Genomic DNA, 44,511 nt, shown 5'->3' with positions numbered 1-44,511 from the left:
GGATCAAACTCTCCAATAAAGTTAGTTTGTCTAGCATCTAAAAATAAAAATTGACGTTTCACGTTGTTTGTTTCGTTTAGTTTTCAAAGTTCAACATCGCGTTTCAGCGACTTTCATAATATATCATAGTATATTATTTTCGTCAACAAGTTTTTTAAGATAATTTGTATCTCTCATTTGCTGACTCTGCCTATTATATAGAGTTTTCCATTGCTATGCAAGTATTATTATAAAAAAATAAGAGGAGGAAAAATCCCCCTCTTATTCTTCAGAAGAAACCTCTTCATTAGATTCCTCTTCTTCATCTTTCTGTGCTTTTGCTACCGTCGCTACCTCTTGCTCATCCTCTAATCGAATTAGACGAACACCTTGTGTATTACGTCCCATTTGAGAGATTTGATCAACTGGCATACGAATAATAACACCTGCTGCCGTAATTAACATGATATCTTCTTCACCTGTTACAGATTTAACAGCTACTAATTTACCGTTTTTATCTGTAATATTACAAGTCTTCAGACCTTTACCACCACGGCTTTGTAGACGGTATTCATCAATAGGTGTACGTTTTCCATAACCATTTTTCGTTACGATTAGAACATTTACATCCTCTTCGACAATTTCCATGCCTACAACTTGATCTTCATCACCTAATGTAATTGCTTTTACACCAGCCGCATTACGTCCCATAGAACGCACATCTTGCTCGTTAAAGCGAATTAACATACCATTGCTTGTTCCTACAATAATATCCTTATCACCAGATGTTAAACGTACAGATATTACTTCATCCTCTTCACGAAGAGAGATGGCGATTAAACCATTCGTACGTATATTTGCAAATGATGAAAGTGGCGTTCTCTTAGAAATACCTTGTTTTGTTGTGAAGAATAAGAATTCATCATCACCAAATTCACGAATTGGAATAATGGCGTTAATCCATTCACCCTTATCTACACCTAATAAGTTAATAATAGGTATACCTTTTGCTGTACGACTATACTCTGGGATTTCATATCCTTTCGTACGGTATACTTTCCCTTTATTAGTAAAGAATAAAATGTGATCATGCGTAGAAGTAGTTAATAAATGCTCTACGAAATCATCATCATTTGTTCCCATTCCTTGCACACCACGTCCACCACGGTTCTGTGTTTTGTACGTAGAAGCCGGTAACCTCTTAATATAACCATTATGAGTTAACGTAATAGCGATGTTTTGTTCTGGAATCAAATCTTCATCTTCAATAAATTCCATGCCACCAATTGTAATTTCCGTTCGTCTCTTATCATTGAAGCGTTCTTTTACTTCCGTTAATTCTTCACGAATAATCTCAAGAACTTTCTCTTCATCTGCTAAGATTGCTTTTAATTCAGCGATTAACTTCATTAAGTCTTGATATTCTTGCTCAATTTTTTCACGTTCTAATCCTGTTAAACGTTGCAGACGCATATCTAAAATTGCTTGTGCTTGTTTCTCACTTAAACCGAAACGTTCCATTAAGCCTTGTTTTGCAATATCTGCTGTTTTCGAACTACGAATTAACGTAATAACTTCATCTAGATGATCTAGAGCAATTCGTAATCCTTCTAAAATATGAGCACGCGCCTCTGCTTTTTCTAATTCATAAGCAGTACGTCGACGAATTACTACCTTCTGATGCTCCAAGTAATGATATAAATTTTGTTTTAAATTCAGTACTTGTGGCTCTCCATTTACAAGAGACAACATATTAATACCGAAACTTGTTTGAAGTGCTGTATGTTTATATAGATTATTTAATAGTACATTGGCATTGGCATCACGGCGTACTTCCATAACAATACGCATACCGTTTCGATCTGACTCATCACGTAAATCCGTAATACCTTCAATTTTCTTATCACGAACTAATTCTGCAATTTTTTCAATTAATCGCGCCTTATTAACTTGATAAGGTAGTTCAGTTACGAGAATAGATTGTTTACCATTTGACTTCTCTTCAATTTCAACTTTAGCTCGAAGCATAATAGAGCCTCTACCTGTTTCATACGCTCTTCGAATCCCACTTCGTCCCAAAATTAAACCTGCTGTTGGAAAATCTGGTCCTGGAATAAACTCCATTAATTCCGCAATCGTAATGTCGGGATTATGGCTTAGTGCCAATACACCATCAATTACTTCACCAAGTTGATGCGGTGGAATATTCGTTGCCATACCTACCGCAATACCCGTCGTACCATTCACTAATAAATTAGGGAAACGCGCTGGCAATACAATTGGCTCTCTTTCAGAACCATCATAGTTATCTTGATAATCAATCGTATTTTTTGAAATATCACGTATTAATTCCATAGAAATCTTAGACATTCTTGCTTCTGTATAACGCATCGCTGCTGCTGAATCACCATCAACAGAACCAAAGTTACCATGCCCATCAACAAGCATATAACGTTGACTAAAATCTTGCGCCATACGTACCATCGTCTCGTAAACAGCTGAATCACCGTGAGGGTGATACTTACCGATTACTTCACCGACAATACGCGCTGATTTTTTATACGCTTTATCAGCTGTAATTCCTAAATCATTCATCGCATATAAAACCCTACGATGCACAGGTTTTAATCCATCACGAACATCTGGTAATGCACGAGATACGATAACACTCATTGCGTAATCTAAAAACGAGGTACGCATTTCATGACTAATATTAATTTCTCGAATTCGTGCTTGTTGTTGATTGTCTGACATCAACCAGCACCTCCTCTTACATTTCCGTTACACATACATTGATTTATATGTAGAAGACAGGAATACTTAGATTCCTGTCATTACCCATTTAAATATCAAGGTTTTTCACGTATTTTGCATTTTCTTGGATAAAGTTACGACGTGGCTCTACTTTATCTCCCATCAAAATTTCAAATGTTTCATCCGCTTCAATTGCATCTTGAAGTGAAACTTGAAGTAATGAACGTACTTCTGGGTCCATTGTCGTCTCCCATAACTGAGTTGGATTCATTTCCCCTAGACCTTTATAACGCTGAATCCCCGGCTTAGGTTGGGCTGGTAATTCAGCTAAGATTTTTTCAAGTTCCTTATCATTGTAAGCATATTGAATTTTCTTACCTTGTTGTACTTTAAACAAAGGTGGCTGTGCAATATATATATAACCGCACTCAATTATTTGACGCATATAGCGATAGAAGAACGTTAATAATAGGGTACGAATATGCGCACCATCAACATCGGCATCCGTCATAATAATAACTTTATGATAGCGTGCTTTTTCAATAGCGAAGTCTCCGCCGATATTTGTACCAATCGCCGTAATAATTGTACGAACTTCATCATTTGATAAAATCTTATCTAAGCGTGCCTTTTCAACATTAATAATTTTACCCTTCAGCGGTAAAATTGCTTGGAAATGACGATCACGTCCTTGTTTTGCAGACCCACCCGCAGAGTCACCCTCTACGATATAGATTTCACTAATTGCTGGATCTTTAGAAGAACAGTCTGCCAATTTCCCTGGTAAACTTGAAACTTCTAAAGCACTCTTTCGGCGAGTTAACTCACGAGCCTTTTTAGCTGCTACACGCGCACGCGCTGCCATCGTCCCTTTATCTATAATCTTACGTGCAACATTCGGATTTTCCAGTAAGAACTTTTCAAATGCCTCTGAGAATACTGACTCTGTAATTGTTCTTGCTTCACTATTTCCAAGTTTCGTCTTCGTTTGTCCTTCGAATTGTGGATTTGGATGTTTAATTGACACAATCGCTGTTAAACCTTCACGAACATCTTCACCAGTTAAATTACTATCCGCATCTTTTAAAATATTATTTTTACGACCATAATCGTTGATCACACGAGTTAAGGCTGTTTTAAATCCTACCTCATGTGTACCACCTTCATACGTATGAATATTATTTGTAAATGAGTAAATATGATTTGTGTATCCTTCGTTATATTGAAGCGCAACTTCAACCTGAATACCATCTTTTGAACCCTCTACATATACAGGTTCTTCATGAATTGGCTGTTTTGAACGATTTAAATGTTCAACATATGATTTAATTCCACCTTCATAATGGAATTCTTTCTTCTGTTTATGTTCACGTTTATCTTCAATTGTTAATTTAATATTACGATTTAAAAATGCTAATTCGCGCATACGAGTTGCTAACGTATCAAATTCGTATACTATTGTTTCCTGAAAAATTTCTGGATCTGGTTTAAATCGAGTTATCGTCCCTGTTTGATCTGTGTCACCAATGACTTTTAAATCCGCAACCGGGATACCTCTTTCGTATTTTTGATAATGGATTTTGCCTTCACGATGTACAAATACCTCTAGTTCTGTTGATAGAGCATTTACTACAGATGCCCCAACACCATGCAAACCACCAGAAACTTTATAACCGCCACCGCCAAACTTACCACCAGCATGAAGAACGGTCATTATAACTTCTACAGCAGGACGTCCCATTTTTTCTTGTATACCAACTGGAATACCACGTCCATTATCCGTTACAAGAATACTATTATCTTCTTCGATACTAACGTTAATTTCATCACAATACCCTGCAAGTGCTTCATCAATACTATTATCGACGATTTCCCACACAAGATGGTGAAGTCCTTTTCCACTTGTAGATCCAATATACATCCCAGGGCGTTTTCGAACCGCTTCTAATCCTTCAAGTACCTGTATCTGACTTTCATCATATGAGTTTTCTTCCATTTGCTTTTGTTCCATTGACACAAAGATCACCTACTTTTCCATTTAAATAGGGATTACGCCCTATCTATTTCACAATCTACCGTGCCGTTCGTTACATGAATTGTTTTCGCTTCTTTTAATGTTTCGTGTTCAATTCCGTCGACACTCGTCGTTGTCACAAATGTTTGCACTTTTCCTTGAATTGTATTTAACAGATGCGATTGACGATAATCATCTAATTCTGATAATACATCATCCAATAAAAGAATTGGATATTCCTTAACTTCTGAGTAAATCAATTCAATTTCAGCTAATTTTAGGGACAGTGCGGTCGTTCGTTGTTGTCCTTGCGAACCAAAGACTTGAACATTTTTACTATTAACGAAGAATTGTAAATCATCACGATGAGGACCAATTAAAGTCGTACCACGGAAAATCTCACGTTGTTTCACAGATTGAAAATTTTCATAGTATACTTCTTTTATTTTCGACAAATCCATTGATTCTGATACATCTACACTTGGTTTATAGACAATTTCTAATTCTTCTAATCCGCGGCTTATACCGCGATGAATTGGAGCTGCCCATTCTTGTAGTAAATGCAAAAACTCAAACCGTTTTTGCAATATTTTTGCACCATGCTCAATAAGTTGAAGTGTAAATACATCCAACATCGTTTCCTCATTCTTACTATTCCCTTGCATCTTTTTCAGCAAGTGATTTCGTTGCGTGAGCACCTTTTGATATTGACTCAATTCATACAAATAGATTGGAGCTATTTGGCCTAATTCCATATCTAAAAAGCGTCTTCTTACTTGAGGGCTTCCTTTTACAAGATTTAAATCTTCTGGGGCAAACATGACAACATTCATCATGCCAATATATTGACTCAATTTTTGTTGTTCAAGTTGATTTAATTTTGCCTTTTTACCTTTTTTCGAAATATTTAATTCCAAAGACAAAGAACTATTTCTCTTTTGTAATTTCCCTTTAATTTGACCGAAGTCTTCATCCCAACGGATAAGCTCGCGATCATTAGAGGTTCTATGAGATTTCGCCATCGCTAAAACATAAATAGCTTCCATCAAATTCGTTTTCCCTTGTGCGTTTTCACCGATAATCACATTCACTTTATCTTCAAAGGAAAGCTCTAACTTTTCATAATTGCGATAGTTTTTTAATTGTATTTCTGAAATAAACAAAGGGCTCCCCCTTTATGCCTGAACTTGGAAACTTCCGCTTCCTGGAATTTCAATAATATCGTTCGCATATAATTTGCGACCTCTTCTATTTTCAAGTTCTTGATTCACGTACACTTCATATTCTTGTAAAAACCATTTTACAGCGCCACCTGTATCAATTACATCGGCTAACTTCAAAAATTGTCCTAGTGTAATATACTCTGTTGAAATTTTAATACGTTTCATAAAATCGCTCACTTTCTGAAAGTGTTCATTCTTTCATTGTACTAAATAAACTAACATTAGGAAAGTAATACCCAAAAATCAAATAAGGGCTACTAGTATCTGAAAACTAGCAACCCTTACTTCTTACTTAGTAAGTACGAACCGGTAAAATTAATTGAATAATGGACTCATCATTTACTGTACGAATTAAGAATGGTCTCATCGCACCAGTAAAGCTAATTTTAATTTCAGTACTATCTAAAGCTTTTAGTGCATCCATCATATATTTTGCACTAAAAGATATTTTTAACTCTTCCCCATCCATCTTTTCACATTGAACTTCTTCTACTACTTTCCCAATTTCTGGTGAATTCGAAGAAATTTCTAGCATTTCCTGTTCTAAAGTTGATAATTTTACAACATTATTACGACCATCCCTTGCTAATAAAGATGCACGATCAATCGCTTGTAAAAATTCTTTTGTATTTACAAAAATATCTGTTTTACTTTCGGCTGGAATTAAACGAGTTGTATCCGGATAATTACCTTCTAACAATCTTGAGAAGAATAATAAATGCTTTGTACGGAATAATACTTGATACTCCGTAATAACGATATCTACCATTTCTTCAGACTCATCTAGAATTTTGCTTAATTCATTTAAGCTTTTACCTGGAATAACAACATTCGCTTGAAATTCATCTGCGATTCCTTCGATTTTTGCTTTTCGAAGAGCTAACCTGTGACTATCTGTAGCAATGCAAGTTAATTCGCTGTTATATACTTTCCAGTTTACACCTGTCAAGATTGGTCTTGTTTCAGAAGTGGAAACTGCAAATACAGTTTGTCTGATCATATGTTTCAGTAAATCTGTTGGGATCTTAAAAACATGATGTTCTTCAATTTGTGGTAACAATGGATATTCAGCAGAATCTAAACCATTTAAATTAAACTCTGATTTTCCAGAAATTATTTTTGTCATAAAATGATTTTCCACAGAAATTTCGACAGTCTCTTTAGGTAATTTTTTTACAATCTCACTAAAATATTTTGCTTGTAAAATAATACTTCCTGATTGTGCTACTTCTACGATTTCTTTTCCATTGTCTTCAACTGGGATAAAAGATTCAATAGAAATATCAGCATCGCTTCCTGTTAACGTAACTCCTTCTTCCGTAGCGACAACTTTAATTCCTGTAAGGATCGGAATTGTTGTACGAGAAGAAACAGCCTTCATTACATCTTGTACACTTCTTACAAGATAGTCTTTTTGTATTGTAAAACGCATAAAGAAAAACCTCCGGTAAGTATAATATTTTATTTAATTAATAAAGATAAAAAATAGTAGTAATAGTAATAGGGCCTGTGGATATGTGGATAACCCCGTTGAAGGATGTAAAAACAGTCTATCTACATGTGGATAGACTGTGCGTAAAACAAGGGAAGTTATTCACACTATTCAGCTACTACTTTAAAATATCGTTAATTTCTTCAACTTGTTTTTGTAATTGCATATCCGTTTTAAGCAGCTTAGAAATTTTTTCATGAGCATGGATAACTGTTGTATGATCACGTCCACCAAATTCTTCACCGATTTTAGGTAAGGAGTAATCTGTAAGTTCGCGTGATAAATACATTGCAATTTGGCGAGGGAAGGCAACTGATTTTGTTCGCTTTTTCGCCTTGAAATCTTCCAGTTTTATTTGATAAACATCCCCGACAGCCTTTTGAATATCATAAATGGAGATAATTTTTGGTTTAGAATTTGGAATAATATTTTTAAGTGCTTCAGCTGCTAAATCAGCATTAATATCTTTGTTAATTAAAGATGAATAAGCTACAACTCGGATAAGTGCACCTTCTAGTTCACGAATGTTTGAATCAATTTGATTTGCAATATAAAGCATAACCTCATTTGGTATATCGAGTCCTTCAGCCTTTGCTTTTTTACGTAAAATTGCAATTCGTGTTTCTAAATCTGGTGGCGTAATATCCGTAATGAGTCCCCATTCAAAGCGAGAACGAAGACGATCTTCTAAAGTTGGAATTTCTTTTGGTGGCCGATCACTTGAAATTACAATTTGTTTACTTTCTTCGTGTAATGCATTGAATGTATGGAAAAACTCTTCTTGAGTTTGTTCTTTTCCTGCTAGAAATTGAATATCATCTATCAATAAAACATCTACATTACGGTATTTATTACGAAAATCGACCGCTTTATTATCACGAATAGAATTAATGAATTCATTTGTAAATTTTTCTGATGATAAATATACAACCTTTGCGTTTGGGTTATGTTCAATTACATAATGACCAATTGCATGCATTAAATGGGTCTTTCCGAGTCCAACTCCCCCGTAAATAAAGAGGGGATTATATGCTTTAGCTGGCGCTTCGGCTACGGCCAATGAAGCAGCGTGAGCAAAACGGTTACCAGAGCCAATAACAAATGTATCAAACGTATATTTTGGATTTAGCATGCTCTGTGGTAAATGATTAGAATCATCTTGTGCTGAATTTGGTTTAGAAGGAGGAAGATCAATCTCCTCTTCAGCTTGACTTTGGGGAATAATAAAGCGAATAGCTAATTTTGCCCCCGTTAAATCATAAAGTGTTTCCGAAATTAGCTCTGAATAATGAGATTCTAACCAATCACGAGCGAATTCATTTGGAGCTGTAATTGTTAACACGTCTTTCTTTAAATTATGTGCGGTTGTTGATTTTAACCATGTTTCATAACTTGGTTTACTGACCTTTTTTTCTAGTTCTTTTAAGGCGCTGTTCCATAAATCAGAGATGTTTTCCAAAGGTGTCCCTCCTTTACTAAGATGGTAAAAGAATAAGGTTGCGCAACAAATGTACAACCTAAATAAATATAAAATGTATATTTATACGAAACGTATTTTAAAACCTAAAAACGTCGTTTGTATATGAGATAGGGTTTTCGACAAAAAAAGCAAATGTGGATAAGCATTTACCCACATGTGATTAAAACTGTCCACATGTTATGCACAAATTGTGGATAAGATAAAGGTGTGGAAAACTTATTCAAAGTGAAAACACAACTATAATATCAAAAAAAAGTAGCTATAGCAATGAATTTAAGAAAGTTATCCACAAAATCAATACCTTGTGGAATAAACTTGTCCACAACACGATATACTGTGTAAAAGTACGAAAGGGGTTTGTGGATATAAAAACCGAGAAAAAACATTTATCCACAAGGAAATATAGGGTCTGTGAAAAAGTATGTGAATAGGTTCAAAATGAATATTTGATGAAAATTTCGAGAACCATTGACATTTTCCTAGTTGATTAACTATAATTTATAGGACTGTCTTTAACAGATATTCCTCAGGGAGGTGTCATATAATGAAAAGAACTTACCAACCAAATAAACGTAAGCGCAGCAAAGTACATGGTTTCCGCAGCCGTATGAGCACAGCGAACGGACGTAAAGTGCTAGCAGCTCGTCGTCGTAAAGGAAGAAAAGTATTATCTGCGTAGACCACTGATCGTTCAGTGGTCTTTTTTTCTAATAATAGTGAATTTCCACTGATGAACTACAGGAGTGTCAATTGATATGAAGAAAAAATATCGTATAAAAAAGAATGATGAATTCCAGACGGTTTTTCAAAAAGGAAAATCGAATGCTAACCGTCAGCTTGTTGTCTATCAACTAGATAAGGGAGAGCAGCCAAACTTTCGCATTGGCCTTTCTGTCAGCAAGAAAATAGGAAATGCAGTAGTGCGTAACCGAATTAAACGTATGATTCGCCAGTCGATCACAGAATTAAAAGATGAGATAGATTCTGGAAAAGATTTTGTTATAATAGCAAGGAAGCCTTGTGCAGAGATGACATATGAAGAATTAAAGAAAAGCTTAATTCATGTCTTTAAACGCTCTGGTATGAAAAGAATAAAAAAGTAGCGTAAGGAAATGAATTACACTATATACATACCGAAACAAGGAGGAGCAGGCTTTGAAAAAGAAAATAGGTTTACTAGCCATGGTTATTGCATTAATGGCAATTGCTGCTGGCTGTAGTGAAGTGAAACAGCCGATTACACCGAAAAGTACTGGAATTTGGAATGAATATTTCGTATATCCGCTTTCTCAGTTAATTACGTATTTTGCCAACTTATTTGGTAGTAATTACGGTTTAGCAATCGTTGTTACAACTCTTATCATTCGTTTTGCATTATTACCATTAATGATTAAACAAACGAAGAGTACGAAAGCAATGCAAGCGTTACAACCAGAAATGGTGAAGTTAAAAGAGAAATATAGTTCTAAAGATCAAGCAACACAGCAAAAACTACAACAAGAAATGATGCAGTTATATCAAAAAAATGGTGTAAACCCATTAGCAGGGTGTTTACCGATATTTGTTCAGATGCCTATTTTATTTGCGTTTTACCATGCGATTATGAGAACGGCAGAAATTAGTAAGCATACATTTTTATGGTTCGACTTAGGGCAGGCAGATCCGTACTATATCTTACCGGTTGTCGCGGCAATTACGACATTTATTCAGCAAAAGCTTGCAATGGCAGGAACAGCTGGTCAAAATCCGCAAATGGCAATGATGATTTGGCTTATGCCAATTATGATTTTAGTCTTTGCAATTAACTTCCCAGCTGCATTATCACTTTACTGGGTTGTTGGTAATATCTTTGGTATCGCTCAAATGTACTTGATCAAGGGGCCAGAAATTAAGGCTAGTAAGGCAGAAGGATCAAGCAAGTGAGTGTAATTACTGCTAAAGGACAAACAGTCGAGCTGGCAGTACAAGATGCTTTAAGGCAACTAAATGTTCTAAAAGACCGAGTAGATATAAATATTATCGATGAGGGTAAAAGAGGGTTCCTAGGTTTATTTGGGAACCGACCTGCAGTAGTAGAAGTTGTATTGAAGAAAGATCCGATTCAAGAATGTGAAGAATATTTAAAAAATATTATTCATGATATGGGTGTGGAAGCTGAGATTAGTAAAATTGTAAAAGGACGCGAAGTTGAATTTACAATTTCCGGCAAAAACATAGGTGTTTTGATTGGAAAAAGAGGAAACACCTTGAATTCTTTGCAGTATTTAACAAAACTTGTGGCGAATCGTAGTACGAAGCAGTATATTGGCATCACACTAGATGCTGAAAATTATCGTAGTAAAAGAAAAGCTACATTAGAAGCACTTTCTTATCGATTAGCAAAACAAGTAGTAAGTACGAAAAAAAGAGTTGTGTTGGAGCCTATGCCATCTTTTGAACGAAAGATTATCCACCAAGCATTATCTAATCATCAAAATATCATTACAACTTCTGAAGGAAAAGAACCACATCGACATGTTGTAATATCTTCCAAGTGACCGGTTACTCAATTGAGTGCCGGTTTTTTTGAGGGGAAAATAGGTGTGGATAACTAAAAAACACTAAACTTATCCACTGTGAATAAGTTTAGTGTTTTTTACATGAGGACATAATAAAATGAGTTATTATTCTTTTGTAGATAGGTTCGTTATGGTATTCTAATAATTTAGTGAAGAAAATAATCATGTTGAAATAGAGATAAATAAGCAAGTGAGGTGAAAGGACATGGAATTTGATACAATTGCCGCGATTTCCACAGCGCTTGGAGAGGGTGCAATTGCCATTGTTCGAGTAAGTGGAGATGATGCGGTTGAAAAAGTTAATCGTATTTTTAAAGGGAAGGATTTAACAGAAGTTCCTTCTCACACAATTCATTATGGTCATATTGTGGATTTAGATACAAATCAGGTTATTGAAGAAGTGATGGTATCTATTCTGCGTGCACCAAGGACTTTTACACGTGAAAATATAGTGGAAATTAACTGTCACGGCGGACTTGTTTCGGTAAATAAAGTATTGCAGCTTATTTTAGCGCAAGGAGTACGATTAGCAGAGCCTGGTGAATTTACAAAACGTGCTTTTTTAAATGGCCGTATTGATTTATCACAAGCAGAAGCTGTTATGGATTTAATCCGTGCAAAAACAGATCGTGCAATGAACGTAGCGATTAATCAAATGGAAGGACGATTATCTAAATTAATCGGCCGTCTGCGCCAGGACATATTAGAAACGTTGGCTCATGTTGAGGTAAACATAGATTACCCGGAATATGATGATGTGGAAGAAATGACACATAATATTTTAATTGAGAAAGCTACACATGTTCGCACGGAAATTGCAAAAATATTAGAAACATCGAAGCAAGGAAAGATTTTACGTGAAGGTATTGCTACTGCAATCATCGGTAGACCTAACGTTGGGAAGTCATCGCTATTAAATAGTCTTGTTCAGGAGAAAAAGGCAATTGTAACTGATATTGCAGGAACAACTCGTGATGTTATTGAAGAGTACGTTAATGTGCGTGGTGTACCACTTAAACTTATAGATACAGCCGGGATTCGTGAAACAGAAGATGTTGTTGAACGAATTGGTGTAGAGCGTTCAAAAGAAATGATGAGCCAAGCTGATTTAGTGTTAGTTGTCGTTAATTATAGCGAGGCTTTAACGCATGAGGATGAAGATCTATTCCGTGCCGTACAAGGAAAAGATTTCATTGTTATTGTAAATAAGACAGATTTATCGCAAGTAATCGATATGGAACGTGTTATAGAATTGGCAGCGGGAAATCGTATTATTACAACATCGTTAATTGAGGAACAAGGAATAGATGAGCTTGAAAAGGCAATAGCTGATTTATTCTTTGAAGGAACAATTGATTCTGCAGATGTGACATATGTTTCTAACGCGAGACATATTGGATTATTAACACAAGCAGGAAAAACAATTGGAGATGCAATTGAGGCAATAGAAAATGGTGTTCCAATTGATATGGTGCAAATTGATTTAACAAGAACGTGGGAAATACTTGGTGAAATTACTGGTGATACCGTCCATGAAAGCCTAATTGACCAGTTGTTCTCTCAATTTTGTTTAGGAAAATAATATAGCGATGTTTGAGAAAGATAGAGATTTTTAGGAGGAATAAACAATGGGATACAATGCCGGTTCATACGATGTCATAGTAATCGGTGCAGGTCATGCAGGATGTGAAGCTGGTCTTGCGGCAGCACGAATGGGCTCCAAAACATTAATGTTAACAATTAATTTAGATATGGTGGCGTTTATGCCATGTAACCCTTCTGTTGGTGGACCAGCAAAAGGGATTGTTGTTCGGGAAATTGATGCATTAGGCGGAGAAATGGGACGCAACATCGATAAAACATATATTCAAATGCGTATGTTAAATACAGGTAAAGGACCAGCTGTACGCGCGCTTCGCGCACAAGCAGATAAGTTTTCTTACCAGCATGAATTAAAGAAAACAATTGAAGAAACACCAAATTTAACGTTGTTCCAAGGAATGGTTGAGCGTTTAATCGTTGAAGATGGCGAATGTAAAGGGGTAGTTACGCAAGCTGGTGCTGAATATACAGCCAAAACAGTTGTAATTACGACTGGAACATTTTTACGCGGTGAGATTATTATGGGAGATTTAAAATATTCGAGCGGTCCGAATAATCAACAACCATCTATTACTTTATCCGAGCATTTAGAGGAGCTTGGATTTGATCTTGTTAGATTTAAAACAGGTACACCTCCGCGTGTAAATAGTAATACGATTGATTACAGTAAAACAGAAATTCAGCCAGGTGATGACAAACCACGAGCTTTCTCTTTTGAAACGACAAAATTTATTATGGATCAAATTCCATGTTGGTTGACGTATACAAGTACGGAAACACATCGTTTAATAGATGAAAACCTACATCGCTCAGCTATGTATTCTGGTATGATTAAGGGAACAGGACCTAGATATTGTCCTTCAATTGAAGACAAAGTAGTAAGATTTAATGATAAACCACGTCATCAAATTTTCTTAGAGCCAGAAGGACGTAATACACAAGAAGTGTATGTACAAGGTTTATCCACAAGCTTACCAGAAGATGTGCAACGTGATATGCTTAGAACAATACCTGGCCTAGAAAATGTTGAAATGATGCGTACAGGTTATGCAATTGAATATGATGCGATTGTGCCAACACAACTATGGCCAACACTTGAAACGAAAAAAATTAAGAATTTATATACAGCAGGACAAATTAACGGAACTTCTGGTTACGAAGAGGCGGCAGGACAAGGGCTTATGGCTGGGATTAATGCAGCATGTCGTTCTTTAGGTAAAAAAGAAGTTATTTTAGGTCGCGCGGATGCTTATATCGGTGTCTTAATTGATGACCTTGTAACGAAAGGTACAAATGAACCATATCGCTTATTAACATCTCGTGCAGAATATCGCCTATTATTACGCCACGATAATGCTGATCTTCGTTTAACTGAAGTTGGTCGTGAAATTGGATTAATTAAAGAAGAGCGCTATGAGCGATTTACAAATAAAAAATTAAAAATTGAACAGGAAAAGGAACGTTTAAGCAGCATTATTATTAAACCACGTCCTGAAGTTCAAGAATTAATCCGTAGTATTGGCGGAAGTGAATTGAAAGATGGAATACGTGCAAGTGACTTATTACGTCGTCCAGAGATGACATATGAGCATATTCATCTTTTAGTACCAAGCGAAGTAGAATTAAGTGATGAAATTACAGAACAAGTTGAAATTCAGATTAAGTACGAAGGATATATCGAAAAATCCTTACAGCAAGTAGAGCGTATGAAGAAAATGGAAAACAAAAAAATCCCTGTGGATATTGATTATGATGCGATTTCTAGCCTTGCCTCAGAAGCGAGACAGAAATTGAAAGATGTGCGTCCACTTTCAATGGGGCAGGCTTCACGTATTTCTGGCGTGAATCCAGCGGATGTTTCTATTTTACTTGTGTATATTGAACAAGGAAAAATTGCGCGAGTATCGAACCAATAAATAGTAAGGAGATATTGTTAGATGAAAATAGAACAATTTCAATCTATGCTAGAAGAGAAGGGTATCACCCTCTCTTCTAGACAGTTAGAGCAGTTCGAAATCTACTTTGAAACATTAGTAGAGTGGAATGAAAAAATGAACTTAACGGCTATTACGGAGAAAGAGGAAGTATATTTAAAACACTTTTTTGATTCCATTACAGCTGCTTTTTATTATGATTTTTCAGAACCATTCTCAATTTGTGATGTTGGCGCAGGAGCTGGATTCCCAAGTATTCCTTTGAAAATCTGTTTCCCGCACTTAAAAGTAACAATTGTAGACTCATTGCAAAAACGTATTAACTTCTTAAATCATTTAGCACAAAAGTTGGAATTAGGTGACGTTGCGTTTTGTCACGATCGTGCGGAAACATTTGGGAAAAAAGAAGGTGTACGTGAATCATACGATATTGTAATGGCACGTGCAGTCGCGCGTCTTTCGGTATTGAGTGAGCTATGTTTACCACTTGTAAAAGTTGGGGGAACATTCATTGCAATGAAAGGTGCCGCAGCAAACGAAGAAATTGAAAATGGCAAGTATGCTTTAGAGGTGCTAGGTGGGAATTTAAAAGAAATGTCTACGTTCCAATTACCGTTTGAAGAAAGTGAACGTAATATTTTATTAATCGAGAAAAAGCGCAAGACACCAAAGAAATATCCACGCAAACCGGGAACACCCAATAAATTACCTATTGAAAAATAAATCTTATTAGACGTAAGATTAAATTATATAAATGAAAACGTAAATGTTTCATAGGAAACATTTTATGGAGAATAGTCAATAGGCCTAAAAGGTGGTGGAATATGTATGAAAAATACGTTTTCTCGTTTATTTGGCTTTGGAGATAAAGAGAGCGAATTCGAATTACAAGACGAAAGCCATGAAGAAATAGATAAAAAGGTATATGAAGAAATACAAGAAATTCCGATAGTAAATATTACCCCTAACCGTTATCAACCACGAACAGTTTTTGATGATGCACGAATTGAAGAGCTAGCACTAACGATTCGTACACATGGGCTGATTCAGCCGATTGTTGTGAGGCAATATGAGGATGACAAGTACGAGATTATCGCTGGAGAAAGGCGTTTCCGTGCGGCAACAAAGTTAGGGTGGGAAAAAGTTCCTGCAATTATAAAGAACTTAAATGATACAGAGACAGCTTCTGTAGCGTTAATTGAAAACTTGCAACGTGAGGAACTAACAGCAATCGAGGAAGCTGTGGCATATCAAAAGCTAATTGAGTTACATAATTTAACACAAGAAGCATTGGCACAACGACTTGGAAAAGGACAATCCACAATCGCAAATAAGTTGCGATTGTTAAAGTTGCCTGAAGAAATAAAACGTGCGTTATTAGAAAAAAGTATTACAGAACGTCATGCCCGCGCTCTCATTCCTTTAAAGAATGAGGAATTACAACTGAAGGTTTTACAGGAAATTGTGGAGAAACAACTGAATGTAAAGCAAACAGAGGAACGAATTGCGAAATTACTAGAGGAAGCCAAACCGAAGCGTAAGGCAAAGCAAAAAGCAGTAAGTCGAGATACGAGAATTGCCATGAATACAATTAGGCAGTCATTACAAATGGTTGCTGACAGTGGTTTAAATGTTAATTCTGCGGAAGAAGAATTTGATGAGTACTATCAAATTACAATTAAAATTCCGAAGAAAAAATAATAATGGCGTGTTAGAGACCTTATCCTACTGGATAGGTCTCTTTTACTATATTTTCTTGTTAGATGAAGAAGGAGTTTAGAAATAAATTTTGAAGTTTAATAAGGACGTAAAAGAAAAACTTTTATTTCATGTTACAATAAACGTAATTGTTACTAGAATAAGATAGAAAGGTTGAAAGTAGGTGACATCATGGGAAAAATCATTGCTATTGCCAATCAGAAAGGTGGCGTTGGAAAAACAACAACATCTGTTAATTTAGGGGCTGGATTGGCACAAGTAGGTAAAAAAGTCCTTCTTGTAGATATTGACGCTCAAGGAAATGCAACGACTGGTGTGGGAATTGAAAAATCCGAATTAGATCAATGTATTTACAATGTTCTTGTGGAAGATGCAGATGTTCAAGGGGTTATACGTAAAACCGCAACTGAAAACTTAGATGTTCTACCCGCTACAATTCAATTGGCAGGTGCTGAAATTGAATTGGTACCGACTATTTCCCGGGAAGTACGTTTACAAAGGGCATTACAGCCAGTTCGTGATGAATATGACTATATTATTATCGACTGTCCCCCGTCCTTAGGGTTATTAACGATTAATGCATTAACCGCAGCAGATTCTGTTATTATTCCTGTTCAATGCGAATATTACGCACTAGAAGGATTAAGTCAGCTATTAAATACAGTTCGACTTGTGCAAAAGCACTTAAATAAAAATCTAGCAATTCAAGGTGTATTGTTAACGATGTTGGATGCCCGTACGAATTTAGGGATTCAGGTTATAGATGAAGTGAAAAAATACTTTAGGGATAAAGTATACCGTTCGATTATTCCTCGTAATGTTCGTTTAAGTGAAGCACCAAGTCATGGGAAACCAATTATGCAGTATGACGCTAAATCAAGAGGGGCAGAAGTATATATAGATTTAGCAGAGGAAGTGATTGCAGGTGGCTAAAGGATTAGGAAGAGGAATTAATGTGTTTTTTCCTGATTTAGATGTGAAAGAAGAAGAGGCAATTCAGGAGATTGTGATAACTGAATTAAGACCGAATCCATATCAACCACGTAAACACTTTAATAAAGAGGCAATTCAAGAATTATCGGCCTCTATTAAAGAGCACGGCATATTGCAACCGTTAATTGCTAGGAAGAGTATTAAAGGATATGAAATTGTTGCAGGTGAAAGAAGATATCGTGCTGCCAAAGAGGCAGGGCTCGAAAAGGTACCTGCTGTTGTAAGACAATTAAATGAGCAGCAAATGATGGAGTTTGCATTGCTTGAAAACTTACAACGAGAAGATTTAAACCCAATGGAAGAAGCAATGGCATATCAAATGTTAATGAATGAGCTAAATGTAACGCAAGAACAATTAGCAAAACGTCTTGGTAAGAGCAGACCTTACATTGCAAATTATACGCGGTTATTAAGCCTCCCTTCTTTTGTGCAAGATATGATTGCAAATGGTCAACTTTCAATGGCCCATGGGAGAACTTTGCTTACTATAAAAGATGAAGAACAATTGAAATCTTTATTAAAACGAATCGAAAAAGAAGGATTAAACGTTCGTCAATTAGAGAAAATTGTTCAGGAGATTAATCAACGCGTTTCACGTGAAACAAAACAAGTGAAAAAAGAGAGAAACATATTTTTCGTAGAACGCGAAACGTTCTTAAGAGAAAAGTTTGGCACAGATGTGAAAATTAAAGAAACGAAAAAAGAAAAAGGTAAAATCGAAATTGAATTTTTTAATAAAGAAGATTTAAATCGTATTTTAGAATTATTAGCGCAGAAAAACTAAAAAGCAAACCATCTTATTATTTATAGATGGTTTGCTTTTTTTAATACAGATAATTTTTGGTCTGTTTCTTTTATACTTTGTGCAATTACATCAGCCATTTTCATGACTAAACTTAATCTTGTATTTTGCAGGACGAAAAACTCCATAAAACCATTTAGATTTACGATGCCATGAATATGTAAATCACCAACTGCAGGTAATTTTTTATTCATCGCAGCTCCAGGTTTACTAGGCCCCATTCCGGTAGTGATGGAACCGATGTTTTGAGACTTTCCTAAACAGGCATCAACCGCAATTATAAATGAAGTAGGATTATCTTTCTGTATATTCTGAATTCTTTCTTCTAAATTTAGCGCATGCACTGGCTCATCTAGTGTGCCGAACACTTGGAAGTTTTTAATTCCTGCTTGTTCTAGTTTCGTACCGACTAACGGACCGAGTGCATCGCCTGTAGAACGATCTGTTCCGATACAAACGAGAATAATCGGTATATTCGTTTTAATAGGGATATGGGAAAGTAAGAAGTTACTAATTGTCTCGGAGGCTTCTACGTCTTGGTGCATAACATTTTGAGTTTCTTTTTCGAAAAAGGGTAAGCGAAAACTTCCAATATTCATGAAGCATCCATCCTTTTAATAAATTTTCAAAATATGTTATATGGTGAGTAAAATGGAAAACTATAAGTGCGTACTTCCTGTAAAACTTGAGTGAAAACGGAAATAATAGTACTAGTATATATATATTCGTTCCATTTTATACCTGCATGGAAGTTAACAAATGCAATTAAAGTCATAAAAATTTTTCAGAAATCAGGGTGACTTCTGATACAATAAGAAGGATGATTAAAAAGAAATTTTAGCTGGAGAGGTAGAGGTACATGGATTTAGCGTTGAAATGGTTTGAGTCCATTGATTGGACGAATATAGGTGTGAAATCACTAAAAATAGTCGTTATTTTAATACTTGGTGCAATTATTGTGCGAGTTGCGCGTGCAATTGTACGAAATGCGTTTCGTATGGGAAGCCGTTCGCCAATTCAAATTTCAGAACGTCGTACAGTTACAGTAGCGAAGTTACTTGAAAATATTGTGGCATACGTTGTTATGTTCATTATGTTAATTGCGATTTTGGGTGTGTTTAATATTAATGCATCTGGTTTATTAGCGGGTGCCGGGGTAATTGGTTTAGCAGTCGGATTTGGTGCTCAAAGTTTAGTAAAAGATGTTATTACGGGGTTATTTATTTTGCTAGAAGATCAATTTTCAGTAGGTGACTATGTAAAAATTGGTCAGTTTGAAGGTGTCGTTCTAGAAATTGGACTTCGTACAACAAAAGTAAAGAGTTGGACAGGCGAAATTCATACTTTACCAAATGGAAGTATTATTCAAGTTACGAACTATTCAGTTAGTAATAGTGTAGCATTTGTTGATGTATCCATTTCGTATGAGGCTGACATAGCGAAAGCGGAGCAAGTCATTGAAGAGTTATTAGAAGAATTACCTGCACAGTATACGCAAATGGTAGCAAAGCCTCAGTTATTAGGTGTGCAAACATTGGCTGCGTCAGAAGTTATATTACGTGTTATTGCGGAAGTAGAGCCGATGCAACATGCGGTTGTTGCGAGAGCACTTCGTAAAGAAATTAAAAATCGTCTAGATTTACATGGGATTGAAATTCCATATCCACGTATGGTTTTATATAATCGTGAAGAATTGGTGAGTGGAAAAGCAATTTAGTATGGAGAGGGGTTTGGAGAATGGAGCAAAAGCAGTATAACTTGTACGATGTTGTGGAAATGAAGAAAGCCCACCCATGTGGTGAGAATCGCTGGAAAATTATTCGTATGGGAATGGATATCCGCATTAAGTGCGAGGGATGTGACCATTCAGTAATGATTCCTCGAAGAGAATTTGATCGTAAGGTGAAAAAAATACTTGTGAAGCACGAAGAATAGAGAGAAAGTAACAGTTGCAATGGGTAGCTGTTACTTTTTTTCGTTTGGAGGAAACTTGTCATTTTTTTCGTTACTATCTATAATGATGAAAGATTGAGACATAGGAGTGAAAAATATGGGATTAACGGCTGGGATTGTTGGATTACCTAACGTAGGGAAGTCAACTTTATTTAATGCAATTACACAAGCAGGAGCAGAATCTGCAAACTATCCATTCTGTACAATTGATCCAAACGTAGGGATTGTAGAAGTACCAGATGAGCGTTTAAATAAATTAACGGAATTAGTAGAACCGAAAAAAACTGTTCCGACTGTATTTGAGTTTACTGATATTGCAGGTATCGTAAAAGGTGCTAGTAAAGGTGAAGGTTTAGGAAATAAATTCTTATCTCACATTCGCCAAGTAGATGCAATTTGCCAAGTTGTTCGTTGTTTTGAAGACGAAAATATTACACACGTTTCAGGGAAAGTAGATCCAATCGATGATATTGAAACAATCAACTTAGAGCTAATCTTAGCGGATTTAGAATCTGTTGATAAACGTATCGAGCGTGTTGCGAAGTTAGCAAGACAAAAAGATAAAGAAGCAGTATATGAGCATGAAATTTTAGTTCGTTTAAAAGAAGCTTTTGAAGAGGGAAAACCAGCTCGTACTGTTGAATTTACAGAAGAACAAATGAAGATTGTTAAAGGCCTTCATTTACTTACAACGAAAGAAATGTTATACGTAGCAAACGTAAGTGAAGATGATATTATGGATCCTTCTGAAAATAAATATGTACAAATGGTAAAAGAATTTGCTGCAAATGAAAATGCTCAAGTAATCGTTGTATGTGCAAAAATCGAAGAAGAAATCGCTGAGCTAGACGAGGAAGAGAAAAAAGTATTCCTTGAAGAACTAGGCATTGAAGAATCTGGTTTAGATCAATTAATTCGTGCTGCATATGATTTATTAGGACTTGCTACTTACTTCACAGCTGGTGTGCAAGAAGTACGTGCATGGACGTTTAAACAAGGTATGAAAGCACCACAATGTGCTGGCGTAATTCATACAGACTTTGAGCGTGGATTTATTCGTGCGGAAACAGTTTCTTACGAAGACTTAATGACAAACGGTTCTATGACAGCTGCAAAAGAAGCTGGTAAAGTTCGTTTAGAAGGAAAAGAGTATATCGTAAAAGATGGAGACGTTATGCACTTCCGCTTCAACGTTTAATTTAATATTTCCTAGGAAAAATAAAGATATGAGCTTGGCAAATATATTATGTGTTTGCCAAGTTTTTTATGCATGGGTGAGTTGATTCATCTAACTTACTATGATATAATCTAAACTCGTGAGTAATTACTATAAATTAATTGCTCCTTGCCCATTATGGGCCGTTTAGACCAAAAGGAGGTGAAAGTGTAATGAGAAAGTACGAAATTATGTACATCATTCGTCCTGGCGTTGAAGAAGAAGCTCAAAAAGCTTTAGTTGAACGTTTCGCAGGTGTTTTAACAAACAATGGTGCAGAAATCATTAACACGAAAGAGTGGGGTAAGCGTCGTTTAGCTTACGAAATCAACGACTTACGTGAAGGTTTCTACATGATCTTAAACGTGAACTCTAACGCAGAAGCGATTAACGAATTCGACCGTTTAGCTAAGATCAACGAAGACATCCTTCGTCATATCGTTGTTAAAGAAGAAGAAAAATAATTGATATATAAGGGAGAGTGGTTCGATTGATGAATCGTGTTATCCTCGTTGGTCGTTTAACTAAGGACCCTGACTTACGTTACACGCCCAATGGTGTTGCAGTAGCTACTTTTACGTTAGCTGTGAATCGCGCATTTGCGAATCAACAAGGTGAGCGTGAAGCTGACTTTATTAATTGTGTAATATGGCGTAAACAAGCAGAAAACGTAGCAAATTATTTGAAAAAAGGTAGCTTAGCAGGCGTAGATGGACGTCTTCAAACTCGTAATTACGATGGACAAGATGGTAAACGTGTATATGTAACAGAAGTTCTTGCGGAAAGCGTACAATTTTTAGAGCCGCGTAATGGCGGTGGGGAGCAACGTGGTTCATTTAATCAGCAACCATCAGGAGCTGGTTTCGGTAACCAAAGCTCTAACCCATTTGGTCAATCTAGTAATTCAGGTAACCAAGGTAACCAAGGTAACTCTGGATTTACGAAGAATGACGATCCATTTTCAAATGTAGGTCAACCGATCGACATTTCCGACGACGATTTACCGTTCTAATACAGTAAATTAGTTAGTTTTAACAAAGAATGGAGGGAATAGACATGGCAGGACGCAAAGGTGGACGTGCGAAACGTCGTAAGGTGTGTTTCTTCACATCTAACGGCATCACTCGCATTGACTATAAAGATGTTGATTTATTAAAACGTTTCGTTTCTGAGCGTGGTAAAATTTTACCTCGTCGTGTAACAGGAACAAGCGCAAAATACCAACGCAAACTTACAGTTGCAATTAAACGTGCTCGTCAAATGGCACTTTTACCATATGTTGGTGAATAATAGCGTATGAAATGCACAGTAGAGTCGGACTCTACTGTGCATTTTGCTATGCTTTTCTTTTTTTGAAAGAGAGGTTAGATGATGAAGAATACGAAATTTATTACTGAGGGTGCAGCGTTGCTAGCGATATATGCAATGTTATTGCTTATATCTATGTATGTTCCAATTTTAGGTACAGTTGTAACGTTTGCGTTGCCATTGCCGTTTATATTGCTAACGATAAAATATAGATTATCTAACGCCTTTGTAATTTTTACGGCGGCACTTTTTATTACTGTTATTGTCAGTCAACCGATGAACCTAGTAAAGACAACTATGTTTGGATTGATAGGTATCGTTTTAGGATATATGTATAAAAAACAAAAAAAACCGGTAGAAATTTTGATGGCGGGGACGCTTGCGTACTTAATTGGTATTATGCTCATTTATGTTGCAAGTATAAAGTTTTTTAACATAGATTTAATGAAGCAAATGCAAAATATGCTTAATGAAAGTATGGCGCAAAGTGAAAAGATAGTCACTGCTGCTGGTATGCCTATTAGTAAGGAGCAAAAAGAATTATTTGCACAATTTAATGATGTGTTACAAACGTTTTTCCCAAGTTTGCTTGTAATGGTCTCGGTATGTTTTTCTTGGATTACAGTTATGATATCAGGTAGTGTTTTGAGAAAACTAAAGCATGACGTTATACCTTGGCCTAAATTTAAAGATATACAATTACCAAAGAGTATTGTTTGGTATTACGTTATATTTATTTTGCTATCAACTTTTATAAAAGTAGAACCGACATCATATTTACATATGGTATTTTCTAACCTATATGTCATATTTGCCTTACTACTAGTACTACAAGGTCTGACATTTATCGCTTTTCTAGCGCATAGCAAAGGTTTTAAGAAAGGGGTTCCTATTATTAGTTTTATTGTCTGCATGTTTATACCGATGTTGTTTCCTCTTGTGACAATCTTAGGTATAATTGATTTAGGGATTTCATTGCGTTCTAAAATAGGAGGATAAAGTAATATTCCTTATACTATTTTAATCTGTTTAACTAACTGAAAGGTGAGTTAGTTTTACTTTATAGGAGTTGTATACATGCCTGAATTTTATAAGAAACAGTGGTTTTTATATCCTGTTTATGTATTGGCATTTTTCTTGTTTGTGCTCATTGCCATCCTCTGTTATTTTCATTTAATTATGGGGATATCCACCTTTTTTATTTTTTGCATTGTACTTTTTGTTGTTATACGCTTTGAACTGACCTTTCAAAGGAATTTCGAAAAGTATACGGCAGATATGATTACAAGAGTAAAGAAAGTGAGTAATGAAGCATTTAACCAAATGCCGATTGGTATTTTGTTATACAATAAGGATTATGGGATTGATTGGGCGAATCCTTATTTATCTTCATGTCTAGGACAGCATGCGTTAGCTGGATGGCACCTTTATGATGTATCAGAAACGTTGCTTCTTTTTATTAAGGGAGAAACTTCCGACGATATAGTCTCTTTAAATAACCGAAAGTTTCGCGTTTTTGTAAGGAAAGAAGAAAAGTTAATTTATTTCTTTGATGTAACGGAACAAACAGAGATTGAAAAGATGTACGAGGATCAACGAACTGTTTTGGCTGTTATTTATTTAGATAATTATGATGAAGTTACACAGGGGTTAGATGATCAATTACGTACGAATATCACAAGTCTTGTAACATCACGACTAAATGAATGGGCCGTTAAGTATGGGGCATATTTAAAACGTGCATCTTCAGAAAGATTCTTCGTTGTACTAAATGAGAGTATTTTAGCGCAGATGGAGAAAGGGAAATTTAGCATTTTAGATCAGGTGCGTGAAGAAACATCCAAAAGGAATATACCACTCACCTTAAGTGTAGGTGTTGGATCAGGTGATTTACCTTTATCAGAGCTTGGGGCAATGGCTCAGTCCGGTTTAGACCTTGCGCTTGGCCGTGGTGGAGATCAAGTAGCTATTAAACAAGCGACAGGTAAAGTTAAGTTTTATGGTGGTAAGACGAATCCAGTTGAAAAACGTACTCGTGTACGTGCCAGAGTTATTTCGCATGCATTAAAGGATTTAGTATTAGAAAGTAGTAATGTCATTATAATGGGGCATAGGGCTCCTGATATGGACGCAATTGGTGCTGCGATTGGTATTTTAAAGGTAGCGCAATTAAATGAGCGCAAAGGATATATTGTGTTAGATGAAAATGATTCTGATAAGGGAATTAAGCGTTTAATGGATAAAGTGAAACAAAACGAAGAGTTATGGTCTCACTTTATTACCCCAGGACAAGCGATGGAATTTGCAAATGATGATTCATTACTTGTTGTTGTTGATACGCATAAACCTTCAATGGTGATGGAAGAAAAGCTGTTACATAAAATTGAAAATGTAGTTGTTATTGACCATCATCGCCGGGGAGAAGATTTTATTGAAGATCCATTGCTTGTTTACATGGAGCCATACGCTTCTTCCACGGCAGAACTTGTTACAGAATTACTTGAGTACCAACCGAAAAATTTAAAAATGACAATGTTAGAAGCAACGGCATTGTTAGCAGGTATTATTGTTGATACGAAAAGCTTTACATTCCGGACGGGTGCTCGTACGTTTGATGCCGCTTCTTATTTACGCTCACATGGTGCAGATACTGTACTTGTACAAGAGCTTTTAAAAGAAGATATGGATCAGTATTTACGGGTTGCAAAAGCTATTAAAAATGCGTACATTTATACAAATGGAATTGCGATTGCAAAAGTTGATAGTGATGATTACTACGATCAAGTGCTTATTGCGCAATCAGCGGACACATTATTAACAATGACAGGAATTATTGCGTCATTTGTTATTGCAAAACGTGGCGAGAATTTCATTGGAATTAGCGGTAGGTCTTTAGGTGAAGTGAACGTGCAGCTAATTATGGAAAATTTAGGCGGTGGTGGGCATTTAACGAATGCAGCCACACAAATGAAAAATGTTACAGTAGATGAAGCTGAGGAGAAGCTTCGATTTGTTATTGATGACTATTTACAGGGAGGCACACAATCATGAAAGTAATTTTTCTAAAAGACGTAAAAGGTAAAGGGAAAAAAGGAGAAATAAAAAACGTACCAGATGGCTATGCAAATAACTTCTTACTAAAACAAGGATTAGCTGCTGAAGCGACAAATAGCAGTATGAAAACTTTAGAAGCTCAAAAGCGAAAAGAAGAAAAAGATGCAGCAGCAGAGGTTGAAAATGCAAAAGAGTTGAAAGAAAAGTTAGAGAAACTAACTGTAGAAGTAAAGGCGAAATCTGGAGAAGGTGGCCGTCTATTCGGTTCAATCACAAGTAAACAAATCGTAGATGCAATGCAAAAATCACATAAAATTAAACTTGATAAACGTAAATTTGAAATGGATGATGCAATTCGTGCATTAGGCTATACAAACGTTACTGTGAAGTTGCATCCGCAAGTAACAGCAACAGTAAAAGTTCATGTTAGTGAACAATAAAAATAAGTTAAGCAAGGAGGATTGCGTATGAGTGATGTAATGGCTGATCGTACCCCTCCGCATAATATAGAGGCTGAGCAGGCGGTTTTAGGGGCCATATTAATTGATCAAGATGCGTTAACGTCAGCATCGGAATTATTGGTACCTGACTCATTTTATCGAACGAAACATCAAAAGATTTTTGAAGTCATGCTTGGGTTATCTGATAAAGGAGAGCCGATTGACTTAGTAATAATGACGTCAGCAATGGCTGATCAAGGATTATTAGAAGAAGTTGGTGGGGTTTCTTACTTAGCAGAATTAGCAGAAGTTGTTCCAACCGCTGCTAACGTAGAATATTATGCACGAATCATCGCTGAAAAGGCGCTATTACGTCGTTTGATTCGAACAGCGACTCATATCGTGTCTGATGGGTATGAGAGAGAAGATGACGTGGATGGTCTTTTAAATGAGGCTGAGAAAAAAATATTAGAAGTATCTCACCAAACGAATGCAAAAGCATTCCAAAACATTAAAGATGTTCTTGTAGATGCTTACGATAAAATTGAACTTTTGCATAATCAAAAAGGTGAAGTTACTGGGATACCAACTGGATTTACAGAATTAGATAAGATGACCGCAGGTTTCCAGCGAAATGATTTAATCATCGTAGCGGCACGTCCATCAGTAGGGAAAACCGCATTTTCATTAAATATCGCACAAAACGTAGCGACGAAAACTGATGAAAATGTAGCGATTTTTAGTTTAGAGATGGGCTCTGATCAGCTTGTTATGCGTATGCTTTGTGCAGAAGGAAATATTGATGCGCAAAGACTGCGTACCGGTTCATTAACTTCTGATGATTGGGCAAAATTAACAATGGCGATGGGGAGCCTTTCTAATGCTGGTATCTATATTGATGATACACCAGGGATTAAAGTAAATGAGATTCGAGCGAAATGCCGTAGATTAAAGCAAGAACAAGGTCTAGGGATGGTTTTAATTGACTATTTACAGCTTATTCAAGGAAGCGGGAAATCAGGAGAAAACCGTCAGCAGGAAGTATCTGAGATTTCTCGTACATTAAAAGGGATTGCGCGTGAATTACAAGTGCCTGTTATTGCCTTGTCACAGTTATCTCGTGGTGTAGAATCTCGTCAAGATAAACGTCCGATGATGTCTGACATTCGTGAATCAGGAAGTATCGAGCAGGATGCTGATATTGTAGCCTTCTTATATCGTGAAGATTACTATGACCGAGAAACGGAAAATAAAAATACGATTGAAATTATTATTGCAAAGCAGCGTAACGGTCCCGTAGGCTCAGTAGAGCTCGCATTCGTTAAAGAGTTCAATAAGTTCGTTAACTTAGAACGTCGCTTCGAGGATGGACATGCGCCGCCTGCATAAAGATAGTATAAAAAAGAAATGCATTTCTTATAATAAGATGTGTTTCTTTTTTTTTATAGGAAAGATAAGGCTTTCATAGTGTGAAAATATAATTCTTACGAACGAAAATGTTTTTTAATAAAAAAATGTTCGCTTTTTGGTTGACTTCTTTTTCGGTTTTGGTACAATTATATTGTTTGAATAGATCGTTTGAAAATCGCGGAGGTGCTTTAATAATGTCTTCAGTAGTAGTTGTAGGAACACAATGGGGCGACGAAGGAAAAGGTAAAATCACTGATTTTCTTTCTGAGCATGCGGAAGTAGTTGCAAGATATCAAGGTGGAAATAACGCGGGACATACAATTGTTTTCGGCGGAGTTAAATATAAATTACACTTAATTCCATCTGGTATTTTCTATAAAGAGAAAATTTGTGTAATTGGAAATGGCTTAGTAGTAGATCCGAAAGCATTACTTGAAGAGTTAAAATACTTACACGATCGTGGTGTAAGTACTGATAATTTACGTGTGAGTAACCGTGCGCACGTTATTTTACCTTATCACTTAAAACAAGATGAATTAGAAGAAGCAAGTAAAGGTGATAACAAAATCGGTACAACGAAAAAAGGTATCGGTCCTGCATATATGGATAAAGCTGCTCGTATTGGTATTCGTATGGCTGATCTTTTAGACCGTGAAGCATTTAAAGAAAAGCTTGAGCGCAATTTAGTAGAAAAAAATCGTTTATTTGAAAAAATGTACGATACAGAAGGTTTCAGTGTAGAAGAAATCTTCGAAGAGTACTTCGAGTACGGACAACAAATCGCCCAATATGTATGTGATACGTCTGTTGTATTAAATGATGCACTAGATAACAATCACCGTGTATTATTTGAAGGTGCACAAGGTGTTATGCTTGATATCGACCACGGTACGTACCCGTTCGTTACATCTTCTAACCCGATTGCTGGTGGTGTAACAGTTGGAACTGGAGTTGGTCCTGCGAAAGTTACTCGCGTTGTAGGTGTGTGTAAAGCATATACAAGCCGCGTAGGTGATGGTCCGTTCCCTACGGAGCTTCATGATGAAATTGGTCATCAAATTCGTGAAGTTGGTCGTGAGTACGGAACGACAACTGGTCGTCCACGCCGCGTAGGTTGGTTCGATAGCGTTGTTGTAAGGCATGCGCGTCGTGTTAGTGGTTTAACAGATTTATCATTAAATTCTATCGACGTTCTAACAGGTATTCCGACTCTTAAAATTTGCGTTGCTTACAAATACAATGGCGAAGTTATCGATGAAGTTCCAGCAAACTTAAACATTTTAGCGAAATGTGAGCCTGTATACGAAGAACTTTCAGGTTGGACAGAAGATATTACTGGTGTAAAATCATTAGACGAGCTTCCTGAAAATGCACGAAAATACGTAGAACGTGTTTCTGAGTTAACAGGAATTCAATTATCTATGTTCTCAGTTGGACCAGATCGTAACCAAACAAATATCGTTCGTAACGTATACGAAGCTTAATTGATATTTTTGAGAAAAAACTCATGTCCGCATGAGTTTTTTCTTATCTTTTATAAAAAAATAAAAAAAGTATTGCAAAAAACAAAGGAAACATGTTATGATACATCTTGTCGTCACGAAAATATGACGTTGGTGAGTATGAGCCATTAGCTCAGTTGGTAGAGCATCTGACTTTTAATCAGAGGGTCGAAGGTTCGAATCCTTCATGGCTCACCATTTTATTTTTCGTGGCCCGTTGGTCAAGTGGTTAAGACACCGCCCTTTCACGGCGGTAACACGGGTTCGAATCCCGTACGGGTCATGTTTTTTTTATGTTCATTTTTGGTCCCGTGGTGTAGTGGTTAACATGCCTGCCTGTCACGCAGGAGATCGCCGGTTCGACCCCGGTCGGGACCGCCACTTTTGTTTATACCACCATTAGTGGTTTTATATATAGTTTTGGCTCGGTAGCTCAGTCGGTAGAGCAGAGGACTGAAAATCCTCGTGTCGGCGGTTCGATTCCGTCCCGAGCCACTCTCAGGATATTAAGTGGGCCCACTTAATATCCTTTTTATTTGTGTAATTTTACAAAATTGAGTAGTTATTTTAAAATAGAATGAGAAGCCTCTAGCAGTTGAAGCTAGAGGTTTTTCTATAGATCGTATAGGATTCCGTGTAAAAGTGGATCATACATGAGTCTGTGAGAATAGAGGAGAAAGTACTTAAGCAAAAGATGCGGCCATATAGGGACATACTATGTAGACATCAATGTGTTTAGGGATATTGAACATATTTTTACCCCGCATTAACGGGCAGTAAGACCCCACCCAAAAATTCAACGAAGGTAAAGAAGTTAGGTGCGGGATCAACTGCACGTAAATGCCCGATTAAAGTTTCACTTTATAAGGAGGAAATAGACGATGATGGGAAAGAAAATTTTAGTAGTTGATGATGAAAAGCCGATTGCGGATATTTTGAAGTTCAACCTAGAAAAAGAAGGTTTTGAAATTGTAATGGCGCATGATGGTGATGAAGCGATTGAAAAAGCGAATGAAGAGCAGCCAGATATGGTTTTATTAGATATTATGCTACCAGGTAAGGATGGCTTAGAGGTTTGCCGTGAAATACGTAAAAGCTCAGAAATGCCGATTATTATGCTTACAGCAAAGGACTCTGAAATTGATAAAGTATTAGGGCTTGAGCTTGGAGCAGATGATTATGTAACGAAGCCATTTAGTACGAGGGAACTACTTGCTCGTGTGAAGGCGAATTTACGTCGCCATCAACAAGGTGGTGCTGCAGAAAAAGAAGAAAATACGGAAATGGTTATTGGACCAATCGTTATCAATTCAAATGCGTATAGTGTAACGAAACGTGAGGAAAATATTGAACTTACACATCGTGAGTTTGAGCTACTACATTATTTAGCCAAACATTTAGGACAAGTTATGACTCGTGAGCATTTATTGCAAACAGTTTGGGGTTATGACTACTTTGGAGATGTACGTACAGTGGATGTAACAGTGCGTCGTTTACGTGAAAAAATTGAAGATAATCCAAGTCATCCTACTTTAATTGTAACTAGACGTGGAGTAGGATATTACTTGCGTGACCCAGAGCAGGAATAGTATATGAAGAAAGTTGGTTTTTTTCAATCTATTCATTTAAAATTTGTACTCATATATATGCTATTAATATTGATAGCTATGCAAGTTATTGGGGTATATTTTGTAAGAGAGTTAGAAAAGAGTCTTGTACAAGGCTTTAGAGATTCTTTAACGCAGCAAACGAACTTATTATCATATAACTTGAAACAAGAGTTTAAAAAAAGTTATACAAAGGCAGAAACAGAATCAACAGATGAAACGATTAAAACTTCAATTCGAAAATTTGCCTCTGATCGAAAGAAAGATATCCAAGAGGTAAGTGTATTTGATTCGCATAGAAAGTTACTCGCTATTTCAGATGAGTCAAAGCAAAACAAGGTAAATAGAACATCAACTGATATAGCTGTTCAACGGGTATTGGTACAAAAAAAGCCAGAAGTGAAAATTGAGAAGGATGGTCGTACAGGCCATCGTGTACAAGTTATGCTTACTCCTATTCTAGATGATAACGGCAAGGATGCACTTGGTGTTATTTACATTGTTGCATCTATGGAAGATGTTTATAAACAGATGAAGGATATTAATCAAATTTTTGCGACTGGAACCGTTATTGCATTACTCGTAACAGCTGTACTTGGAATTTTGTTAGCTCAAACGATTACGAGACCAATCTCAGATATGCGAAGACAAGCGATTGAAATGGCAAAAGGAAACTATTCAAGAAAAGTAAAAGTGCATAGCCATGATGAAATAGGACAATTAGCATTATCTTTCAATAATTTATCAAAAAAATTACAACAAGCTCGTTCTTCAACGGAAAGTGAAAGACGTAAATTATCATCTGTTTTATCACATATGACAGATGGAGTAATTGCTACTGACCGAAAAGGAGACATTATTTTATTAAATGATCCTGCGGAAAAGATGCTAAATGTTTCGCGTGAAACGGCGCTCGATCAATCTGTTTTAGAAGTATTAGGGATACAAGAAGAATTTACGCTCGATCATTTATACGAAGAGCCTGATTCCGTTTTATTAGATTTTAGTACGAGAAATGAGCCATATATTTTACGTGCTAGTTTCTCTGTTATTCAAAAAGAGACAGGGAAAGCAAATGGTTTAATTGCCGTATTATATGATGTAACTGAGCAGGAGCGTATAGAGAGGGAACGCCGTGAGTTTGTGGCAAACGTTTCCCATGAATTAAGAACGCCATTAACAACGATGCGCAGTTACTTAGAGGCACTTACGGACGGCGCGTGGCAAGATCCGAATATTGCACCGCAATTTTTAACAGTTACACAAGAAGAAACAGAAAGAATGATTAGACTTGTAAATGCGTTATTGCAACTTTCTAAACTCGATAGTACAGAACATCGTTTAATGAAAGAATGGGTCGACTTTACTGACTTCTTTAATAATATTATTGATCGTTTTGAAATGTCTAAAGAGCAAAACGTAAGTTTCAAACGATCTTTCTCTAAGAAATCCCGATTTATTGATATGGATACGGATAAAATTACGCAAGTTTTGTATAACATTATTTCGAATGCATTAAAGTATTCACCAGAAGGTGGAACAGTAACATATCGCTTACGTGATCGTGGGGAATTATTAGAGGTTAGTGTAAGTGACCAAGGAATGGGTATTCCCAAAGAAAACGTCGATAAAATCTTTGAACGTTTTTACCGCGTAGATAAAGCACGTTCAAGACAAATGGGTGGTACAGGACTTGGATTAGCAATTGCAAAAGAAATGATTGAGGCACATGGTGGCTCGATTTGGGCGAAGAGTGAGGAAGGAAAAGGGACAACTATTTACTTCACATTGCCAATGGCAGCAGATGAAGAGGACGATTGGGAATGAGTATGGAAAATGTTAAAACGATAGTTTTAATTAATTTAGTTGTAATTAGCCTATTTCTTACTTTTAACTTATGGACGTATGTGCCAGATTCCACGTCTATGCAAAATGCAAAATTTGTGCAGGGGAATGAAGGAATTACTCAAACTAAAATCGCTGATGTTGTCCGCCCTACTTCTATCATCGTGCATAAAGATAAAAATCATTATGGGAGCAAAAGAGAGGGAGATATAGAATCAATCTATAAACCTTTGGAAGCAGGGGAATTACATGATTTCAAAGAGATATCGATTGCTAAGGCTGATTTCCTTTCTTATGTGCATGGTGAAGGGAAAATTGAACTTGTTTTTCCTACCAACATCCCGTTTGATGCAGTTAAATCTATGTTTAATATGAAAGAAAAAAGTATAAATAAGCCTAAATATTTTAATCGAATTATTCTTGATCCTTCTAGAAGTAGGGATCAAGAAATTAAAATTAATTTTGTTTCTGATGGTGATAACTCTAGAATATATGAAGCAAAATTAAGTGGTGTGTATTTAAAAGATATTGTAAATGTACAAAATCAATTTATAGTATCGGCAAAACCTTATTTTGACTATCAAATTAATGATATGAAAAAGCTATTTTTACCAGATGGAACGACAGAATTAAGTAATATAACATATATTTCATCTAATTTAGCGGTTGATACATTTAAGAATGCTCTTTTTAGTGACCCACGTTATTTAAGCCCTATTACCGAGAAATCGAAAGAAACATTTACGGATGGTATTAGGTCCATGGAGATTGAAAACGATCATCATATGCTAAAGTATAAAAATTCTTCTGTTTCAAGTGAGAAAACGACAGATAATTTAATGCTTTTACAAAAAAGCTTTGATTTTGTAAATGGTCACAGTGGGAGTTTGGATTCATATCGTTTGGATTATATGAATAAAGGACAGACGGTATTCCGTTTACATGAAGATGGATATTCCGTATTCAATACAGATGGATTAGCTGAATTGAGACAAGTATGGGGATCAGAAGAAGTAATGGAATATGAAAGACCGTTGTTGTCTTTAAATACGAAAGGTATAGAACAGAAGGTTACTCTTCCATCAGGTCATGTTGTAATAGCATCTTTAGAAAATAATGCCGCGGTAGATAAAAGATTCATTAAAGACATTGGTATTGGATACAAATTATCACTAGATGGGCAAGTAGCTCGACTACAGCCAATTTGGTATGTAAAGTTTGTTGAAGATGAAGCGGGTAAACAAAAAATATATGAGTGGAGTGAGGGAGGACTAAATGGATTGGGATCGGATTAAAACCATATTTATTGTGACCTTTTTTGTTTTGGACCTCTTTCTCATTTTTCAATTCATTCAAAAGCAAGATAGTAATCAATTGGAGCTTATTGCAGAAACAAAGATAGATCAAGAATTAAAAGCAAATAAAATTACTATGGGTAATTTCCCTAAAGAACCGAAAAAAGAATCATTTATTAGGGCGGAAAACAAGGCGTTTAAAGAAGAAGATGTACAGTCTTTAAAGAATCAAACGGCGCATATACAAAATATGTACAGGATAGAAAGTAAGCTAAAAGAGCCCTTTTTAAATACAAAATCATTATCCAAAGATAAGTATAGTGATTTTTTGAAGAACTATGTATTGGATGGACAAAAGTATGAGTTTGGGGCGATGAAAGACTCTAAAATTTACTTCTTCCAAAAATATAAAGATAAGCCTATTTTCTATAACGATCAGGCAATGATTGTTGTGGAATTAAATGAAAAAAATGAACTCGTGTCGTACACGCAGACGATGCTAACTGATTTAAAAGAAATGGGCGAAAGTGAAAAAACGAAACAGCAAGAAATTATTACTGCTCAAACAGCTTTAGAAAATCTGTATTTAAAAAATAAAGTTCATGGGAATACACATGTAAAAGAAGCACAAATTGGTTATGCCACCCTTACCGCATCTACTTCTAATAACCAAGTACTCGCTCCAACATGGAATTTAAAAACGGAGCAGAAGCAGGACTTCTTTGTAAATGCAATCGAAGGACAAGTTATGGAATTAGGGGAAAGGGAAAATCAAGTGGTTGATGAACATACTGGAGTGAGAAAGAATGGGGTTGCATTTTAGCGTACTTGCAAGTGGAAGTACAGGGAATATGCTATATGTAGGAACAGATGAAAAAAAATTACTCGTCGATGCAGGTTTAAGTGGTAAAGCAACAGAGGCTTTATTTAAACAGGCAGAACTAAATATAAATGATGTATCAGGTATTCTTGTAACACATGAACATAGTGACCATATTAAAGGGTTAGGTGTATTGGCACGTAAATATGATTTACCTGTTTATGCAAATGAGAAAACATGGAATGCAATGGAACATTTAATAGGAAATATCCCAACTGAGCAAAAGTTTATTTTCTCAGTTGGGGATGTGAAAACATTCGGTGATATTGAGGTCGAGTCATTTGGGGTTTCTCATGATGCGGCAGAGCCGATGTTCTATGCTTTTCATAACAATAATAGAAAGTTAGCCCTTATTACAGATACGGGATACGTGAGTGACCGTATGAAAGGTGTTATTAAGGGTGCTAATGCTTTCGTGTTTGAAAGTAATCATGACGTGGAAATGCTTCGTATGGGACGTTATCCATGGAGTATTAAGCGACGTATTTTAAGTGATGTGGGTCACGTTTGTAATGAGGACGCTGCATTAGCGATGGCGGATGTAATTACAGATGAGACAAAACATATTTATTTAGCTCATTTAAGTTTAGATAATAACATGAAAGAGCTCGCACGTATGTCAGTATCACAAGTATTAGAGGAAAAAGGATTTGGAGTGGGAGAAGCCTTTGAAATTCACGATACAGATCCGAAAATGCCTACAAAAATTCAATACGTATAATTCTTCATTTTAGTAAACAATAAAGGTGAATATAGTTGTTTTCAGGAAGATGGGTGAACAAATATGTCCTTTATTGATGAAGAAAATTATCGTATGAAACGTGCAAGAAAAAAGAAGCATAAAGGTATTGTTATTTCTAGTATAGCAGGAACAATTGTAGGAGCTTCGTTATTTGCATTTGGAGCTCCTTTATTTGCGAATGATGCGGGCGCGCTTCCGCAAGCTGAAGCAAGTGGAAGTAATATGGCCGAAGCTCAAGGAATTAAACAGATTAGCTTTGTTGATGCTGTTGATCGTGCGTCTGAAGCTGTTGTTGGCGTTATTAATATTCAACGAGATAATTTTTCAGAGGCAGATTCAGAAGCTGGTACAGGATCGGGTGTAATTTATAAAAAAGCAGATGGCCAAGCTTATATTGTAACGAATAATCATGTTGTTGCTGGAGCAAATCGTATTGAAGTAAGCTTAAGTGATGGTAAGAAGGTTCCGGGAAAAGTATTAGGAACGGATGTAGTCACAGATTTGGCTGTACTAGAAATAGATGCAAAGCATGTGAAAAAAATAATTGAGATTGGCGATTCTAATACTGTTCGTAGAGGAGAACCGGTCATTGCGATTGGAAACCCACTCGGGCTGCAATTTTCAGGAACCGTTACACAAGGCATTATTTCAGCTAAGGAACGTATTGTTCCTGTAGATTTGGATCAAGATGGACATTACGATTGGCAAGTAGAAGTATTGCAAACAGACGCAGCAATTAATCCAGGTAATAGTGGTGGTGCGCTTGTAAATGCGGCAGGTCAATTAATTGGCATTAACTCAATGAAAATTGCAGCAAAAGAAGTAGAAGGAATTGGACTAGCTATTCCAGTTACTAGAGCTGTTCCAATTATGAATGAATTAGAGAAGTATGGAAAAGTAAGGAGACCGTATGTTGGAATTGAACTTAGATCGTTAAATGAGATTCCAAATTACCATTGGTCAAAAACATTGCATTTACCAAGCAATGTAACAGAGGGAGTTTGCATTTTAGATGTGAAAAGTCCTTCGCCAGGTGTAGATGCTGGTTTACGAGAACACGATGTGATTGTAGCAGTAGATGGAAAACCGGTTCGCGATATTATTGGATTCCGTACGGCCTTATATGATAAAAAAATTAATGATAAAATGACTCTTACGTTTTATCGTGGTACAAAACGAGCAACAACAACGGTTAAACTAGGCATTCAAAAGTATTAAAAACAGGAGGGCCTACCTCCTGTTTTCTATTGTAGAAAAGTGAGGTGAAGAATATGAATTTACCTTGTTGTTTAGAACATGTTGAATTAGCTTTAGATATTATTGTGGATGAGTGTGAAGTTGCACCGGTTATCAACAATGTGGATAACTCAGAAAAAGAGAAAAAAACATGTGAATTTTGTCAAAACGAGGCGACATATGTTGTATCGAACACAGATTCTCACACAATATGTGGGTAACAATTGTGGATATGTGGATAAGTTATGTGGATAACATGTTTGTAAGGTGGGGAATGAGTGTGAATATCTCGATTATTTCAATTGGGAAATTAAAAGAAAAATATTTAAAACAAGGTATAGCAGAATACTTAAAACGATTATCTGCATACGCAAAAGTAGAAGTAATTGAATTGCCAGATGAAAAGGCGCCAGAAAATTTAAGTGAAGCAGAAATGTTAATTGTAAAAGAAAAAGAAGGTATACGTATACTGGATAAAATTTCTGACGATACGCATGTCATTGCGTTAGCAATAGAAGGAAAACAAAAATCATCAGAAGAATTTGCAGTAAGCTTAGATCGTCTTGCTACATATGGAAAGAGTAAAGTTGCATTTGTAATAGGTGGATCACTTGGACTAAGTTCAGAAGTAATGAAGCGTTCAAACGAATCTCTTTCTTTTTCAAAGATGACATTACCACACCAATTAATGCGATTAGTATTGCTTGAGCAAGTGTATAGAGCGTTTCGTATTAATCGTGGGGAACCGTATCATAAATAAAATTACTTTTTGTATATAAAAAGAGTAAAAAAGACCATTGGGCAAAAACCACCGATGGTCTTTTAAATATTAATAGGTAGTACGAAGGTTTCCTAAAATAAGTATGTTTCTATTTATAAAAAAGTGTGTTGTAATATGAAGAGGAAAAAGTATAAGTAGTCATAGAAGTGAGGAATTAAAGGTGAAGAAGTTTAAAAAGTTTTACTTGGAGATTACGAGTGTATGTAATCTTGCGTGCAGCTTTTGTCCGCCGACGGAAAGGCAGAAGCAATTCATTTCTGTGGAGGATTTTGCTAAAAGATTAGACCAAATTAAACCTCACACAGACTACATTTATTTGCACGTGAAGGGTGAGCCATTGCTCCATCCAAAAATAGATCAACTGTTAGATTTGAGCCATGAAAAAGGGTTTAAAGTTAATATTACAACGAACGGAACGTTAATTAATAAGAGAAGGCATAGACTGTTAAATAAGCCTGCTTTAAGACAAATGAATTTTTCACTGCACAGTTTTGATGGGCATCCAGGTTCGCAAGATAAAGAAGGTTATGTAAGGAGTATACTTTCCTTCATTAGAGAGGCGACAAGTCAATCGGATTTAATTGTTTCACTACGGTTATGGAATTTAACTCAGGATAATAAAACAAATGCTGAAATCCAGAAAAATAGAGATTTATTATCCATCATTGAAAATGAGTTTGGTCTCTCTTATCAAATCGAAGAGAAGCTTACACCAGGAAAAGGTATAAAAATTGCAGAACGCGTCTTTATTAATCAAGACTATGAATTCCAGTGGCCAGCATTACATGAAGAAGAGGATGATGGAAAAGGATTCTGTCATGGTCTTCGAAATCAAGCGGGTATTTTAGCGAACGGAACGGTTATTCCTTGCTGTTTAGATGGTGAAGGGATTATTAACCTTGGGAATATTAATAATGACTCATTTTCTAATATTATAGAAGGTGAAAGAGCAACAAACATTGTCGATGGATTTTCGAAAAGAGTTGCAGTCGAAGAGCTATGCAGGAAATGTGGATACCGTAAAAGATTTGGAAAATAAATATGAAAAAAGCCCTCATAAAGTGAGGGCTTTTTTTTATTCTTGATAAGAACGTTCCAATTCATCAATTAAGGAACCGACGTAAGAAACAGCCCTGCGGATTGCATCTGGTTTTGACATATCTACTCCGGCATGCTTCATTAATTCAAGTGGTTTCATCGTACCACCAGCGCGAAGTACATCTAACCAGCGATCAACGGCAGGTTGCCCTTCCTCTTTAATCATTTGGGCTACCGCAGTAGATGCAGTGAGGCCTGCGGAATAGGTGTAAGAATATAAGCCCATATAATAATGAGGTTGGCGCATCCAAGTTAAGCCAGCACCTTCGTCAATTTCTACAGAATTTCCCCAGAATGTCGAAAGTACATTTGTTTTTATTTCAGTTAAAGTTGTAGCTGTAAGTGCTTCTCCTTCTTCTGCTAGGGTATATACTCTTCTTTGATATTCTCCCTCAAGTAAGTGAGTAACAAAGTTATGATAATATGTGCCAAGTAGTTGCAGAATCACCCATCTGCGCATTCTCTTGTCGTCAGTAGTCGCTAATAAATGCTGGGCTAATAGTAATTCATTCATTGTAGATGGTGCTTCAACAAAGTACATAGATGGACGTACATTCATAATACGCTGGTTTTTATTTGCTAAATAAAAATGACCAGCATGGCCAAATTCATGTGCTAATGTGAAGCATCCACGCATCGTATTTTGCCATGTAATTAAAATGTATGGATGAGAACCATATGGGCTTGAACAAAATGCTCCGGTGGATTTGCCTACGTTATCTGCAAGATCAACCCATCTTTCTTTGAATCCTTTTTCGATAATGGAACTATATTCATCGCCTAATACCTTTAAAGAATCTTGAATTAATTTACCAGCCTCCTTGTATGTGATGGTTGGATTAAATTCGGTATCTAAAGGTGCATGTAAGTCGCAGAACAGCATTTGATCGAGTCCTAATACTTTCTTTTTTAAATCTGCAAAACGGCGCATATGAGGCGCTAATTCTTTATAAATAATATCAAGTTGATTGTTATACATTTCAAGTGGAACTTTTTGAGGTTCTAAAAGCATATGAGTAACAGATTCAAATTTGCGTAAACGAGAGAGTGTTACTTGTTTTTTTACTTCAGTAGCATATGTTGTTGCCACTGTATTCTTATATCGTTTTAAGGTGGAAACAAATGATGAGTATGCTTTTCTACGTATGTCTACGCTTGGAGAGAACTCATATTTGCTTTCAAATAATGAAAATGATACAGGGAGTTCGTTTCCTTTTTCGTCTTGTATGGAGGTAAAATCCATATCGGCTAATTTAGTCATACCGTAAATTTTGTATGGAGAACTATGTACTTCGCCAAGTGCAGCAAGAGCTTCTTCTGTTTCAGGAGAGAGCGTGTGCGGCCTTTTTTGTAGGATGTCTAGTAATGATTTACGGAAAGGTTCGAGTTTTGTTTCTTCAGCTAAATATTTTTCAATTGTTCCTTCGTCGAATGAGAGGATTTCATTATGGATAAAGGACAGTGCAGTATGTACTTTCGTCCATAAAGCAGCAATTTTGGAAGAGTTCGCTTGAATAATTGGATTTGTACGATCAGTGGATTCTTTTAAATTTGCATATGAGTATAGTTTTGTTAACTCCATTAAAAGATCTTCTTCTAAAAGTAGGCAATGTAATAAGGTAGTGGGGCTAGTGTGTAATTGTCCTTTAAACGCATCAAGTTTTTTTATATCGTTTGTTAATACACGTAATGCAGTTTCCCACTCTTTATCAGATTCGTATAAATCAGAGAGGTCCCATGTTAGTTCAGTAGGGACTTCTGTGCGAATATGGCGTTTCTCAATTACATTTTTCATTTGTTATATCCCCCTTATTATAAGTATCTAAAAACATGATACTAGAAAATTCAGTAAAATGAAAATAATTTACATTTCTATGTATGAAAAAGAAGGACAAGCATAAAAATGCTTGTCCTTCGAGTTAAATTTAAAATTAATATACTTTATCACCGTTGAAAATAGAGTTTTTCACGACTACATAATCTACAGTACGAATTGAGTCTAATTTTGTTCCGCCAGCGTAAGAGATAGAAGATTGAAGATCTTGTTCCATTTCGATTAAAGTATCTTCTAAAGAACCTTTATGCTCAACGAACATTTTCTTACCTTCAACGTTTTTCTTCTCACCTTTTTGGAATTCAGAAGCTGAACCGAAGTACTCTTTATAAAGTTTGCCGTCTTTTTCGATTGTTTCCCCTGGAGACTCTTCATGACCAGCGAATAGAGAACCGATCATAACCATAGTCGCCCCAAATCGAATAGATTTAGCTACGTCGCCGTGTGTACGAATACCACCGTCAGCGATAATTGGCTTACTTGCAGCTTTTGCACACCAGCGAAGTGCAGCTAGTTGCCAACCGCCAGTTCCAAAACCTGTTTTAATTTTAGTAATACAAACTTTACCAGGTCCAATACCAACTTTTGTTGCGTCAGCACCAGCGTTTTCTAATTCTCTTACCGCTTCTGGAGTCCCAACGTTTCCAGCGATAACGAAGCTTTCTGGTAAATGCTTCTTAATATGTTGAATCATGTTGATTACAGCATTAGAATGTCCGTGTGCAATATCAATCGTGATGTATTCAGGTGTAAGTTGCTCAGCAGCTAATTGTTGTACGAATTCATACTCGTCCTCTTTTATACCAACGCTAATAGAAGCGATTAATCCACGTGATTGCATATCTCTAATGAATGAGATACGTTTCTCTGGTTGGAAACGATGCATGATATAGAAGTAATTGTTTTCAGCTAAATAAGTTGCGATTCTTTCATCAATAATCGTTTGCATATTTGCAGGTACGACAGGTAATTTAAATTTATGTTTACCTAAAGTGACAGTTGTATCACATTCAGAGCGGCTGTTTACAATACATTTTGCAGGAATTAATTGAATATCTTCATAGTCGAATACGTTTTCCATCATTTACACCCCTAAAATACGAATATTTTATTCATTTTGTTTAAAAATGTTCGTCCAAAAGATAATTTACATTATTTTCACTCATAAGTCAAAGGTTTTCATGTTTATATTTAAAAATTAAGGTTTAGCTACGTATGTTGTAAGTTCATGTAATTAAAATGTGTTTAAACATAGTATTATTTGATGTAAAATTATGTTTGGGAAATAAAAGTTAAAGAGGTAAATTTAGGAGGGGTGCTAATGAAGCGCTTAGTATATATGGATTGGTTGCGTGTATTAGCAACGATCGCAGTGGTTACAATTCACGTTTCTGCTGGTTATGTTTCTATGTTAGATGCAAATAACGTATCACGCTGGATGGCTGGTAACTTGTTTGAATCGATTTCACGTGCGAGTGTTCCGATTTTTGTAATGATTAGTGGAGCGTTATTGTTAAAGGGTACAAAAGATATTTCAGTCGGGGAATTTTTACAGAAGCGTGCAAGTAAAGTAATTATACCTTTTGTAGCTTGGAGCGCTATATTTTATGCATATGGAGCATATGCAGGATATTTCCCGGCATCTTTAAAGCAAGGGATAAAGCACTTTTTAACGGATACTATTGGGGGACATTTATGGTTCTTATACATGATTGTAGGGATATATTTAATTACACCTCTACTGAAAATCTTTGTGAAGAACGCTAAAAAAAGAGAGATAGAATACTTTTTAATTTTATGGCTATATGCGTCTGTTGTAGTCAATTTAGTGAAATATTATTATCCTATCAACTTTAACATTGAATTATTTTACGTTACAAATTATGTAGGGTATTTCTTACTTGGTTATTATTTATCCAATTACGATATTTCGAAAAAATGGAGGAATATTTCTTACATTGGAGGACTTGTAGGATTTATTAGTACATTCTTTATTACATATTACTATACAGTAAAAGCAAATGGACAGTTAGAGCAGTTTTGGTATGGATATTTTGCGCCAGGTGTTGTACTGATGGCGATCGGATTATTTATATTTTTCAAATATGCATTCCAAAAGTCAGAAAGAGAATTACCATTGTTATTCCGTTTTATAAATCAAGCAAGCCTTGGAATCTATATTCTTCACTTCTTCTTATTAAATAACTTGTTGTACATGGTTTTCCCTAAGGTAAATGAGCGTGTACATGCAATATTGGCAATACCTATTAATGTAACGATTACAATTGTTCTTAGTCTGGTAATTACGTTAGTATTGCAAAGAATACCAGTTGTGAAAAAATTAGTTCCGTAAAAATGAATACAGTATAGATAGGGCAGACTTATTATTAAGGCTGCCTTTTCCTATTTTAAAATTATACTTAGATAAATTTAGGTTGAAACGAATTGAAAACAGTGGATTAATATAGTATCTTACTATAGTCTAAAGTGAGGTATGAAGAACATAATAGGTTAAATATAAAATCAAATGAGGTTAATATATGAGTAAAAAAAGCTTTAGTAATTATGCATTAAGTAAAGAAGTAAGACGAGCACTTACTGGTTTAGGATATGAGCATCCGACAGAAGTGCAAGGAGAGGTTATTCCAGTTGCATTGCAAAAGAAGGATCTTGTTGTAAAGTCGCAAACGGGAAGTGGAAAAACGGCTTCGTTCGGAATACCACTTTGTGAAATGGTAGAGTGGGAAGAGAATAAACCACAAGCATTAGTTTTAACACCAACGAGGGAACTTGCTGTTCAAGTGAAAGAAGATATTACGAATATAGGGCGATTCAAAAGAATTAAAGCTGCTGCAATTTATGGTAAATCTCCATTTGCACGTCAAAAATTAGAGTTAAAGCAAAAGACGCATATTGTAGTGGGGACCCCAGGACGTGTGTTGGATCATATTGAAAAAGGGACCCTTCCTTTAGATCGATTGAAATATTTAGTGATTGATGAAGCAGATGAAATGCTAAATATGGGCTTTATCGATCAAGTAGAGGCAATTATTGATGAATTACCTACAAAAAGAATGACAATGCTATTTTCAGCAACCCTACCGGAAGATATTGAAAAGTTATCCCGTACATATATGAATGCACCAACTCATATTGAAATTAAAGCAGCTGGGATTACAACAGATAAAATTGAACATACCCTTTTTGAAGTAAGGGAAGAAGAGAAGCTTTCACTTCTTAAGGATGTAACTATGATTGAAAATCCAGACAGTTGCATTATTTTTTGTCGTACACAAGAAAACGTAGACCATGTATATAGACAGCTAAAACGAGTTAATTATCCTTGTGACAAAATACACGGTGGTATGGTGCAGGAAGATCGTTTTGAAGTTATGGATGATTTTAGAAAAGGAAAGTTCCGTTATTTAGTAGCAACTGATGTAGCTGCGAGAGGAATTGATATTGATAATATTACACATGTTATTAATTACGATATTCCATTAGAAAAAGAAAGCTATGTACACCGTACTGGAAGGACGGGACGAGCTGGTAATAATGGAAAAGCTATTACATTTATAACGCCTTATGAAAATAGATTTTTAGAAGAGATTGAGGAATATATCGGATTTGAAATTCCAAAGGAACTGGCACCTTCAAAAGAAGAAGTTATAAAAGAGAAAGCAGTATTTGAAGAAAAAATATATGCTAAACCAATTATAAAGAAAGATAAAAATGCAGACCTAAACAAAGGAATTATGAA

General features: G+C 35.9%; 41 protein-coding genes and 4 tRNA genes (1 of these 45 cut by a window edge). 36 read left to right on the top strand and 9 right to left on the bottom strand.

Annotation, left to right across the window (positions count from 1 at the left end; all coding sequences use genetic code 11):
• Positions 1 to 261: 261 nt before the first annotated feature.
• The 6 genes from gyrA to dnaA form a co-directional block, all read right to left on the bottom strand.
• The gene (gyrA, locus tag RBB48_RS08050) at positions 262 to 2,733 is read right to left on the bottom strand and encodes a DNA gyrase subunit A (RefSeq protein ID WP_001282859.1); all 2,472 of its coding nucleotides are present in this window, start codon (positions 2,731 to 2,733) and stop codon (positions 262 to 264) included.
• An 88-nt stretch (positions 2,734 to 2,821) separates the two neighbouring features.
• A complete protein-coding gene (gyrB, locus tag RBB48_RS08045; RefSeq protein WP_000435974.1) occupies positions 2,822 to 4,744 on the bottom strand; it encodes a DNA topoisomerase (ATP-hydrolyzing) subunit B in 1,923 nt (640 codons plus the stop codon).
• A 38-nt stretch (positions 4,745 to 4,782) separates the two neighbouring features.
• On the bottom strand, positions 4,783 to 5,910 hold the full coding sequence (recF, locus tag RBB48_RS08040; RefSeq protein ID WP_000470742.1) for a DNA replication/repair protein RecF: 1,128 nt from the start codon (positions 5,908 to 5,910) through the stop codon (positions 4,783 to 4,785).
• Positions 5,911 to 5,922: 12 nt separating this feature from the next.
• Positions 5,923 to 6,135 carry a S4 domain-containing protein YaaA gene (gene yaaA, locus RBB48_RS08035; protein ID WP_000821366.1) on the bottom strand — a complete coding sequence of 71 codons (213 nt, stop codon included), beginning with the start codon at positions 6,133 to 6,135 and terminating at the stop codon, positions 5,923 to 5,925.
• Between the two features lie 127 nt (positions 6,136 to 6,262).
• Positions 6,263 to 7,402 (bottom strand): DNA polymerase III subunit beta, encoded by a 1,140-nt coding sequence (gene dnaN, locus RBB48_RS08030; protein WP_087981847.1) that lies wholly within the window; start codon positions 7,400 to 7,402, stop codon positions 6,263 to 6,265.
• 178 nt (positions 7,403 to 7,580) lie between these two features.
• Positions 7,581 to 8,921 (bottom strand): chromosomal replication initiator protein DnaA, encoded by a 1,341-nt coding sequence (dnaA, locus tag RBB48_RS08025; protein ID WP_306007504.1) that lies wholly within the window; start codon positions 8,919 to 8,921, stop codon positions 7,581 to 7,583.
• Between the two features lie 565 nt (positions 8,922 to 9,486).
• On the opposite strand from dnaA, the gene rpmH reads away from it, so the two are divergent.
• The 10 genes from rpmH (at position 9,487) to spo0J (ending at position 18,532) form a co-directional block, all read left to right on the top strand.
• Positions 9,487 to 9,621, top strand: a complete 135-nt coding sequence (rpmH, locus tag RBB48_RS08020; RefSeq protein WP_000831901.1) for a 50S ribosomal protein L34 — start codon at positions 9,487 to 9,489, stop codon at positions 9,619 to 9,621.
• Between the two features lie 76 nt (positions 9,622 to 9,697).
• On the top strand, positions 9,698 to 10,045 hold the full coding sequence (gene rnpA / locus RBB48_RS08015) for a ribonuclease P protein component (protein ID WP_000731505.1): 348 nt from the start codon (positions 9,698 to 9,700) through the stop codon (positions 10,043 to 10,045).
• A gap of 52 nt (positions 10,046 to 10,097) precedes the next feature.
• The gene (gene spoIIIJ, locus RBB48_RS08010) at positions 10,098 to 10,865 is read left to right on the top strand and encodes a YidC family membrane integrase SpoIIIJ (protein ID WP_048542855.1); all 768 of its coding nucleotides are present in this window, start codon (positions 10,098 to 10,100) and stop codon (positions 10,863 to 10,865) included.
• Positions 10,862 to 11,479 carry an RNA-binding cell elongation regulator Jag/EloR gene (jag, locus tag RBB48_RS08005; protein WP_060487895.1) on the top strand — a complete coding sequence of 206 codons (618 nt, stop codon included), beginning with the start codon at positions 10,862 to 10,864 and terminating at the stop codon, positions 11,477 to 11,479. The genes spoIIIJ and jag overlap by 4 nt, the downstream gene beginning before the upstream one ends.
• 226 nt (positions 11,480 to 11,705) lie before the next feature.
• Positions 11,706 to 13,082, top strand: a complete 1,377-nt coding sequence (gene mnmE, locus RBB48_RS08000) for a tRNA uridine-5-carboxymethylaminomethyl(34) synthesis GTPase MnmE (protein WP_087981843.1) — start codon at positions 11,706 to 11,708, stop codon at positions 13,080 to 13,082.
• 46 nt (positions 13,083 to 13,128) lie between these two features.
• Positions 13,129 to 15,018 (top strand): tRNA uridine-5-carboxymethylaminomethyl(34) synthesis enzyme MnmG, encoded by a 1,890-nt coding sequence (gene mnmG, locus RBB48_RS07995; RefSeq protein WP_000541059.1) that lies wholly within the window; start codon positions 13,129 to 13,131, stop codon positions 15,016 to 15,018.
• Between the two features lie 21 nt (positions 15,019 to 15,039).
• Positions 15,040 to 15,759 (top strand): 16S rRNA (guanine(527)-N(7))-methyltransferase RsmG, encoded by a 720-nt coding sequence (rsmG, locus tag RBB48_RS07990; protein ID WP_088065091.1) that lies wholly within the window; start codon positions 15,040 to 15,042, stop codon positions 15,757 to 15,759.
• Between the two features lie 105 nt (positions 15,760 to 15,864).
• Positions 15,865 to 16,737 (top strand): nucleoid occlusion protein, encoded by an 873-nt coding sequence (gene noc / locus RBB48_RS07985; RefSeq protein WP_000799025.1) that lies wholly within the window; start codon positions 15,865 to 15,867, stop codon positions 16,735 to 16,737.
• Between the two features lie 189 nt (positions 16,738 to 16,926).
• Positions 16,927 to 17,688, top strand: coding sequence for a sporulation initiation inhibitor protein Soj (gene soj / locus RBB48_RS07980; RefSeq protein ID WP_000516117.1), 762 nt, complete (start codon positions 16,927 to 16,929; stop codon positions 17,686 to 17,688).
• The gene (spo0J, locus tag RBB48_RS07975; RefSeq protein WP_001051814.1) at positions 17,681 to 18,532 is read left to right on the top strand and encodes a stage 0 sporulation protein Spo0J; all 852 of its coding nucleotides are present in this window, start codon (positions 17,681 to 17,683) and stop codon (positions 18,530 to 18,532) included. The genes soj and spo0J overlap by 8 nt, the downstream gene beginning before the upstream one ends.
• 20 nt (positions 18,533 to 18,552) lie before the next feature.
• Here the strand turns inward: spo0J and yyaC are convergent, their stop codons facing one another.
• Positions 18,553 to 19,149 carry a spore protease YyaC gene (gene yyaC / locus RBB48_RS07970; protein WP_001020737.1) on the bottom strand — a complete coding sequence of 199 codons (597 nt, stop codon included), beginning with the start codon at positions 19,147 to 19,149 and terminating at the stop codon, positions 18,553 to 18,555.
• A gap of 260 nt (positions 19,150 to 19,409) precedes the next feature.
• On the opposite strand from yyaC, the gene RBB48_RS07965 reads away from it, so the two are divergent.
• The 24 genes from RBB48_RS07965 (at position 19,410) to RBB48_RS07850 (ending at position 38,858) form a co-directional block, all read left to right on the top strand.
• The gene (locus RBB48_RS07965) at positions 19,410 to 20,267 is read left to right on the top strand and encodes a mechanosensitive ion channel family protein (protein ID WP_000362298.1); all 858 of its coding nucleotides are present in this window, start codon (positions 19,410 to 19,412) and stop codon (positions 20,265 to 20,267) included.
• Positions 20,268 to 20,287: 20 nt separating this feature from the next.
• Positions 20,288 to 20,485 (top strand): DUF951 domain-containing protein, encoded by a 198-nt coding sequence (locus tag RBB48_RS07960; protein ID WP_000436051.1) that lies wholly within the window; start codon positions 20,288 to 20,290, stop codon positions 20,483 to 20,485.
• 115 nt (positions 20,486 to 20,600) lie between these two features.
• The gene (gene ychF / locus RBB48_RS07955; RefSeq protein WP_000524660.1) at positions 20,601 to 21,701 is read left to right on the top strand and encodes a redox-regulated ATPase YchF; all 1,101 of its coding nucleotides are present in this window, start codon (positions 20,601 to 20,603) and stop codon (positions 21,699 to 21,701) included.
• Positions 21,702 to 21,892: 191 nt separating this feature from the next.
• Positions 21,893 to 22,183, top strand: coding sequence for a 30S ribosomal protein S6 (gene rpsF, locus RBB48_RS07950; protein ID WP_001233781.1), 291 nt, complete (start codon positions 21,893 to 21,895; stop codon positions 22,181 to 22,183).
• A gap of 26 nt (positions 22,184 to 22,209) precedes the next feature.
• Positions 22,210 to 22,731 carry a single-stranded DNA-binding protein gene (ssb, locus tag RBB48_RS07945; RefSeq protein ID WP_000981963.1) on the top strand — a complete coding sequence of 174 codons (522 nt, stop codon included), beginning with the start codon at positions 22,210 to 22,212 and terminating at the stop codon, positions 22,729 to 22,731.
• A 44-nt stretch (positions 22,732 to 22,775) separates the two neighbouring features.
• Positions 22,776 to 23,009: a 30S ribosomal protein S18 gene (rpsR, locus tag RBB48_RS07940; protein WP_000918874.1), complete on the top strand. Its 234-nt coding sequence runs from the start codon at positions 22,776 to 22,778 to the stop codon at positions 23,007 to 23,009.
• An 81-nt stretch (positions 23,010 to 23,090) separates the two neighbouring features.
• On the top strand, positions 23,091 to 24,026 hold the full coding sequence (locus RBB48_RS07935; protein WP_306007502.1) for a YybS family protein: 936 nt from the start codon (positions 23,091 to 23,093) through the stop codon (positions 24,024 to 24,026).
• A 78-nt stretch (positions 24,027 to 24,104) separates the two neighbouring features.
• Positions 24,105 to 26,078 (top strand): DHH family phosphoesterase, encoded by a 1,974-nt coding sequence (locus tag RBB48_RS07930; protein WP_097890077.1) that lies wholly within the window; start codon positions 24,105 to 24,107, stop codon positions 26,076 to 26,078.
• Positions 26,075 to 26,521 carry a 50S ribosomal protein L9 gene (gene rplI / locus RBB48_RS07925; protein ID WP_088065087.1) on the top strand — a complete coding sequence of 149 codons (447 nt, stop codon included), beginning with the start codon at positions 26,075 to 26,077 and terminating at the stop codon, positions 26,519 to 26,521. Before RBB48_RS07930 ends, rplI begins: the two co-directional genes overlap by 4 nt.
• Before the next feature lie 27 nt (positions 26,522 to 26,548).
• Positions 26,549 to 27,910 (top strand): replicative DNA helicase, encoded by a 1,362-nt coding sequence (dnaB, locus tag RBB48_RS07920; RefSeq protein ID WP_001286242.1) that lies wholly within the window; start codon positions 26,549 to 26,551, stop codon positions 27,908 to 27,910.
• Positions 27,911 to 28,125: 215 nt separating this feature from the next.
• Positions 28,126 to 29,415: an adenylosuccinate synthase gene (locus RBB48_RS07915; protein ID WP_044740892.1), complete on the top strand. Its 1,290-nt coding sequence runs from the start codon at positions 28,126 to 28,128 to the stop codon at positions 29,413 to 29,415.
• Between the two features lie 140 nt (positions 29,416 to 29,555).
• Positions 29,556 to 29,631 (top strand) — tRNA-Lys (locus tag RBB48_RS07910).
• A gap of 13 nt (positions 29,632 to 29,644) precedes the next feature.
• Positions 29,645 to 29,716: transfer RNA gene (locus tag RBB48_RS07905), tRNA-Glu, on the top strand.
• 22 nt (positions 29,717 to 29,738) lie between these two features.
• Positions 29,739 to 29,814 (top strand) — tRNA-Asp (locus RBB48_RS07900).
• Positions 29,815 to 29,855: 41 nt separating this feature from the next.
• Positions 29,856 to 29,928 (top strand) — tRNA-Phe (locus RBB48_RS07895).
• Positions 29,929 to 30,314: 386 nt separating this feature from the next.
• The gene (gene walR / locus RBB48_RS07890; RefSeq protein WP_000971866.1) at positions 30,315 to 31,022 is read left to right on the top strand and encodes a cell wall metabolism DNA-binding response regulator WalR; all 708 of its coding nucleotides are present in this window, start codon (positions 30,315 to 30,317) and stop codon (positions 31,020 to 31,022) included.
• 3 nt (positions 31,023 to 31,025) lie between these two features.
• Positions 31,026 to 32,867, top strand: a complete 1,842-nt coding sequence (gene walK, locus RBB48_RS07885) for a cell wall metabolism sensor histidine kinase WalK (RefSeq protein WP_048542845.1) — start codon at positions 31,026 to 31,028, stop codon at positions 32,865 to 32,867.
• Entirely contained in the window at positions 32,864 to 34,180 is a 1,317-nt protein-coding gene (locus RBB48_RS07880) for a YycH family regulatory protein (RefSeq protein WP_088065085.1), read from the top strand. Before walK ends, RBB48_RS07880 begins: the two co-directional genes overlap by 4 nt.
• The gene (locus RBB48_RS07875; RefSeq protein WP_088065084.1) at positions 34,161 to 35,003 is read left to right on the top strand and encodes a two-component system regulatory protein YycI; all 843 of its coding nucleotides are present in this window, start codon (positions 34,161 to 34,163) and stop codon (positions 35,001 to 35,003) included. The genes RBB48_RS07880 and RBB48_RS07875 overlap by 20 nt, the downstream gene beginning before the upstream one ends.
• Entirely contained in the window at positions 34,987 to 35,781 is a 795-nt protein-coding gene (locus tag RBB48_RS07870; RefSeq protein ID WP_000522836.1) for an MBL fold metallo-hydrolase, read from the top strand. The genes RBB48_RS07875 and RBB48_RS07870 overlap by 17 nt, the downstream gene beginning before the upstream one ends.
• 63 nt (positions 35,782 to 35,844) lie before the next feature.
• Positions 35,845 to 37,020 (top strand): S1C family serine protease, encoded by a 1,176-nt coding sequence (locus RBB48_RS07865; RefSeq protein WP_048542840.1) that lies wholly within the window; start codon positions 35,845 to 35,847, stop codon positions 37,018 to 37,020.
• Positions 37,021 to 37,073: 53 nt separating this feature from the next.
• Positions 37,074 to 37,259 (top strand): CxxH/CxxC protein, encoded by a 186-nt coding sequence (locus tag RBB48_RS07860; protein ID WP_001052827.1) that lies wholly within the window; start codon positions 37,074 to 37,076, stop codon positions 37,257 to 37,259.
• A gap of 59 nt (positions 37,260 to 37,318) precedes the next feature.
• On the top strand, positions 37,319 to 37,798 hold the full coding sequence (rlmH, locus tag RBB48_RS07855) for a 23S rRNA (pseudouridine(1915)-N(3))-methyltransferase RlmH (RefSeq protein ID WP_001027003.1): 480 nt from the start codon (positions 37,319 to 37,321) through the stop codon (positions 37,796 to 37,798).
• A 181-nt stretch (positions 37,799 to 37,979) separates the two neighbouring features.
• A complete protein-coding gene (locus RBB48_RS07850; RefSeq protein WP_000713629.1) occupies positions 37,980 to 38,858 on the top strand; it encodes a radical SAM/SPASM domain-containing protein in 879 nt (292 codons plus the stop codon).
• 36 nt (positions 38,859 to 38,894) lie between these two features.
• Here RBB48_RS07850 and pepF read toward each other — a convergent pair whose 3' ends face one another.
• Both pepF and guaC read right to left on the bottom strand, forming a co-directional pair.
• Positions 38,895 to 40,712: an oligoendopeptidase F gene (gene pepF / locus RBB48_RS07845; RefSeq protein ID WP_097890078.1), complete on the bottom strand. Its 1,818-nt coding sequence runs from the start codon at positions 40,710 to 40,712 to the stop codon at positions 38,895 to 38,897.
• Between the two features lie 136 nt (positions 40,713 to 40,848).
• Positions 40,849 to 41,832, bottom strand: coding sequence for a GMP reductase (gene guaC / locus RBB48_RS07840; protein WP_306007501.1), 984 nt, complete (start codon positions 41,830 to 41,832; stop codon positions 40,849 to 40,851).
• 240 nt (positions 41,833 to 42,072) lie between these two features.
• Here guaC and RBB48_RS07835 point away from each other — a divergent pair, with 240 nt between their 5' ends.
• Positions 42,073 to 43,104 (top strand): acyltransferase, encoded by a 1,032-nt coding sequence (locus tag RBB48_RS07835; protein ID WP_087981859.1) that lies wholly within the window; start codon positions 42,073 to 42,075, stop codon positions 43,102 to 43,104.
• 187 nt (positions 43,105 to 43,291) lie between these two features.
• A protein-coding gene (dbpA, locus tag RBB48_RS07830) for an ATP-dependent RNA helicase DbpA (RefSeq protein ID WP_097890079.1) crosses the window boundary here: on the top strand, positions 43,292 to 44,511 show its 5' portion. 226 nt of this gene lie beyond the right edge of the window; the window shows 1,220 of its 1,446 coding nt (coding positions 1-1,220); it begins with the start codon at positions 43,292 to 43,294; its stop codon lies off the right edge, out of view.

The organism is Bacillus sp. MMSF_3353 (genome assembly GCF_030733445.1).
GTDB lineage: Bacteria > Bacillota > Bacilli > Bacillales > Bacillaceae_G > Bacillus_A > Bacillus_A wiedmannii.
This window is presented reverse-complemented; position numbering and strand designations above follow the sequence as displayed.

Coding starts and splice junctions, on each gene's coding strand:
- gyrA (WP_001282859.1), bottom strand. CDS start 2,733: ATGTCAGACAATCAACAACAAGCACGAATTCGAGAAATTAATATTAGT.
- gyrB (WP_000435974.1), bottom strand. CDS start 4,744: ATGGAACAAAAGCAAATGGAAGAAAACTCATATGATGAAAGTCAGATA.
- yaaA (WP_000821366.1), bottom strand. CDS start 6,135: ATGAAACGTATTAAAATTTCAACAGAGTATATTACACTAGGACAATTT.
- dnaN (WP_087981847.1), bottom strand. CDS start 7,402: ATGCGTTTTACAATACAAAAAGACTATCTTGTAAGAAGTGTACAAGAT.
- rpmH (WP_000831901.1), top strand. CDS start 9,487: ATGAAAAGAACTTACCAACCAAATAAACGTAAGCGCAGCAAAGTACAT.
- rnpA (WP_000731505.1), top strand. CDS start 9,698: ATGAAGAAAAAATATCGTATAAAAAAGAATGATGAATTCCAGACGGTT.
- mnmE (WP_087981843.1), top strand. CDS start 11,706: ATGGAATTTGATACAATTGCCGCGATTTCCACAGCGCTTGGAGAGGGT.
- mnmG (WP_000541059.1), top strand. CDS start 13,129: ATGGGATACAATGCCGGTTCATACGATGTCATAGTAATCGGTGCAGGT.
- rsmG (WP_088065091.1), top strand. CDS start 15,040: ATGAAAATAGAACAATTTCAATCTATGCTAGAAGAGAAGGGTATCACC.
- noc (WP_000799025.1), top strand. CDS start 15,865: ATGAAAAATACGTTTTCTCGTTTATTTGGCTTTGGAGATAAAGAGAGC.
- soj (WP_000516117.1), top strand. CDS start 16,927: ATGGGAAAAATCATTGCTATTGCCAATCAGAAAGGTGGCGTTGGAAAA.
- yyaC (WP_001020737.1), bottom strand. CDS start 19,149: ATGAATATTGGAAGTTTTCGCTTACCCTTTTTCGAAAAAGAAACTCAA.
- RBB48_RS07965 (WP_000362298.1), top strand. CDS start 19,410: ATGGATTTAGCGTTGAAATGGTTTGAGTCCATTGATTGGACGAATATA.
- RBB48_RS07960 (WP_000436051.1), top strand. CDS start 20,288: ATGGAGCAAAAGCAGTATAACTTGTACGATGTTGTGGAAATGAAGAAA.
- ychF (WP_000524660.1), top strand. CDS start 20,601: ATGGGATTAACGGCTGGGATTGTTGGATTACCTAACGTAGGGAAGTCA.
- rpsF (WP_001233781.1), top strand. CDS start 21,893: ATGAGAAAGTACGAAATTATGTACATCATTCGTCCTGGCGTTGAAGAA.
- rpsR (WP_000918874.1), top strand. CDS start 22,776: ATGGCAGGACGCAAAGGTGGACGTGCGAAACGTCGTAAGGTGTGTTTC.
- RBB48_RS07935 (WP_306007502.1), top strand. CDS start 23,091: ATGAAGAATACGAAATTTATTACTGAGGGTGCAGCGTTGCTAGCGATA.
- RBB48_RS07930 (WP_097890077.1), top strand. CDS start 24,105: ATGCCTGAATTTTATAAGAAACAGTGGTTTTTATATCCTGTTTATGTA.
- rplI (WP_088065087.1), top strand. CDS start 26,075: ATGAAAGTAATTTTTCTAAAAGACGTAAAAGGTAAAGGGAAAAAAGGA.
- dnaB (WP_001286242.1), top strand. CDS start 26,549: ATGAGTGATGTAATGGCTGATCGTACCCCTCCGCATAATATAGAGGCT.
- RBB48_RS07915 (WP_044740892.1), top strand. CDS start 28,126: ATGTCTTCAGTAGTAGTTGTAGGAACACAATGGGGCGACGAAGGAAAA.
- walR (WP_000971866.1), top strand. CDS start 30,315: ATGATGGGAAAGAAAATTTTAGTAGTTGATGATGAAAAGCCGATTGCG.
- walK (WP_048542845.1), top strand. CDS start 31,026: ATGAAGAAAGTTGGTTTTTTTCAATCTATTCATTTAAAATTTGTACTC.
- RBB48_RS07880 (WP_088065085.1), top strand. CDS start 32,864: ATGAGTATGGAAAATGTTAAAACGATAGTTTTAATTAATTTAGTTGTA.
- RBB48_RS07875 (WP_088065084.1), top strand. CDS start 34,161: ATGGATTGGGATCGGATTAAAACCATATTTATTGTGACCTTTTTTGTT.
- RBB48_RS07870 (WP_000522836.1), top strand. CDS start 34,987: ATGGGGTTGCATTTTAGCGTACTTGCAAGTGGAAGTACAGGGAATATG.
- RBB48_RS07865 (WP_048542840.1), top strand. CDS start 35,845: ATGTCCTTTATTGATGAAGAAAATTATCGTATGAAACGTGCAAGAAAA.
- RBB48_RS07860 (WP_001052827.1), top strand. CDS start 37,074: ATGAATTTACCTTGTTGTTTAGAACATGTTGAATTAGCTTTAGATATT.
- pepF (WP_097890078.1), bottom strand. CDS start 40,712: ATGAAAAATGTAATTGAGAAACGCCATATTCGCACAGAAGTCCCTACT.
- guaC (WP_306007501.1), bottom strand. CDS start 41,832: ATGGAAAACGTATTCGACTATGAAGATATTCAATTAATTCCTGCAAAA.
- RBB48_RS07835 (WP_087981859.1), top strand. CDS start 42,073: ATGAAGCGCTTAGTATATATGGATTGGTTGCGTGTATTAGCAACGATC.